The following is a 49,019-nucleotide window of genomic DNA, read 5'->3' on the forward strand; positions in this document are numbered from 1 at the left end:
TGGAAATGCCTGTTGGCGATGAGGAGGAGAGTAGGCTTGAGAACTTCATTGAAGATAATAGACACATGACTCCGGAAGGAGAAAGCCTTAATCAATACTATAAAGAGCAGATTGAAAAAGTCCTTGATAAACTTACTCCCAGAGAAAAAGAAATCCTAAAATACCGAATGGGACTCGATGGTGAATATCCTCATACATTGGAAGAAGTAGGAACAATATTCGGTGTAACCCGAGAAAGGATTAGACAAGTTGAGGCAAAAGCCAAAAGGAAACTACAACAGTATATAAGGGAATTAGAAAGCGAAGAGGGCGTGCTTAACTATTCTGAGGAAAATTTAGAAGATGATGAATAGTTAGTAGTGTTTAGTTTTCTACAATCAATCTTATAATTTGTTTAATAACATCTCTTGACTTTTCCATTGCTTGAACTGAAGCAAACTCATAAACACTGTGGTAATTGGAACCACCCGAGAAAATATTTGGGGTAGGTATCCCCATGTATGTAAGGCGAGCTCCATCGGTTCCACCTCTTATTGGTCTCGTTTTAAACTCTACCTCAACTTTTTCAAATGCTTTCTTTGTAATTTCTAAAATTTCTGGGTGCTTTTCAATAACTTCTCTCATGTTATAATACTGGTCATGTAGATCAATTTTTATTGTTCCTTCGCCGTACTTATCATTTATAAAGTTTGCGATATTTTCTGCAAGTATCTTTCTTCTTGCAAATCTATTTCTATCATGGTCTCTTATGATTGCTTTAATCTTAGTTTTTTCAACACTTCCTTCTATTTCGTAAAAATGAAAGAATCCCTCGTAATTTGTTGTAGCCTCAGGACTTTCTAACTGTGGGAAAAGTGAAATCACTTCCGTTGCGATTTTTATTGAATTTTTCATTGCGTTTTTTGCACTCCCTGGATGTGTATTAATACCATTTATTGTGTATTTTAGAGAAGCTGCATTAAAGTTTTCAAACTCAAAAACTCCCAATCCTTCACCATCTAAAGTAAAAGCAAAATTAGGTTTAAAACGTTCAAGATCAATTTTGTCTACCCCTCTTCCAATTTCTTCATCTGGGGTAAAACAAATGTAAATATCCCCATGCTTAACATTAGAATGTAGCACTTCGTCTATGGCTTCAATAATCTCTACAACCCCTGCTTTATCATCTGCTCCAAGTAAGGTTTTTCCATTTGTTACTATAAGGTCGTGACCTATGTATTCCTTTAAATGAGGAAATTTAGTGGGCGATAAAATAATGTGTTCTTCTTCGTTTAGTTCTATATCTTCTCCATTATAGTTGCGAATAATTTTAGGTGATATTGATTCTGAAGAGACTTCTGGCGATGTATCTAAATGTGCAAGAAAACCAACAGATGGAAAATCTCCTTGCACATTTTTCGGAATAAGCGCATATACATATCCAAACTCGCTTACGTAAGGATTTAATCCAATTTCTTTAAGATCGGAAGCAACCATGTTAGCTAAAATTAGTTGATTGCTAGTGCTAGGGAAAGTTTCAGAATCTTCCTTAGATTGAGTGTTTACTTTTACATACTTAATGAATCTTTCAACCATTTTCTCCATTTTTTCACCTCTACAAAATTATAGCAAATGTCTTATAATATATTATTACGATTTTTACAGGAGGTATAAAAATGCAATTCCATATTAAATGTGAAGAAAAAGATATTGCACCTTATGTATTGTTGGTTGGTAATCCCGAACGAGCAGAAAAAATTTCCAAAATGTTAGATGAAGTAAAATTAGTAAATAAATATAGACTACTCTATGTTTATACTGGATTTTATAAAGGAAAAAGCCTCACTGTTGCAACAACTGGAATGGGTGCACCATCAACTGCCATTGTTCTTGAGGAGTTGATAAACTTGGGTGGAAAAGTTTTCATTAGAGTTGGCTCCGCAGGTGGAATAGACCCTAAGTTAAATGTTGGAGACATAGTAATTGCAACAGCAAGCATTAGAGATGATGGAACAACTCCTAATTATCTTAGACCAACTTTTCCTGCAGTTTCTGATTTTGATTTGACGATGAAGATGCTTACGGTAGCAAGACAAATTAGAAATAACATTAGTTACGGGGTAGTTATTTCGGAAGATGCTTTCTATATTCCATATTCTGAAGAGGAGATTAAAAAATTTGTCAATGCTAATGTTAAAGCTATAGAAATGGAAAGCGGTTGCGTTTTTATTGTTTCGCAGTATAGAGGTGTAAAAGCTGCTGCAATATTTGCTTTAGATGGGAATGTAACTCTTAAAACCATAAAACCAGCAGGGCATGAAACACTCTTTGCTGGAGCAGAAAACGATTCCATTAAGATTGCTCTTGAGACTCTTTATGCTTACTCAGAAGAAGGTAAACTATGAGAGTTAGAGAAGATATTTCAGAAGCAATTTCACATAATAGACCAGTAGTTGCCTTAGAAAGCACCATTATTACTCATGGTATGCCCTATCCTGAAAATGTTAAAACGGCAATTGAAGTTGAAAATGTAGTAAGAGAAAATGGAGGAGTTCCTGCAACAATCGGTATTTTTGATGGGAATGTAATCATCGGCTTAACGCATGAAGAAATTGAACTCCTTGCCAAAAGCAAACAGGTCGTTAAAATCTCTACAAGAGAAATACCTTTAGCTATTGCAAAAAGACTTTCTGGGGGAACTACTGTTTCTGCTACTTCTTTTCTTGCAGAACTTGCAAAAATAAAAGTTTTTGTAACAGGTGGCTTAGGCGGTGTTCATAGAGAAGTCTTCGAGAATTTTGATATTTCAAGGGATTTAGAGGAACTTGCAGTTCGTAACATTGTTATTGTATCAAGTGGCGTAAAATCAATTCTTGACGTTCAAAAAACATTTGAGTATCTGGAAACAAAAGGCATTCTTGTGGTAGGATACAAGACAAATGAATTTCCTACTTTTTACAGTAGATCAAGTGGATTTGAAATACCTGAGGTTGATGAAAAAATAGTTTCGCATATCTTTAAGGAGAAACTAAAATTAGGTATGCAAGGAGCAGTATTAGTTGCAAATCCTATACCACAAGAGTATGAAATCCCTTTTAAAACAATGGAAAAATGGATTGAAGAAGCACTTTCAGAATTAAAAAAGAATAATATCCATGGGAAACAAGTAACACCTTTCTTGCTTTCGAGAATCCATGAAATCAGTCATGGAGAATCACTAGAGGCAAATATTGCATTAATAAAAAATAATGCAAAAGTTGGGACACTTATTGCAAAAGAGTTAGTGAATAATGGATTGGACTAAAGAATACTTCGATGACTTATATTTAAAGTATTTCCTGCTTAACCAAGATAAAGAAAGGACAAGAAAACAGGCTGAGTTTATTCAAAAATTCTTTAATGTTCAAGATTATCTACTTGATGCCGGCTGTGGAATAGGAAGACATTCAATTGAATTAGGTAGATTGGGGTTTAATATTTTAGGGATTGATTTTAATGAAAATTACATTAAATTGGCAAAAGAGAATGCTTTAAAGGAAAACGTTTTGAATGTTGATTTTATTACAATGGATTTAAGAGAACTCAACTTTAACGATAAATTTGATGGTATTGTGAGTTTGTGGTCATCCTTTGGGTATTTTGATGATGATACAAATGATTTAATTCTAAAAAAATTTTTTACTGCTCTAAAAAGAAACGGAAAGCTGATCATTGACGTAGAAAATAAAGATTACATTCTAAAATTCTTTATTAGGGAAACCTTTAAAGAAAAGGAAGATAACATATTTATACTCGAAAGAAGAAAGTATAATCCAGTAACTTCAGTTGTTTCAACACACCGATTTATTATTGGACCAAACTTTAGAAAAGATTACCTAAGACATATAAGGATATATTCACTTTCAGAACTAATTTACATATTGAAAAATAATGGTTTTTCAAATTTCCAATATTTTAGTGATTTTGAAGGCAAACCATTTAATATCGATTCAGATAGAATTATTCTCATTGGTGAGAAGAAGTCTTGATTTTTTTAGTTTATTTTGTATACTATTACTAGTAAGGTAATATTTTGGAAATAGAAAATGATATTAACGACATTAGAAGACTATGCTATAAAAGTCCTTCTTTATCTTTCTTTAAAAAAAGGTCATCGGGCTACTGTGCATGAAATTGCACACAATAACAATGTTTCTTTTCCATATATTTTAAGAATTTGTGCAAAATTACGAGAAAAAGGTATTTTAGTTAGCGAAAAAGGAAGAAACGGTGGCTACCAATTAAGTAAAGACCCTTCAAAGATTACTTTAAAAGATATTATAAATGCAGTTAATAGACAAAGTATTGAAATTAAATGCGTGTATAGTAAAAAAGGAGGAAAATGTAAGCCACAGGAATGTATTTCCTTTAATTCATTACTATTTTTAAAAAGCGAAATTGACCATTTATTAGAAAATATCACTCTAAAAGATTTAGTTGAAAGGAGAGATTTTTATGCCAATTATTCAGACACAAGTAATTGATGTTCTTAAAACAACTTTTGTTCCTTCCTTAAAGAAATTACTTTTAAATGTTGGTAGTATCGATAGTGTAGAAGTGATAGGAAACAAGGTTAACATTACTTTAAGATTGCCAAAACTTGAAGATAGTATAATAGAAGAGCTTAAGGCAGTTATTACAAAAAGAGTTATGCAATTAGGTGCTGAAGTTGTTGATATTGATATAGTTTTTAAAAGTTTGCCGAATATTAAAAGAATTATTGCTATTGCTTCTGGAAAAGGGGGCGTTGGAAAATCGACAGTTACGACAAACCTTGCCGTTTCTTTAGGTCAACTTGGTAATAGAGTTGGAGTTCTTGATGCGGACGTCTACGGTCCAAATATCCCGAAGATGTTTGGTGTAGATTCTTTACCGAAAGTAAACGAAAATAAAAAGTTGATTCCAATTGAAAAATTTGGGATAAAACTAATATCTGTTGGTTTACTTCTTGAAAGTAGTGATACGCCAGTAATATGGAGAGGTCCTCTTGTCACAAAAGCAATTGAACAACTCTATGAAGACGTTGAATGGGGCGAACTTGATTTTCTTTTAATTGATTTACCTCCTGGAACTGGAGATGTTGCTCTTACCATTGCTCAAAGCTTACCTACAAAATACGGGATTATAGTTACTACTCCACAAGAAGTTTCACTGCTTGATGCTTCAAGGGCGTTAAATATGTTTAAACAAATGAATATTCAAATTTTAGGTGTTATTGAAAATATGTCGTATTTTGTTTGTCCTCACTGCGGCGCTAAAACAGAAATTTTTGGTGCTGGCGGAGGAGAAAAACTTGCTTTGAATAGTAACGTTAGTTTTCTAGGGAAAGTTCCATTGGAAACACAAGTAAGGGAAGGTGGAGATTTAGGAATTCCCTCATTATTTTTGAAAGGAAACTCAGAGGTAAAGTTAGCCTTTCAAGAAATAGCAAAGAAGCTCATTGAACAATTAACTTTGTTAGAATCTTGATAATATTTAAAATTTTGGTATCCTTTATATGTAATGGAAGAAAACTTAAGTGTTGTAGAGCTAACTAATCCTAAGAATTTCTTTAGGATTAGCGGTATTCTTAATGAAAATTTTAAAGCGATAGAGAAAGAACTTGGAGTGAAAATTTACCTAAGAGATGAGAAAATATTAATAAAAGGAGACAAGGAGAAAGTAAAAGAAGCCGAAAAAATTATAGAAGAAATTGAAAAACTTATTAAAGAAAAACAGCCTTTTTCAGTAAGAGACATCGTCTATGCAGCAAAAGTGCATCAGCCTAAATCTTTAAAAGAACTTAAAGAGTTGCAAATTATTGAAGATATTAAAGGTAGAGGTATTTCACCACAAACAATTGGCCAGAAGCAATTTGTCGAGAGTGTATTCAAAAAAGATATTACAATTGTAATAGGACCCGCAGGCACAGGAAAAACATACTTATCAGTTGCTATTGCGGTAAAATTTTTATTGTTAAATATGGTTGAAAGAATAATTTTAACACGACCTGTAGTTGAGGTTGGCGAAAAGATTGGTTATCTTCCTGGTGATATTCAACAAAAAGTTGATCCTTACTTTAGGCCAATTTATGATGCTCTCTTTGAGTTTTTAGGGCAGGAAAAAACTCAAAGATTATTGAATAATAAAACTATTGAAGTTGCTCCACTTGCCTTTATGAGAGGACGAACTTTAAACGATGCTTTTATTATACTTGATGAAGCCCAGAATACAACATCATCACAGATGAAGATGTTCCTTACAAGACTTGGCAATGGTTCAAAAATGGTCATAACTGGTGACCTTACCCAAAGCGATTTACTTGCCAGTCAAGGCAAAAATGGATTAGAAATAGCTATTGAAGTCCTTCATGATATCAAAGATATCTCAGTTATTTATCTAAATAGTTCTGATATTGTAAGGCATAATCTAGTCCAAAGAATTATTGATGCTTATGATAACTATGAAACCAAAAAGGGTAATAGAAAAACTTAATTCTCTTTTCACTCCAAAATTTGAAAAAGAGAATGTTATACTTTTCCTTTTGATTTTCATCTTATTTTTAGTTTTTTCTTTTATTCTTTATTTCCTTTCCATTAGGAATCAAGTGAGTATTAAAGTCGGGGAGCAAGCTCCCTATGATATAGTTGCCTCTACTTCATATGTCTATGTTGATCAGGAGAAGACAGAACAGAAAAAGGAAGAAGTTAAAAAAAGTATTTCTCCTCTCTATACCTTGAATACTAAAACAGAGCTAGAGGTAATTAATAGCATAGAAGATTTCTTTAATAAAGTGATGGGTATTACGAGTAGAACAATAAGTCTTGAGGAAAAAGTAATCCAAATAAATGAAACTCTTGAAGTTAGCGATACTTATGCAAAAATACTTGCTAAATTCAACCAAACGCAGCTGACTAAAATCAAAAATTTCATAATTAATGAACTTAACAATTTTTATAAAATTGGAATAAGAGAAGAAAACATAAAGGATGTGATTTCAGATATCCACAAAGGCACACAGTTTTTAGCCTTTAATGATGATGAGAAAGTAATAACTAATTATGTTGTAAACAGATATATAAAACCTAATTTAGTTATTGATGTTAATGCAACAAATATGGCAATGGAAGAAGCCTTAAAAAAAACAAAACCAGTTCAGGTAGTAATTCCTGAGGGAAGTAAAATAATAGAAAAGGGCAAAATAATAACGGAAGATGATATTAAACTCCTGCAAACTCTTGGACTTTTTAAGAACTTTTCCTTCGTTGATGTATTTATATTAGTTTTACTTTCTTTACTTGAATCAACTCTTATATATTTGGCTGTTTCAAAAAAGAAAAAAAAGTTAACAAAACTTATAGAAATTTTTACAATTATTCTACCAATATCATTACTAAGCTTTTATCTTTCTCAGATTTCTTTGTATTTGATTCCCTTGCCGCTTGTTGCACTTCTTGTAATCGAGTTTTTTGACATCAAAGAAACAACCTTAATAATACTTTCTTTTACACTTCTTATTGTAAACAATATAAATGTTTTTAATCTGATACTTTTACTCTACCTTGTTATTTCTATACTGATAGCATTGTTTGAAGAAAAGGAAAAGAAAATTTCCCAATATTTATTAATTGATCTTTTTGCAAGTCTTTTTGTGTTTTTAGTAGTTTTGCTAATAAATCTTTCGTTTAAAATTGATCTTCAACTTGTATTGAATAATGCACTTTATGTTATTTTTATGTTTGCATTAACTGCTCCAGTTGCAATGGTTTTATCTTATGTAATAGAATATATATTTAATGAAGCGGCATTTTTAAGACTTATTGAGCTTAGCGATTTAAACGCACCACTTTTAAAGGAAATGTCTAATATTGCACCAGGCACTTTTTCCCATTCTCTAATGGTTGCGGCAATCGCCTCAAAAGCAGCTGAAGAAATAGGTGCTAATTCTTTACTTACGAGAACAGGAGCCTTATACCATGATATTGGTAAGATGCTTTATCCATACTACTTTACAGAAAATCAGGTAAATTTACCTAATATTCACAATACAATCTCACCAAATTTGAGTAAAGTAATTATAATTAATCATGTGAAAGATGGAGTAGAACTTGGAAAAAGTAATAGACTTCCTGACGATATTATTAATTTCATCAAAACTCACCATGGAACAAGTATAATCTCATATTTTTATCATAAAGCTAAAGAAACAGATCCTAACGCAAGTGAAGATAGCTTTAGATACCCTGGTCCTAAGCCTGACACAAAAGAAACTGCTATTGTTGCTCTTGCAGATTCAATTGAGGCAGCTTCAAAAAGTTTAGAAAATGGAGAAATTGATCTTAGATCAATTGAAGAATTAGTGGAAAGGCTTGTAAAAGATAAAGTTGACGATGGCGAACTTTCAGAATCAACTATAACCTTAAAAGAACTAGAAATTATTAAGCAATCTTTTATTAGGAGTTTATTGTCTCTGTATCACAGAAGAGAGAAATATCCTCAAGATGAGCATAAAGGTTGAAATTATTAACAAAACAAGGAAATATTTGATTAATAAGACAAATATAAAAATTCTTATTAAACATGTATTAGGATTCCATCCAATCAATGGCAAAGTGAAAGTTGACATTGTTTTTGTAGGTAATAAGGAAATCAAAAAGTTGAACTCGCTTTTTAGAAAAATAAATAGAGCAACAAACGTTTTGTCTTTTGTCTTGGAGTATGAAGAAGATAAAATTTTAGAGGGAGAAATCGTTATTTCATGCGAAAAAGCTAAAGATGAAGCTAAAAAATTAGGAAATAACTTCAATGACTATGTTGTATTTTTAATTATTCATGGATTGTTGCACATTTTAGGATACGATCATATAGAGGAGAGCGATAGAAAAAAAATGGAAAAACTTGAAGAGGAAATATTTGATAGTTTTTTATCTAAAACGAAAAGGAGGGTGATTGAGATTTGGACTCGGTGAGTATTAGCTTTATTATCCTATTAATTTTACTTTTGATTTCTGCTCTTGTTACCACCCTTGAATCAGCCATGTTTAATGCAAATCTTCATAAATTACAGAGTCTTGCAAAGAAAAACAAAATATTTAACAGGCTTATTGAGCACAAAAAAAATCCAGAATCTTTTATAAGTGTGATTGTAATAACTAATAATTTCGTTAATTTCCTCTTTGCTGGTTTAGTTACAAGGATTGCTATTCAATATGCAACATTAACAAACTCTTCAACAGACTTGTTTTTACTCATAGGCACATTAGTTTCAACAATTGTAGTAGTTATTTTTGGAGAGACTGTGCCTAAAAACATCGGAAGTATAATTCCTGAAAAGATACTCCAATTTCTATTTCCTATATTCATTATCCCTTACTATCTATTAAAACCAGTTGCCTTTATACTTACAAAGATTGTTCAATTGATTCTCAAGGTTCTTGGTATTGAAAAGAAAGATAGGAAGTATTTTGAATCTGAGGAAGAACTTATGTCAATGATTGAAACTGTGCAAAAAGAAGGCTTTATAGAAAAAGACGAAGAAAAAATGATACTTTCAATTTTTGAATTTGGAGACACTCTTGTTGAAGAGGTAATGACCCCAAGAGTAGATGTTGTTGCAATAGATATTGAGTCAAGTTTGGATGAAATACTTGACACAATAACAAAAAGTGGTTATTCAAGATACCCAGTCTATGAAGAGAAGATAGACAACATTATTGGCATTCTCTACCTAAAAGATATAATGAAACTTTTAGTTAAAAAACAGCAGATTGATATAAGAAAGATTTTAAGGCCTCCATATTTTGTGCCAGAAACAAAACGATTAGATGAGCTTTTTAAAGAGATGCAAAAAAATAAGATGCACCTTGCAATAGTATTTGATGAATTTGGTGGCTTTGCAGGGATAGTAACCATAGAGGATATCCTTGAGGAAATAGTCGGTGAGATTCAAGACGAGCTTGAAGCTGAAGAAAAACCAATCCAAAAAATTGGAGAGAATGCATATCTTGTAAGTGGATCGCTTCCAATAAGTGACTTTAATGAAATTTTTTCAACACAGTTAAGTGACGAACAAGCCTCAACTATTAGTGGACTTATTTTAGAAACTCTTGGTAGACTGCCAAATCCAGGCGAGGAAATCACCATTGATAAAATAAGATTTATTATTAGTAAGGTAGGAAATAGAAGAATTATACAAATAAAAGCCATATTTAAGGAAAAGAAAGAAGGTGAGTAATTATGCAATTAGAGGACCTGATTAAAGAGGCATTTAACGCAATGGATTTTGCTTATGTTCCGTATTCCCAGTTTAAAGTTGGTGCTGCGCTACTTACAAAAAGCGGTAAGGTTTTTACTGGTTGCAATATAGAAAATTCAAGTTATGGTGCAACAGTGTGTGCAGAACGTGTGGCAATTTTTAAAGCGGTTTCAAGTGGAGAGAAAGATTTTGATACCATTGTCATTGCAACAAATACAAACGAGCCAAGCCCCCCCTGCGGAATTTGTAGGCAAGTAATGTCTGAATTTTCAAGCGAACTTAAGATAGTCCTAGTTAATAATAAAGGCAAAATAATTGAGACTAACCTAAAAGAGTTATTGCCTTTATCATTTACTAAGGATAATCTCAAAAATGGAGGTTAGATATGAAAAAAAATTATCTTTTTGCAAATTGGAAGATGAACAAAACCTTAAGTGAAGCAATAAAGTTCAGTGAGTGCCTGGAACCCAAAATACAGGAAGAAAATCCCACAGTTGCAATATTTCCCTCGTTTCCCTATCTTGGTTATTTAAAAAATGCTCTTTCTAACTCTAAGATTTTTGTTGGGGCACAAAATATGTTCTACAAAGAAGAAGGTGCTTTTACTGGTGAAGTTTCACCACTCATGCTAAAAGATTTCGGAATTCGTTTTGTTCTTATAGGACATTCTGAGAGACGACATATTTTTAAAGAAGATGATGAATTGATAAACAAAAAGGTATTAGCTGCTTTAAATTACGGAATTACTCCAATACTCTGCGTTGGTGAAACTATTGAAGATAGAGAAAAAGGCCGCACTAAAAAGGTCATAGAAGAGCAAATTAACAAAGGACTTTCTTCGGTTTATGAAACTAATTTTATAATTGCCTACGAACCAGTTTGGGCAATTGGAACAGGACTAAACGCCTCACCAGAACAAGCCGTAGAAGTGCACATATTCATAAGGGATTTATTGTTTGCAAAGTTTCAAGAAAGAGGAAAAGAGGTTTCAATACTCTACGGAGGAAGTATTAAAAAAGAAAACTTCGAAAGCCTTGCGCTTCAACCTGAAGTTGATGGTGGACTTGTTGGTGGTGCAAGCCTTGACTGTGAGCATTTCAAAAACTTGTTTGATATTTTAAAAAAGGCAAAATCCAATAGTAAATAGTGTTAGATAAAGTTTTACTAAATCTAAAAACAAGTGAAAATTATTCAGGGCAAATTGTAAAGGCCTTTTATTTGCAAAGTGAATCTTATGAAAAATTTCCATTGCCGGATTCCCTCAGTTTTGCATTAAAAGAAAAATTAGTAAAGGATGGCATTAATTATCTTTATAGACACCAGATAGAGAGTTTTAACCTACTACAGGATGGGTATAATGTTGTAATAACTTCTTCAACTGCTTCAGGAAAAACACTTGCCTTTAATATCCCAATTTTAGATACCCTATTTAGAAATAAAAATGCAACAGCTCTATATCTATATCCAACTAAAGCGCTTGCTCACGACCAATTTGAAAAGCTTGAAAAACTTGTTGACTTTACCATTGGCACTTATGATGGTGATGTAGCGAGAGATGAAAAAGCAGCCCTAAGAAGAAAAAGTAGGATTATTTTTGCAAATCCTGATATTTTACATGTGGGGATCTTACCTAACCATATCCAATGGGACAGATTTTTTTCGAACCTAAAATACGTGGTAATTGATGAAGCTCATTTTTATTCAGGAGTGTTAGGCTCCCATTTTGCAATGATTATGAGAAGATTAAGGAGAGTGCTCTCAAATTACGGTAGTTTTCCGCAATTCGTCATTTCATCTGCAACATTAGAAAATCCTGAGGAATTTTCATTTAGGCTCATAGGTGAAAGGTTTAAATTAGTAGATGGTCCTAAGAATCCACAAGCAAAAAAGTTAATAATTATTTTTAATCCAAAACTCATTGATAAAGAATTAAACATTAGAAAAAACATAATAAAAGAAGCCGTGTGGGTTACTAAAACGTTACTTGAAAGTGGAAACCATGTGATTGTTTTTGAAAAGTCCCGTAAAGGAGTTGAACTTCTCTATAAATATCTAAAAGATGAGGTAAATGACGAATACGCTATTTCACCTTATAGGGCGGGATATTCAAAAGAACAAAGGCGAAAAATAGAAAGAGGCGTAAAAAATGGTGAAATAAAATGCATAATTGCAACGAATGCCCTTGAACTTGGTATAGATATAGGAGAACTTGATGCAACTGTCATCGTGGGATATCCTGGAAAACTTTCAAGCCTTTTTCAACAATCGAATCGGTCAGGAAGGAATAAAGATTCAGTAACTGTTTTTATTACAAGCAGCAACCCACTTGATCAATATTTTACAAAAGATCCAGATTATTTAGTTAACAAAAAATTTGATAGTATAAATATAAATTTAGATAACCCGTATATTTTAAAACCGCATCTTTTATGTGCCGCATATGAAGTTCCGATAAAGGAAAATCTTGACTCAGATTATTTTGGAAATTATTTGCAAACTTACTTAAAAGAGCTTTACGATTCAGGAGAACTGGTTAAAAGAAATGATAAGTATTTTGCAAATAGTAAATACTCCATTGCAGATAAGGTAAATATACGTGGTGTTGGAGAAGAAAACATTAAACTCATAGACTTAGACTCAAATAAAGAAATTGAAAAGATGTCACTTAAAAGAGCATTAGAAGAAGTTTTTCCAAATGCTGTCTATATGCATATGGGAGAAACATACGTTTCTAAAAAATTAGATGTTGAAAATAAAGTTGTGCTTCTTCAAAAGGAAAAGGTTGATTATTATACTGATTCTTTGGCTATTGAAAATATTTGGGTTAGAAGAGTTTTGAAACATAAGAAAGAGACGAATCTTGATATATACTTTGGAGAGGTAGTGGTAAACGAAATTATAAGAGGATTTGTAATGAAAGAGTTTTTTACTGATAAAAAAATTGGAACAGAACCATTAGAGCTTCCCTCAATAGACTTTGTAACGAAGGCAGCTTGGTTTATTATTCCTAACGAAATTGTAAATGAAGTAAAGCTTATTGATGATTTACTTGGATCAATACATGCGATGGAACATTCACTTGTTTCCATGATGCCCTTAATTGTGCAATGTGATAGAAATGATGTGGGTGGTGTTTCTCATCCAAAACATCCAGACACTGAAGGCACAACAATATTCTTATATGATGGGATAGAAGGTGGAATTGGAATTACTGAAAAAGCCTACGATAAAATGTTCGATTTATTAAATGCTGCGTACAAAAGTGTATCTTCTTGTCCTTGCAAGGATGGTTGTCCATCGTGTATATTTTCGCCAAAGTGCGGTAACGAAAATAAACCTTTGAGTAAAAGCGGTGCTATACTTCTTTTAAGGAAAATCTTGAAATGAAAAAAGTTGCTTCAGTAATTGCAATGCTTTTAATTATCTTACTTCTCCCCCTATATTTCATCTTATTACTGAATAGGCCAATTTTTGCAGTCTTATATAATCTACTTAAATTAGGAGAGTTATCAAACTTAGGTATAACCTCCTACTTAGAAACTGTAAATACGATTGTTAAATACTTTTTTAATTTTCAAAAATACCTTTCGCTACAAGATTTAACTAAAATTGAAATTTACCATATGTTTGATGTCAAAAACCTTTTCTTGTTAGGACTTTTGGTTTTAGTAGTTTCTTTTGTAGTATTCTTACTTTTCAGGAACTCCTTAGATATAACAACAAGAAAAAAAATTGTTTTTACTTTTTTTATAGGGATTTCTGTTGTCTCATTTTTTGGACTTCTCAACTTTGATCTACTATTTACACTCTTCCACAAGATGCTCTTCAGGAACAACTACTGGCTTTTAGATCCAAATACCCTTCTTATAAAACTTTTTCCTGAACAGGTATTCATGTCGCTTGGAATTTTATGGATTATCCTTTCTCTTTTATTTAGTGTATTGTTAATGATTATTTAGAGTTTTATCCTTATGGTAATAGGCATAAGCGTTGTGGTTGTGAATACTTTCAAAACTTAATACCTCTATTTCGTAATAGTTAACTCTTGTGTCGGAATCTAACGCTATTGCAACATCTCGGACAACGTCTTCTACAAATTTTGGGGTATTATAAGCCTTTTCAGTAATGTATTTTTCATCTTCTCTTTTTAGCAATGCAAAAAGTGGTGCGCTTGCTGCATTTTCAGCAATGGAAACGATATCCTCAATCCACACGATTTTGTTCATTTTTGTTCTAATAGTAACTATTGCCCTTTGGTTATGAGCTCCATAATCAGAAATCTCTTTTGAACATGGGCAAAGTAAATGAACTGGCGTTTTAACCTCCAAGGTAAAATCAAATTTATCTTCTAAACTAGCAATAAAGGCACAATTGTATTCCATGAAACTTTCATTTTGAGAAACTGGAGATTTTTTAAGTATAAAGTATGGAAACCTTACATTTATATGTGCTATTTGGGCATTTAAACTTGTCTTAATATCTTTAAGTATCTCCTCAAGTGTGTTTAAAGACATGTTTGTTCTGTGTTTATTGAGAACTTCTATAAAGCGACTCATATGAGTGCCTCTATAGTCTTTGGGAAGGTCTACAAAAAGGTCTATCTCCGAAACGGTGTGTTGAAAACCATTTTCTTTATCTAACACTCTTATAGGATATCGAATTTTTGAAACTCCAACCTTTTCTAACGGTATATTTCTAAAATCTTTTTCACTTTGCACGTCTCTCATCTTATAGTCACCCTGTTATTATGTCCCTCATAAAGAGTCACTTCGTTAATTTTACAACCTATTTTCGAGAATTCTTCATCTAACTTATCGAAGATCCACTTAGCAATAATTTCTGTAGTTGGATTGATAAATAAATTGTTCAAATCTTGATGGTCCAATTTCTTTAAGATTTCTTCTTCAACAATTTTTTTTATGAGCGCAAAGTCAATCACCATTCCATCATCCTTAAGATCTCCTGTTATGGTAACAGTTAACTTATAGGTGTGTCCATGTAGATTTTCACATTTGCCTTTATAGTCTATAACTCTATGGGCTGCATCGAAATAGAAATCTCTTGATAATAAGAACATAATGTCCTCCTGGCGGAGAGGGTGGGATTTGAACCCACGGCAGGCGTTTAACCCGCACACGCTCTCCAGGCGTGCACCTTAAGCCGCTCGGTCACCTCTCCACTTTAAAAATAATAGCATATTTTCAATAAAAATCAATATTTAAAGTAGCACTATGCACCAAAAAATTATAAAAACCGTTAGTATCAAAAAAACAGGAAGCATTTTTTTGTAAAAAATGTAAAAGGAAGCCTTAAAGTATTCAACACTCAAAGAAAGGCAGAGGTGAGTTGGAGTAAAAAGAAGCGCAGTCCAAACTCCATAGTAAGCTATAAGTAGATTACTTGAAATTATGGTACCATTTGTTTTAAGAAGTGGCATTAAAAGCGGATAAGTTATTCCAATCGATGCAGATGAAACACCTGTTAGAAAACCTATTGAAAGTGGTAAGAAAAAAAGTATAAGAGCTTGAGGCACATTAAGAAGTGTTAGCTCGTTATATACGCTTTGTGCAAATCTCGTGTAATTTATGATTTCTCTTAAAAGAAAAATTGAGAATATTAAGAGAACGTATTCCAAGATTTTTTTGTATATAAATGATTTTACAAGAGTTTTAAAGTTTATCTTTTTAAGGAGAATTACATACACAAGCCCTACAAATAGTGCAATAAAACTCGGCAGCTCTTTAAAGATTAGAATAAAGGCAAATATAACAATAATTGGTGAAAAAATTTTTAAAAGCGATAAAAGTATCTTGACGTTAATCTTTTCAATATCATTACTAGAATTATTAATATGTGGAGTGATAACGACAATACCGCTAATAAGCATGCCAAAACTTACTATCCATTGGACTTTAAGAACATCAATAATGGAAACTCCTAACGTAGAAACACCAAGCAAAAATTCTGGGTATAGTGGTGAAATGGGTTCCCAAACATGTCTGAACCAGAAGTTAAGAAGTGCTTTTTCCTCGTCTTTTATGGATAAATCCCTTGCTCCATCTCCTACCATTGGGGCAGAAACAAGCGCACCACCTGGCATTGGAATAAGGCCTATTGTCATAGGTAATAAAGGTATAAAAGCCTTTGCCGGGAGTATCTTTTTAAAATTTTCAGTGATTTCATCTAAAAAGTGAGAAGCTTTAAGTAGCTCACCCAAGTAGGTAACTATGATAATTACTAAAATCATGTTTATTGTATCAATCTGTGAGATTGTTTCTAAAATAAGTCTTGGAAATTGATTTATAATACCTTTGAATACCGCAACAAAAATTGAAGCTATAAAAACTGATATAGCGACACTAATCTTAAATCTTATTAGAAACGCAATTAAAACAATAACACCTAAAAGTAATAATAAATTATTCATCTAAAAATTATACTGATAATAAAAGGAAAATCCAAAGATTTCGTTATATTTAAAGAGTTTCTAAAATTTAATATTTTCATATTTTTGCTAAAATAAAGTATGAAATTCAGTAACGAAGACTACAAATCTTTTGAAAAATTTAGCCAATATTTTAACGAAATTTTAGAAGAAATCGAAAAAGTTATAATTTTTTTAAAAGAAACTTTAAACAAGGTAGACCATTTTCCTAAAGAAATGAACCATACTTCCTATGCAGAATTTATAGGAAACTTCAAACAAAAGCCCATTAATCGTAAAACCCCCCTAGATTATTCAATTCTTGCAGTGGATGGTTCTAATTTTCCTGTAAATGAGGAGATTTACCTTCCTTTCTTTGGGATAAGCGTAGCTTCTGTTTTCGAAAAGTTTGGTGAAAAACCAACATTTGATAGAACTTCAAAATTCAAACTATTTTATAAACCACAGGAGATATTTTCAGAAGATGGTAAACTATTAACAAAAGAGGAAATTAATATAAAAATGTTGTTAGAAGAAAGTAAATTTCTAAGCAAAAAGCTTGAAGACTATAAGCCTCACTATGCTCTATTTGATGGTTCCTTAATTTTATGGGGATTAATGAGTCCTTTAAAATACGATCCTAACAATGTTGTTGAATTTGAAAAATTTATCCTTAAAGCAAAATCGCTACACATACCTATTGCAGGAATCATTAGTGGTTCAAGGTCTAAAGAAATTATCAATACACTATCACTTTATCTAAAAGAGAATAATTTCGAGAAATTTGTCAAATACCGCAGTTTAATAAATTCAATTTTTGATATTCAACTCATGGATAAAGTTTTAGAAAATAATTCAATATCAAGCCTTTTTAAGGTAAATAAATACTTACTTAAAAACTACAGTGAAAATATATACTTCTTTTTTCTCAAAACAGAATACGAAGTTTTAAGAGTAGAAATTCCAGAATTTGTAATAGACGAAATAGACAGACTATCAACAATCGTTTTGGACCAAGTTAAAAAAGGGGCAGGTTATCCTGTAATTTTACAACTTGCCCATCAAGAAGCAGTTATTAATGACGAAATAAAAGCTTTTATCAACAACCTGATTTTTAAAAATTATAAAGATAAAAATATTTTTAATCAAAAGCTCCTATCAAAACTTAGGAAGAGAATTTAAAATTACGAATTCAATATTTCTTCTACCTCTTTTTTTAATACAGGATAAATTTCTTCTCCTATTAGTGTTTTAACAATTTCTCCCTTTTTAAATAGCACCCCTGAGTTCTTTCCGCAAGCAACACCAATGTCTGCATCCTTTGCTTCACCAGGGCCATTTACCACACAACCCATCACTGCAACATTAATAGGTTTTTTTGCTTTGATAAAGTCTTTCTGAAGTTTTCTTACTATTTCTTCTATATCTACCTCAGCTCTTCCACACATAGGACAAGAAATTATGTTTAAACCAAAGTTTCTCAACTTTAGAGTTTTTAATATACCGAACCCAGCAATTACCTCTTCAACTGGATCACCAGTTATTGAAATCCTAAGTGTATCTCCAATACCTTCGTGGAGAAGAATCCCTACGCCCACACTGCTTTTAATAAGCGATTCTCTTAGGGGGCCAGCTTCTGTTACACCAAGGTGAATGGGGTAAACAAACATTTCATCAATTTTTCTATTTACTTCAATAGTAAGTAATGGGTCAGAAGTTTTTGCTGATATTACTATATCATCAAAATCAACAGCGTGCAATATATCAATTTCCTTTTTAACGCTTTTAACAAGAGCCTCCACAATATTCTTTGGTCTATTTCTAAATGAACCTAGATTTGAACCCACTCTTATAGGAATACCACGTTCTTTACACGATGTTGCAATCTTTTTAATCCACTCTTCATTTATTATGTTAGAAGGATTTAGCCTAATTTTGTCTGCTCCATTTTCTATGGACAACAATGCAAGTTGCGGATCAAAATGAATATCTGCAACAAGAGGAATATGAATCATTTTCTTTATTTCTTTTAATTTTAAAGCTGCTTCTCTGTCTTTTACAGCAACTCGAACAATTTCACAACCGTAATCCTCAAGTAAAAGAATTTGCTCAACTGTAGATTTTACATCTCTTGTGTCTGTTTTTGTCATTGATTGCACATATATTGGGTTATTACCCCCTATAGTGAGGTCTCCTATTCTAACTAATTTTTTGTTTCTCATTTGTTGAATAGCTTCAAAATATCATTAATACTAACAATGAACATTAATCCGAGAATTATCATTAAAGCAATACTTTGAATTCTTGATGTTTTTTCTGCAGGGATTCTTTTCCGAGTTATCGCTTCAAAAATAATTAAAACAAGCCAGCTTCCGTCAAGTGGGGGAACAGGTAGTAAATTTGTAAAGGCTAAAGCTATACTTATATAGGCAACAAAAAACAAAAGACTTAGAAAACCACCAGAAGCTGCAGTGCCAGTCATTGCAATAATGCCTATTGGACCCGACACCGAAGATATTCCTACACGTGTAAAGAGTTGGGGAATGAATTTAAACATTAAAAAAAGGCTTTCGAATGCCCATTTAAAGGCTTCTATAATTGACCTATAAACGGGGTACTTTTCTCCTCTAGGAGAAATACCAATCATCCACTTTTGTTGCGTGCTTTCAAATTTTGGAGCAATAGAGAAAGTTAATTTATTTCCGTTTCTCTCAATTACAAATGTAGCAGTTCTATCTTTATTTTGTTGAACTTTTTGAACTAATTCTTCCCAACTGTCAATACTAACTCCATTAATTTCTAAAATTTTATCTCCTTGCTTCAACCCCGCAATTTCTGCAGGACTTCCTTGCACTACGGAAGCAATGGTCGTTGTCGGTGAAAGTGGATTTCCAAATGTTGCAAATACTAGAGAGAAAATAAGTATTGCAACGATGATATTCATCAATGGTCCTGCACTTATTGTAAAAATTTTTTGCAAGGCACTCCTGTTGTAGAATCCATCTTCTGCGTCAAAATTATCTTCCATTCCTTTTATTTTTACGTATCCCAGGATGGGTAAGACGCCAATCTTAAACACCATACCATCTTTAAATTTTTTGCTAAAAATAGTCTTACCGAAGCCAATTGCAAATTCCTCAACGGGAATTTTTGATAAGCGCGCAGCAACAAAGTGACCGAATTCGTGAGCTAAAGCAAGGAATGAAATAATTAAAATACCATATATTACGGTTAACATTTTTTTATCACCTCTTATACCTCAGATATTCTTTCGCTTTCTCAATATCTTTGTAGTATTCATCAATAACATCTTCAATTGAATTTAGTTTTCTAAATTCAACTCTATTCATTAATTCTATATAAAATTTCTCAATCTCAAAAAACGATATTTTTTGTAGAAGAAATGACTCTACTAAAATCTCATCGAAGGCAACAATCGCTGGTAGATAACTACCTCCTAACATTGCGTAGTTCAAAAGAAAATCGAAAAGCGGAAATAATTCTCTATCAATTTCAAAGAAAGTCAGGTTTTTAATTGATAAGAAATCAAGTTCTTTAAAATTATTGTTCTGCCTTACTGGATGTGTTAAAGCGTATTGAATATGGAAATCCATCTCTCTTTCGCTAATAACTGCTTTTAGTTGCTTATCAATAAATTCGACAATTGCATGAATGATACTTTCTCTATGAATGATCGATGTTATGTTTTTGTATGGAATATTAAACAGAAAATGAGTTTCTATAATTTCGAAAGCTTTGTTAACAAGATTAGCAGAATCAACCGAAATTTTTTTTCCCATTTGCCAATTGGGGTGTTTCAAAACCTCAGAAATAGTAACATTTGAAAGTTCTTCTTTGTTTCTTCCAAAGAAAGGTCCTCCAGAAGCAGTAACATAGATTTTTTTGATGCTTTTTCGGTCCTCTCCAAGAAGAGCTTGGTATATTGCTGAAGTTTCTGAATCAATCGGTAAAACCTTGTTATCTAATTCATATCCATCAAAGAGTAGTTCTCCTCCTGCTATAATGCTCTCTTTATTTGCTATTCCTATTTTTATGTTGTTATCCATACAAGTGCTAATAGCCTTTAGTGAAGTAATATGAGATGCAAGAAAAAGCACAATATTAGGTTTAGCTTCCAAAATTATCTTATCAAGATCTTCTATTTGGTATTTTTTAAAATCCCCAACCTTTAATTTTTCTAAGACATCGGAACTTGCTAAGACAAAGTTTGCCTTGGTTTTTTCAACCTGTTCATTTAAAAGCTCGTAGTTTTTGAAGCCACTTATGCCTACAATATTATAACCAAGAGATATTGCAATATCTACGGCTTTTCTTCCTAACGTGCCAGTTGAACCTACAATAAAAACTCTCTTCAATTATACCCCACCGAATCTTCTTTCTCTTTTATTAAATTCAGTAATTATTTCAAGAAATTCTTCTTTTGTGAAATCAGGCCAAAGGGTTTTTGTAAAAAATAGCTCAGAGTAAGCAGCTTGATAAAGTAAAAAATTACTTAGCCGCATTTCCCCGCTTGTCCTTATTATAAGGTCAGGATCTGGAAGATCTTTTGTAAACAAAAAGTTCTTAAAACTCTCCTCAGTAATTTCCATATCAGTTGATTTTGCTTTCTTTGCTGCTTCGACTATTTCAAGGCGAGCACCGTAATTTATTGCAAGAGTTAAAGTTAATTTTTCACCATTTTCTGTATCTTTTATAGCATAATCTATAGCTTTTCTTAAAAAAATTGGTAACTGGTTTAAATTTCCTATAACATTCAACCTAATTGAGTTTGTTTTAAGTTCTGGAATGTATTCTTTTACAGAATTAGCAAATAATTCAAATAAAAAGTTTATTTCCTCTTCTCCTCTTTTCCAGTTTTCTGTAGAAAAGGTAAAAAGAGTAAGAAATTTGATTCCGATCTTAAGAGAAGCTTCTACAATTTCTTTTACGACCTTTACGCCAACTCTGTGTCCTTCAATACGTTTAAGTCCTTTATTTTTTGCCCATCTTCCGTTCCCATCCATTATGATTGCAACATGAACAGGAACGGAAGAAAACTCAACCATTAAATTTCTAAGATCTCCTTTTCCTTTTTCTCTAATCTTTCATCAATTAACTTTATGTATTTCTCAGTAAGCTGCTGAATTTTTTCTTGCATTCTAAACTTATCGTCTTCTGAAATTTCTTTATTCTTCTCAAGCGTCTTTACTTTTTCAATTTCATCCCTTCGGATTGCTCTTATCTCTTCTCTAAATTCTTCAGCAAGCTTTTTTACCTGTACTACAAATTTTTGCCTTTCTTCTTCAGTTAATTTTGGAAAAGGAAGAACAATAACACTTCCGTCGTTTTGAGGTGTAACACCAAGGTTAGCTTTTAGAATCGCCCTCTCAATTTCTTTCAAAAGAGACTTATCCCACGGCTCAACGGATAAAACTCTTGGCTTTGGCGAAGAGATAGTTGCAACTTGCTTCAAGGGCATTAGAGTTCCATAAGCTTCTACTTTAACAGGGTCTAAAATTTCGGGTGTAATTCGTGTAACCATAATCTTTGCAAACTCTTTTTCCATTACCTCAAGAGCCTTCTTCATCTTTTCTTCTACTTCTTTATAAATGTTTTTCTCTACCTCAAAATTCATAATCAATCCTCCTTAATTATTGTCCCTACTTTACCTTCTAGTACGGCTTTCAAAAGCATATTTTCCCCTTTTATGCTGAAAAGTATGATAGGAAGTTTAAAATCTCTACATAAAGAAACTGCAGTTGCATCCATTACCTTCAAATCTTTCAACAAGAATTCTGTATAAGTAATCGTCTCATACCTAATAGCATTTGCATTTTTCATTGGATCATCTGAATAAATTGCATCAACTTTAGTTGCTTTAAATAGTGCATCTGCTTTTAGTTCTAATGCTCTAAGGGCTGCTGTTGTATCAGTAGTGAAAAATGGGAGGCCAGTTCCTCCTGCAAATATTATTATACGTTTCTTTAAGAAATGAGCCTGGGCCTTTGCAAGGATATATGGTTCTGCTACTTCTGGGATAGTGAATGACGACATAACTCTTGCATCAACACCGAGTTTTAACAAGGAGTTTTGGATAGCAAGAGCGTTAATGATCGTTGCAAGCATTCCCATATAATCGCCAGTTGCTCTGTCTATACCAAGTTTTTCTGCCTCTGCTCCTCTTAAGATATTTCCACCACCTATTACAATACCAACTTCTATTCCAGACAAAAAAAGCTCTTTAATTTGGAATGCAAGATTGTTCAAAGTAGAGTTACTTATACCTTTTCCGTCTTCATCCTCTAAAGCTTCACCACTTAGTTTGAGAATTATCCTTTTATATGGTTGCAAGATCAAGCACCTACCTTAAACCTAACAAATCTTCTTACGGTAATATTTTCACCAAATTTTGCGATGTACTCTTTAATCAGGTCTTCAATTGTTTTACTCTCATCTTTTAAATACTCCTGCTCAAGCAAACAGCGCTCTTTAAAGAAGTTTTCAATTTTGCCTTCTATAATTTTTTCGATAACATTTGCAGGTTTTCCTTCTTCTTCGAGCTGTTTTCTATAAATTTCTTTTTCTTTTTCAATCACTTCTTGTGGAACATCTTCTCTTGAGACAAATTCAGGAGAAGATGCGGCAATTTGAAGAGCGATATCATCTGCCAACTGTTTAAACTCTTCAGTTCTTGCAACAAAATCAGTTTCACTATTAACTTCAACCAACACACCAAGCTGTGCACCTGGATGGATATAACTAACTATTATTCCTTCATTGGTTATCCTGCCAGATTTCTTAACCGCTTTTGCAAGACCTTTTACTCTTAAAATTTCAATAGCCTTCTCAATATCTTGATTTGATTCTTCAAGTGCCTTCTTGCAATCGGCAATACCGGCTCCTGTTCTTGCTCTAAGTTCTTTAATTAAATCTATACTCATAATATCACCTCTCTATCCTTTATAATCTTCATAATCTTCAAAATTGAAGTCTTCATCTACCATAACTTCTTCCTGGGGTTGTTCTTCAACAATTTCTTCACGATCGACTTTACCTTCTCTACCTTCAATCACTGCATTTGCAACAATCGAAGTTAAAAGTCTCAAAGACCTAATTGCATCGTCGTTTCCAGGGATGCAATAGTCAACATCTTCTGGATTAGAATTTGTATCGCAAATTCCAATTACAGGAATTCTTATTTTTTTAGCTTCTAATATGGCACTTCTCTCCTTATGGGTATCGGTTACAAAAATTGCCCAAGGTAAGGTAACCATATCTTTTACACCTTCATAGAGTTTTCTTAACTTTGCAAGTTCTCTTTCAAGTTTAACTCTTTCCTTTACAGAGATTGTTGAAAGGTAACCTTCAGATTCCATTGTTTCAAGTTCCTTCAACCTATTAATACTTCTCCTTACCGTTTGAAAGTTAGTAAGCAAACCACCAACCCATCGTTCATTTACATAGAACATGCCACATCTTTCTGCTTCTTCTTTTACAATGTCCTGAGCTGCTTTTTTTGTGCCGACAAAGACAATTTTACCGCCTTCTTTTGAAATGTTGACTACAAAATTGTAAGCCTCTTCAATTTTTTTAGCTGTAAGTCTTAGATCAAAAATGTGGATACCGTTTCTTTTTGTAAAAATGTACTCTTTCATTCTAGGATCCCAGCGTTTCACCTGATGTCCGAAATGAACACCAGCCTCTAGTAATTCTTTCATTGTAACAACACTCATTCTAAAACCTCCCAATTTAGTTTTTTCCTCCCATCCTTCTACTTCTGGAGGCAAGTTGCGTCTTGCACTTTCCAGAAATTCAGATGGTGTGTATTCACTACATTTTATGAATTTATTCAAAAAAATCAAGGTTTATGATTATTACATTGAACTTTTTTTAATTAAAATAATACATTTGAGTTCTAAGAATTTTAAAACTATTTTAGTTTATCTACATTTTTTAAGCAATAGTTACCTATTGCTTAAAAATAAAAACTTGAAAGCGTTTAGAACTAAAAATTGCAAGGACGTTTCATACTGAAAATGACTAACTTATTCAAGAAGAAAAACTCGCCCATATAGAAACTTACAGAAATTATGCTTTTAAAACAACAGATGAGGAACTTTTAAAAATCTCACATAAATTTATAAATCGGAGGATGTATAAATATGCAAAAGAGGAATATAGAAGAAATCAAGCAAAGTGCAATTAGTAAATTAAAAGACGATGATTATAACATCATCTACGAGATATACTTTAAGCATACTTCTATTCATAAACTATCAAGAAAGCTTGGCATCTCAAAGCTTGCGGTAAGATATAGAAAGCAAAGGGCACTAAGAAATTTAAAAAGTATTATTTTAATACAACAATTGCAAAGAAAGAAAGTCATAACTTTCAAAATAAAAAGAAGAAAGAAACTCAAGCAAAAACTTGCAAAATATTTATATTTTATATAAAATCATTATTTGAATATTTATGTATTTAAGACGAGTTTCTCATAATTAGAAACTCAAGAGTTGTGGAAAGTTAACTATGTTTCCAAAGGAGATGAGCTATAGAAATACCTACATTTTCGGAGTAGTGTATGCTCTTTGCTTTTTAATCTCTGCTGCAGTAATAAATTACTTTACCTGGTCTCCTGGACCCACTGAGGCTAATTCAAAACTTTTTATTTTTGCTATTATTTTCTGGACGTTACAATACTTGCCAATATTTATATTTACGAAATATGCTGATTGGAAAATAAAAGATTTTGGATATGTTCTGAATTACAAAGTTCTTGCATTCACTGCCTTTGTAGTTGTAATAAGTATGCTTACTGCTATCTTCAACATGCATAATCTATACGTTAATTATATTAATGTCAAAAGTTTTATAAATGTATTAGTAGAGACATATGCAAGAACAGGTGAAGAAGTGTTTACCCGTGGCTTTTTATACGAACTGATTTTTAGGTTATTCAAAAATAAAAAAAGACCATGGCTGTGGGCTATCTTGATTTCAAGTATTTGTTTTGCAATCGTTCATACACAGACTTTTCTTCCTGAAAGTGGAACAAGAATGATAGATGTATTTGAAGCAGCTTTATTACTCTCACTCATAAGATATTGGACAGGATCCATTCTTCCTGGGATTGTAATCCATATTGCAATAGAATTAAGAAATCTTTCTGGTGTGATTGGTGCGATTTTTGGTATTTTATTCTATTATCTATTTGTTTTCTTAGCTTATAAAAAAGGTGAAGATGTAATTGAGAAAAGAGCTTAATATAATTTCTACTTGTGACAGAGTAAATTTTTCTTGAAAACAATCAGAAAAGAATTACAAATTTGAAAATATTTAAGAGTAATATTTCATTTTGATGAAAATGACCTTTTCAAAAAGGAAATCCTACCCATACGAAACCTACATAAGCAGACTTCTATTCTCAACAAAAATGCTTGTTATCTCTCACTCAGCAGTAAGAGACCAAAAGAATAAAGCCCTTAAGTAATTAAAGAAAATGATCTTGCTTCTCAAGTTTTACGCTCTCAACCCGAACAAGAAGAGAGTTAAACAAGCAAAGAGGTCAATGTTTTAATCTAAACAAGTTAAGAGAAATGTTCTTCATTCACTATTAAAATTCGAAAATTAGAATATAATTTCCTTAAGGAGGTAATGCAATGGACATTTATTCGATAAAAGATGGAAATTTAACTCATATAGAAGAAGTTGATTTTAAACTGGAAAAGGACATTCAGAAAATATGTGATGATAATCTCAAAGAATTGTTTGGCTTGGAATTTGTGAAAGCTCAGTTTACAATCCAAAATTTTAGAATTGATACTCTTGCATTTGACGAGAAGGCAAAGGCGTTTGTTGTAATTGAATATAAAAAGGACGAGAACTTTAGTGTTATAGACCAGGGATACGCATACCTATCTTTGGTGCTTAATAATAAGGCTGAGTGTGTCCTTGTATACAATGAGAGTAAGAAAAAGCCAATTAAAAAGGATGATGTGGATTGGACACAAACAAGAGTAGTGTTTATTGCTCCGTCATTTACAACATATCAGATACAATCAATAAACTTTAAGGATTTGCCGATAGAATTATGGGAAATAAAGAAGTATGCAAATGAAACAATAAGTATTGAGCAAATACAATCGTTTGGAGCAAGTGAATCAATAAAAACACTTACCAATAAAAGCAAAACTTTTGCTAACGTTAGTAAAGAGATTAAAGTTTATACTGAAGATGACCATTTGTTATACGTTCCAGATGAGATAAAAGAGCTTTACGAAAAGTTTAAGGCATCTGTGCTATCAATTGGCAGCGATATCAAAATCAAGCCGAAAAAGAAATACATAGCATTTGTTAGTAAATCAAATTTTACGGATGTAGAGATCCACAAGAAAGAATTAAAAGTTTATTTGAATCTTAAAAAAGGTGAGTTATATGACCCAAAGGGTTTAGCAAGGGACATTTCTGAGGTTGGCCATTGGGGAAATGGAGATTATCAATTAAAAATCAGTAGCGATGAGGAGATGGATTACATTCTCTCATTAGTTAAACAGTCCTACAAGAAAAATTCTGTCTAAAGATGAAAAATTTTTGGGTAGTGTTGAGTTTTTATTAAAATTGCTTTTAGCAATCTTTCTATAGCAATGTATCATAAGATTTAGGTGGTTTTATCATGATTCAAGTAAAAGATTATGTAAGAGAGAGATTAGACTACAAATTTAGAATAATAAAATTGATATGCAGGTTTACGCTTCTTTGAACTAAACAATTGCAAGATCATTTTTCTTTTACCTTACTTACATGGCTAAAAACAAAACCTCCTACCATTTGGTAGGAGGCGAGAGTAAAAAGAAAGTAAATGAGAGAGAAAAGAAAGGAGATGTGCAAGTATATTATACTCAATTTTGCAATATACCGTATTTAATTAAAAGTCTTAGTTAAAAAGCCCTGATTTTTTGTTTGAAATCTTGTAACACAACTTAATAAAGAAAAGGATTTAATTAAACATATCTTCTTAATTTTTGAATATATCTTAGTTAATGAAAACTGCTTTGAAAAGGTCCTAAATTTTTATTTTGCAACGTAACTTTACGAATAAAAACCTCATTTGAAAAAGCCCACTTTCATAATTTTGCAATAAAAAGCTTTTTTAAATTTCGAGGAAATAGAGACGAATGAAACTTTTTTAAAATAAAAACCTTTTTAGAATAAAAACCTCTCTTAGAATGAAAAAACCTTTTTTTAATTCTCCAACAATTTTATTATCCTATACGCTATCAGTATTACTTCTTAACTTTTAATGCATTCAAATGGTCTTAAATTACCCTTGCCATCGCCTTTAATAATTCCAAGTTGTTTTAATGTTTTTACTTCATTTATGTATTTATAACCTTCTCCAATATCAAAAAAAGGCTCGCCATTTCTTAAAGCATCAAGCAATTGAATGTAAGGAAAATTTTTGCGAGGACACTTAGTTGATTTGCCTTACCCATAGTATCAAATATGACATCGTTATGACTAAAAATATTGTTTAAGTATATAAAAATGAGATATGATGTTGCTGGATAGAGTTTAGTCTTCTTAACTACTTACTAAATCTAATAGATTGCCCTGATACTTTAGAGTTATTAATCAAAGAAATAAAATTCAACGATTGAATTTGCAGTAATTCCCTCAAATTGGGAAGGGATTATAAAATATCCCTGGGCTTCCTTTATTGCAAAGGAAAATGAAGAGTCAGCAAGTATTGGCTCTATAAAATTTTTATTATCTTTACTGACTAATTTTCCTAAGATAAACTCATCTCTTCCTTTTCTTGAGTTAACATCTTCTGAAAGTATGCCGTAGATTTTTCTTTTTTCGTAGTTAAAACCAAGTTTTTTGTAGATAAGTTCCTTTACCACTAAAGAGTAAATAAGAAATGTTGCAAGAGGATTGCCTGATAATCCAATAACTAATTTATTTGAAATGCTTGCAAAAATGGTAGGTTTACCAGGCGAAACGTTGATCCCGTGGATTAACACTCCTGGGTTACCTAACTCATTAATTGTTTTAACTGTAAAATCTAACTCACCTTTACTTGTTCCACCAGTCATTAAAACGATATCATTTTGGTCCAAAGCAGTTTTTAAAACTTTTTTAATCTTTGCTTCAGAATCTTCAATTATTCCGTAATTAGTCGGATTAAAACCATCTTTTATAAGAAGTGAATGAAGGGTTATGTTATTAAAATCGTATATCTTGCCAATTGGTAATGGATATACTTCAGTTAGTTCACTTCCAGTTGAAAAAAAACCAACTTTTACTTTTTTGTAAACAGGGATCATTCTATTGCCAGTTGTATTAAGAATGCCAGAAACTTTGGGTGTAATTCTTTCACCCTTTTTTAAAATTAAAGTATTGGATTTTATTTCCTCACCTTCGTTAAAAATATTTTCTCCTTCGGTTACTGTTTTATAAACAAAGAGCGTATCATTTACTAATTCAGTATTCTCAATCATAACAACTGCATCCGCATTTAAAGGAACAGCGCCACCAGTTGGAACATACACAGCAGAATTCGGATAAGTCAAATCAATTGGGTTTGAACCTATTTCAATTTTGCCCAAAAGTTTAAGCATCACAGGGTTTTCAGCACTTGCTCCTTTTACCTCGTTATGTCTCACGGCATACCCGTCAACAAGTGATTTTTTAAATGGAGGAAGGGGAATTTTAGCATAAATATCCTCTGAAGTGAAATACCCTAAAGATTCAAAAACTGGAAGTGTAGTTTTTTCAATAGGGATTTCAAAATAGTTTAATATGTTTTCTTCAATGTAAGTTAAAGATATAACTCTTAAAAACTTCTCGCCCATTGGAGTAGTTGTCCTATAACATCTTCAACACGTTCATTTATACAAAGAGTTGCATAATTGAATATAGGGGCAGAACTGTCAGAATTAATCGCAATAATATTTTTGGCGTTAATACCTTCTAAGTGTTGAATTGCACCAGATATACCAAAAGCAATATAAACATTTGTTTTTATCTTTATACCTGTATCCCCTATAAACTTGTCTCTACCTATATAACCTAAATCGGCAACCGGTCTTGTGCCACTAAGTGGAGCTCCTAAAAATGTTGCAAACTCTTTAACAAAAGGTAATACTTCTTTACGAACCCCTAAACCAATACCTACTACAATTTTTGCATCTATATGATCAGAAAAATTTTTTCTACTTCTATTCACTAATGTAGTAACCATTGAAGGATTTTGATTATCTAATTCTTCAAAATTAACAACTTCTTTTGCGCTATAATCAAATTTGTTTTTTGAACTACTGCGGAAGTCAAAAACAAATACAGATGGCTTTGTCTTTGTAAGAATTTTAAGCCCCATGTCCCCCCAACTATAGACAATCCCTTTAATGTTTTGGCCGATTTCAAAACCCTTAGTATGTGAAACTATTGAAAGAGCAAAATGATTTGCAAAGAATGTAGCAACTTCTCTTGGAAGCACTTCATTAGTAAAAATTAGAGCATCGAATGATAAAATATTTGGAATCTTACTAAGAAATAGAAATCCTTCAAATGCGGTATAAATATCTTTTTGAGGGACATAATGCGCATTTGAGTCTTTTTTAAAGGATGCAACTAAAACTCCATTAAAATAGTTCTTTATTAAACTTAAATCGACCTCCTTCTCATCAATTACAACAAGTGCTTTCAAATTAGTTCCTCCTTGGTTAAGAAATTGATTATTGTAAGATGGCCGTTCTCTTTTATAAGGTTTTTTGCACCACTTTTTACTTCATAACTAAATACTTCCTCAACTAAAGTTTTAGAACCATTTAAACCCAAGAGTTGCTCATCTATTCCTAAGTCCCCGTTTGAATAAATTTCAACATCTTTTTTCCCATTAAAGATATAATAGAGATTTGACAAGGCAATTTTATCGTATTTGGGTGAGAATGATAGAAATAATCTACCCATCCCAATAAATTCATCTATAAAACCGTTATTTTCTCTAAATATTGAGATGGAACCATCTTCAATGTAATTAAAATCAAATACATGCGAAAAGTATGGAATATTAAGAAACTTTGCAATACTTCCGCCTAAAAGGGCAGTATTGCCATCAACAGAATAATCGGATGCAAAAACAAGGTCAAAATCATTAACAAATTTTTGAATACCTTTCGAAAGAACAACTGAAGTGGCATAAACATCGGAATTTGCAAAGAGTTTATCTGAAAGAAGTATTGCTCTATCTACCCCAAAATCAAAAACCTTCTTATATGTTTGTGCAACGCTTTCCGGTCCCATAGAAATTGTGGTTACGGTAGCGTTATTTTTTTCTTTTAAGAATATTGCAGCTCCAATCGACAAAAGATCATTAGGATTTATTATTGTTTCCTTAGACCTTATAATACGTTTCTGTGCTATGTCAAATTCAATACGTTTCGGAACTATCTTAACAAGGACTGCAATTTTCATTTAGAATTTCTCCTTCTTTTAATTTATAACCATTAATAAAATCTTTTGAAGGGACTCTTTTTTTACCTTCAAGTTGTACTTCCAAAACCTTTACAGCACCAACCCCACAGCTAACGACAAAAAAATCTTTTTCTATTTTAACGATTTTCCCTGGGGTTTCAAAATGTTCGAAATTTAAAATTGGCTCTGTTTTGAAAATTTTTAATATTTTATTTCTAAATTTTGCATAGGCTCCGATTCTTGTAAACGCCCTTACCTTGTTATGAACAGACAGAGCAACTAAATTAAAATCAATTATCTCCTCTTCTTTTTTAATTTTGTTTGCTTTGGTTGCTTGACCTGATTGAGGGATGGGGATACACCTACTTTCCGAACAACATTTAAGAGCGTCTTTTAAAAGTGTAATCCCAATATCGTAGACCTTTCTTAAAAACGAAAAATAATCATCGAATAGAGTTACTTTAAATTTTTCCTTAAAGATTATGCTACCTGCATCTAATTGGTTGCTTATCTTAATGATTGTTACAGCAGATTCCTCAACTCCATCTAAAAGTTGCCTCTCGATAGGACTTGCTCCTCTATAGAGAGGAAGATCTGACGGATGGATATTTAAAGGACAATGAACGTTGTTTATAATTTCATCTGGGATAATTTTTCCAAAAGCAAAGACAACAATTGCATCAAGATTGTAAGAGAGGATTTTTTGGTTAATTTCATTAGAGAATTTTTCGACTTCAATTACATCAATTTGTTTACTGTTAGCGAATGTTTTTAAGGGATTATCAGTTTTTTTACTTCCACGACCTTTTACCCTCGGTGGAAGGGTTACAATTAAAACTACTTCATTTAATATTGCTTCTAAAAACGGTATTGAAATTTCACTTCCACTAAAAAAAGCATATCTCATAAATTCTGGTATTTTCTTAAAAGTTCTTCTGGCAATTCATACCCTTCTTCGACTTCAAGTACTTCGATGTCGTCAATATAATCAGTAAAAATAACACCTTTTAAATGGTCTATTTCATGCTGAAAAACCCGAGCTTTTAAACCTGTTATTTCTTCTTCACGTTTTTTCCCATTGAGGTCAAAATACCTAACAAAAATCTTAGATGGCCTTTCAACAACACCATACACATGCGGAACAGACAAACATCCTTCTTCTTCTTTTTCTTTTTCGCCTTTTTTCTCTAATATTTCAGGATTAATAACTACACCACTATCATCATCAATCTCGTAAATAAAAAATGATTGTAGAATCCCAACCTGAGTTGCAGCAAGACCAATGCCCTTAGGTGTATTATTTCTCATTGTTTTAAACATATCATCTACAATACTCAGTAATTTTTTATCAACGTTTGTTACTTTGTTTGCTTTTTTCCTTAATACAGGATGTCCGTAAATATAAATTTTCATATTTTAACCGCTCCTTCTCTAATTATAGCAGGTTTATGAGATGTTGCATCAACTATTGTGGAAGAAATATCTAGCATCTCAATTTCGTGTTCAAATTCAACGAAAAAAACTTTTTTATCAAAACTTTTCAAAACATCTTCTTTCGTTTTTAGTGGAAGTTCGTTAGAGAAATTTGCACTCGTATTCAATAAAGGAATTTCTATATACGCAAGAAATTCAATTAAATCTGGATAATTAGGAATCCTTACTCCAATGGTTTCACCTAACTCAAGCGGCGTTGTGTATAATTTCTTTTGTGAATTAAATATAAGTGTAAGTGAACCAGGGAAAAACTTTTTCATTAGCTTTAAGGCATATTGAGGGATTAAGCAAGCATACTCGTAGATCTGTTCAAAAGAATACGCAAGTAAGTAAATTGGTTTATCGTAAAGACGTTTTTTTAGATCAAATAAACTTTTAACAGCCTTTTTACTAAGTCCATTTACTCCAACTCCCATGACTGTATCAGTTTTAAATGCTATTATTCCATCTTTAAGCAGAAATTCTTTTGCCTTTTTAAAATCTTCCTTCATATTTTACTCCAAAAACAAACCTCTCAAATCCACCTAAATCTTTAAAAACTTCGATATTGGTAAAAAACTTCTCCATTTCCTTAAGCACTGCATCTAATATTTCAGGGTCAATTTCAAAAATTACAAAACCGCCTTTTTTAAGCATTACATATGATTTTTCAATGAGTTTAGGGTAGAATTTAAATCCGTTTTCACCGCCATCTAGTGCTATGTGTGGTTCATACGGCAGGTTTTTAAGATTTCCAGTTTTAACATAAGGTGGATTTGAAAGAATGAAATCAAAATGATCATTGAATTTTAATTCTTTAAAGTCAGCCTTGAAAATATTAAGTCTGTTAATAACGCCATGCTTTATTGCGTTCATCCTTGTTATTTCGATTGCTTTATCCAAAACATCGACAGCTACGGAAGAAATAGACTCTTTAAAATAGAGAATAGAAATTGCAATAACTCCTGAACCACTCCCTATATCAAGAAAAACACTATTATCTTTTGCTTGCTCTAAGGCAATTTCAACAAGGGTTTCTGTTTCTTGTCTTGGGATAAGCACTCCTTCGTCTATGTAAAAATTAAGACCCATAAACTCTCTGTTCTTTAAGATATAGGGAAGGGGGTATCTTTGTTTCCTTTTTTGGATAATTTCGCTTAAAAAACTTATTTGGGTTTTATCCAGAACCTCTTCCTCTTTTCTATACACATCTTCCTTTGAAGTATTTAAAACATAACTCATAATTAAAAGTGATTCAAGAGCATACGAATCAGAAACTTCTTTAAGACTATTTGAACAATAAAGAAGTGCCTCCGAAACTTTCATTACTCTTTACCAAAATACTCCTCTAACAATTGGTTCTTTTCGTTCTCCATAAGAGCGTTGATTAGCTCATTTAGATTCCCTTCCATAATCTCCTCAAGATTGTAAAGTGACAAGTTTATTCTGTGGTCAGTAACTCTTCCTTGCGGAAAGTTATAGGTTCTAATCCTCTCGTTTCTATTTCCACGGCCAATTTGGGCTCTTCTTGCACTTGTGATTTCTTCTTCCTTCTTTTGCTCGTATAGATCAAGTAACCTTGCTCTTAATATCCTCATTGCCTTGAGTTTATTCTGCAGTTGAGACCTTTCATCTTGACAAGTTACAATAATCCCTGTGGGTTTATGCAAAATTCTAATTGCTGTTGCTACCTTCTGCACATTCTGGCCACCGTGACCGCTTGCATGGTAAATATCAATTCTTAAATCATCTGGATTGATCTCAACTTCAACTTCGTCTCCTTCAGGTAGAACGGAAACTGTAGCAGTAGAAGTATGTATTCTTCCTGATGCTTCTGTTTCGGGAACTCGCTGCACCCTGTGCACACCACTCTCGTATTTTAGGTATTTGTAGACTTCTTTTCCTGAAATTGAAAATATCACCTCTTTAAGTCCACCAAGATCTGTCTCATGAGAATCTAATATTTCGGTTTTAAAACCCATTATATCAGCATAACCAAGATACATCTTGAAAAGGTCTTTAGCAAAGAGCGCAGCTTCTTCGCCTCCAACACCGGCTCGTATTTCCATAATTATATTTTTACCTTCATAAGGGTCTTTTGGAATTAAGAGTAGTTTAATTTTGTTTAAAATTTCTTTCTTTTCATATTGCAACTTTTCAATTTCCTCTTCGGTAAGTTCTCTAAGGCTTTCATCTTCAGCATTTAAAAGTTCTTGTAAGTCTTCAAGTTCTTTTTCAACTTTTTTATACTCAAGATATGTATTAACGATTGGTTCAAGTTCTTTATATTCAATTGAATATTTTTTAAAAAGATCTTGGTTTGCTATTACCGAAGAGTCGGAGAGTAGTTTTGAAAGTTCATCGTATCTTTCAATTGTCTTTTCTAACTTATCTATCATTCTTACCACCCTTTACATAGTGATGGAGTTTGCATCTTGCTTCATAAGTTTCACTAGCACCAATCATAACTACAGGGTCATTATATGAAGCAGGTTCACCATTAATTAGCCTTTGCGTCATTGTTGCATCTTCTCCACACACAGTGCAAATGGCATGAAGTTTAATCACTTCATCTGCAATTGCCATCATAAACGGCATTTGACCAAAAGGCTCTCCTCTAAAATCCATATCAAGCCCTGCAACTACAACCCTTATACCTTCCTTTGCAAGTTTTCTTAACACATCTATAATCTCATTATCAAAAAACTGTGCTTCATCAATGCCAACAACATCGGTATCTTTATCAATTTGATCTAATATTTCTTTAGATCTTGAAATAGGAATTGCTTCGATTTTGTCTCCAGCATGTGAAACAACTTCTACAATAGAATACCTTGTATCAATAGAGGGTTTAAACACTTTTACTTTTTGCTTTGCAATTTTTGCTCTTTTAAGCCTTCTAATAAGTTCCTCGCTTTTGCCCGAAAACATGCACCCGGTGATTACTTCTATTTTGCCAATTTTATTTTTCATCGACCACTATACTCCTTAAAAGTTCTTCATTTGATTTTGTTTGTTTTAACATTTCAAAGAGTCTTTCCAATGCTTCAGCTGGCTCAAGAGAACTAATAAATCTTCTGAGGGTAAGAATTTTTTGATATTCATCACCTTTATACAACAACTCTTCTCTACGTGTTCCTGATTTTTTAATATCGATTGCAGGGAAAATTCTTTCTTCTGCAAGTTCTCTATCAAGGACAATTTCCATATTTCCTGTGCCTTTGAACTCTTCATATATAACTTGGTCAAGTTTTGATCCTGTATCAATCAAAGCAGTTGCAAGAATTGTAAGGCTTCCTCCGTTCAATATGTTTCTTGCTGCTCCAAGGAATTTCTTTGGTCCTCTTATCGCCTGTGGGTCTAATCCTCCTGAAAGAGTCTTACCACTTGAAGTGCTCAACAGGTTGTATGCTCTCGTTAATCTTGTAATACCATCAAGTAGAATCATTACATCCTTACCAACTTCAACGAGTCTTTTAGCCTTCTCAAGAGCCAATTCAACAACTCTAATATGGTTTTCTGGTGGTTGATCAAAAGTAGAGCTTACAACTTCGGCTACGACGCTATTTTTCATATCTGTTACTTCCTCTGGTCGCTCATCTATGAGAAGAATCATCAAATAAATTTCAGGATGGTTTTTCACAACACTTTTTGCGATTTCCTTCATTAGTGTAGTCTTGCCAGCTTTTGGTGCTGAAACAATTAAACCTCTCTGTCCTTTTCCCAAAGGAGCAATCAAATCAACTACACGTAAGGCAAGGTTTCCGTTAGGTGTCTCAAGGACAATTCTCTCTGTTGGATAGTAAGGGGTTAAATTTTCAAAAAGAGGCCTTTTGAAAAACCCACTAACTTTTATGCCGTTAATCGTATCAATATTAACAAGTGCCGGATATCTTTCTCCTTCTTTTTGTGGTTTTTGAACTGGTCCAGAGACAACATCTCCAGTCCTTAAACCAAATTTTCTTATTAGAGGCGGTGCAACGTAAATATCAGTAAATGCTGGAAAATAGTTAGCTCTTAAGAAACCGTAGCCATCAGGATGTGCTTCAAAAAGTCCTTTAAAGTAGAGTTGATTACCAGTTTCTTTCTTTGGTTGTTCTGAAGTGCTTGTATCATAAATCGATTTTTCCAATGTCTCTTTTTCTACAACACGGTCTTCTTTCTCTTTTACTGTAGATTCGTTGTAATCGCTTCCCTTTTTAGAAATTAATTCAAAAATTGCTTGCACAAGTTCGTCTTTTTTATAGTGAGAGTAATTTTTAAGTTTCACAATCTGGGCAACTTTATATAGTTCCCTTGCAGTCATTGCTTTTAAGTCTTCAACAGTCAACCTATAAATTTCTTCCATTTTTTTATTCCTCCGAAAGTTTTAATTTAGCATCGAATTTATTCTTTAAATCGTTTATTAAGTTATCAAACTCTTTTTTGGTTGATTCTAATTTTGAGAAAGTAGATTTTACAAAATCTCTATCTTTGATTAATTTCAGGTTAATTAGAACAACAGAACGTGCTCCACTCATTGCGGTATCGAAAAGACTTATGGCTGTAAAAAAATCGGATGCAATCGAATCTATGCAAACATTACTTGTTTCGGCAATTAAGTTAGAGGATTCATACAATTTTTCTATAAGACTAAAAGGAACAGTTGTAGCCTCTTTTAAGGCTTCTTCAATTGCGTTTCTCCTTAGTTGTTTTTCTTCATCTGTTTGTTTTGGTAACTTATACGCAGCCATAACTCTATCAAAAGATTCTGCATCTAAGGTTGCATTTTCAAGAGAAAAGTTAATGTATTCATCAACAATATTTATAAGTTTATTTATTTTCCCATCGGAATTTTTCTTGTAGCTTACCGAAAGGACCATTTTCAAAAGTGCAAATCCCATAGCAGAAGTAATAGAAGATGCAGCTCCACCACCTGGAGTTGGATCCGAAGAAGATAATTTAGCTAAAAAATCTTTAAGGGTCAAATTCGAATACATAATTCACCTCTCTTATATTAAACGATAAAACAAGAATTTAAAACGAGTTTGAACATTACCAAATATATAATATACATTTTTATCTTTATGTCAAGTAATCAAAATCTTTTTTATAAATTTGTTTTAAAAACTTACCAAAGTTGCAAAACGAACTTTTCATAAAGAATCTAAAATGTGTATAATGCTTTTAGAGAAATGGAAGAATTATTTGAGAAGGTTAAAAAAACTATTCTAAACTTTAAACTTATTGAAAAAAGAGATAGAGTTCTTATTGCAGTCTCAGGTGGAATCGATTCTATGGTTCTTACTACAATACTTTACTCGCTAAAAGACGATTTTGATATCCAAATTGGCATAGGGACATTCAACCACCACATTAGAGATGAAAGTAATTTAGAAGTAGAAATGGTTTGTTCGTATGCAAAAACCCTTAAAATACCTTGCTATAAAGGTGAAGGAAACGTAATGCAATACAGGGAAGCCTATAAAAAAACACTTGAAGAGGCTGCAAGAGATTTGAGATTTCAGTTTCTAAAAGAAATAAAAGAAAAATACAATTACAATAAAATTGCGCTTGCGCATAATTTAAATGATTTTGTAGAAACATTCCTTATGCACTTATTTAAGGGGAGCGGCACAAAGGGACTCACAAGTCTTCTAAGAAACGAGAATGGAATAATACACCCTCTTGTTGAAGTTAAAAGAAGTGAAATTGAAGCATTTGCAAAGAAATATAATTTACCTTATTGTGTTGATTTAACAAATTTTGATCTTTCATATGAAAGGAATAGCATTAGATTCACACTTAGTCCATTAATTTCTTCGCTTTATCCAAATTTTGAAAACCATATACTAAATACTGCTGAGATTCTTCTTGAAGAAAATGATTTTCTTGAAAATATTGCTCAAATAGATCTGAATGCAATAAAAGTTAATAAAGATGAGTATTCTTTAAATTTGTTTAATCTCCTTCCCCTTGCTAATAAAAGAAGGATACTATTTAAATTGTTAGATCCATTCGGGAGTTTTGAAAAAATAGAAAGCCTTATTGATTTTCTTTCAAATGAAAAGTTGCGTAAGATAAATATTGCAAATAACCTTTTCCTCATAAAAAACGGTAAAACATTCTTCTTAACACAAAAAACTCCTTTTACAATAGATAAAATTTACACTCTTGAAATTCCCTCTACAATTTTTATTGAGGAGACAAATCTTAAAATAGAGGCACTCTTTGTAGAAAAAACTGAAATAGACTACTCAAAAAAAGATGTAGTATACTTTGACTTCGATCTTTTAAATTTTCCGCTTTTTCTTAGATTTAGACAAGAAGGAGACTTTGTTGAAATGGATTTTGGAACAAAGAAACTCCAAGATATTTTTGTTGATAAAAAAATAAAATCAAATTTAAGACACAAAACCCCACTTTTAATTGATAGTAAAGGAAGTATTCTTTGGGTTGTGGGGATAGTAAGAAGTAAACACGCAAAGGTAAGTGAAAGCACAAGAAAAGTCCTTGCTCTTAAAGCTATAGCATCAAGTTAAAATTTCTGCTATAATGTTTCTATGCACGAGGATATTGAAGAAATTTTAATAACCCAAGAACAAATCAAAAAAAGAGTAGAAGTGCTTGGAAAACAGATTTCAGAAGAATACAAGGATAAATTTCCTCTCCTTGTATGTATACTGAGAGGGGCCTTTGTTTTCTTAGCAGATTTAGTTAGAGAAATTAACATTCCCTTATCCGTTGACTTTATGGCTATCTCAAGCTATGGAGGAAAGACAGAATCAAGTGGACAGGTTAAAATTCTTAAAGATTTAGATACTCCAATTGAAGGTCGCCATGTGCTTATTATAGAAGATATTGTTGATACAGGTCTTACCATGGACTCTGTGATTCGGCTACTAAAAACAAGAAAACCAAAGAGTATTAAAATTTGCACACTGCTTGACAAAATAGAAAGAAGAATTATCAATGTAAAAGTAGATTATTATGGCTTTAGAATTCCAAATAGCTTCGTAGTTGGTTATGGCCTTGATTACGAAGAAAAATATAGAAATTTACCATACATAGGTATCTTAAAAGAAAAAGTTTACAAGGGAGGTTTAAACGATTAATGACACCGAATAAAAATTCTAAAAACTTTATAGTAAGAGAACTGATAGGTTGGATTATTTTAATAGGAGTTCTTTTTTTAAGTTCTAAGTTCCTTTTTAGCAACAGTGCAAATCAGGTTCAGACAATTCCATATTCGCAGTTTATTAATTATGTAGAGGAAAAACAAATAAATAATGTTGTTATCAAAGTCCAAGATAATTATGTAACTTTAGTGACTGGAGTCTTATCAGATGGACAAATGGTGCAGGCACAACCACTACCATTCCCTACAACACTTGAAGTTGAGCTTCGAAAAAATGGAATTAATTTTAAAGTAGAACAGAGTAGTTCCACTTTTTGGAATTTGGTTTTAAACATTGTCCCATGGATCATTATGATTTTTATCTGGTGGTTTTTGATGCAAAGGATGTTGGGTGGTGCATCAGGATCAAATCAAGCATTCAGTTTTGGCAAAAGTAAAGCAAAGTTATTCCTTGAGAATAGACCTCAAATTACATTTAAAGATGTAGCAGGTGCAGATGAGGTTAAAGAAGAGGTTAAAGAAATTATTGAATTTTTAAAAAACCCACTCAAGTTTTCGAAATTTGGAGCAAAAATTCCCAAAGGGGTTTTGCTTGTTGGTCCTCCAGGTTGTGGAAAAACACTTATTGCTAAGGCGATTGCTGGTGAAGCAGGAGTTCCATTCTTTTCTGTTTCAGGTTCTGAATTTGTTGAAATGTTTGTTGGTGTTGGAGCTTCCAGAGTAAGAGATCTATTTGATCAAGCAAGAAAATTTGCTCCATGTATAGTTTTTATTGATGAAATTGATGCGGTTGGAAGATACAGAGGTGCGGGTATCGGTGGCGGACATGATGAAAGAGAGCAAACATTAAACCAACTTCTTGTTGAGATGGATGGTTTTGATCCTCATACAGGAATTATAATTGTAGCAGCTACGAACAGACCTGATATTCTTGACCCTGCACTCTTAAGGCCAGGAAGATTCGATAGAAGAATCGTTGTTGGTTTACCTGATACAAAGGAAAGAGAAGAAATCCTTAAACTACATGCAAAAGGAAAACCTCTTTCAAATGATGTTAATTTAACTGCAATTGCTCAGCAATCAGCAGGTTTTACCGGTGCAGATCTTGAAAACCTTTTGAATGAAGCTGCACTTTTAGCCGTAAGAAAAGGTTCTGAAAAAATTACACAAAAGGAAATCGAAGAGGCAATTGATAAAATTATCGCTGGTCCAGAAAAGAAATCCTTGGTATTATCAGATGAAGAAAAAGAAATTGTTTGCTATCATGAAACTGGGCACGCGATTGTCACTACTGCACTACCCTCAGGAGACGTAGTTCACAGGATTTCTGTAGTTTCAAGAGGGCTTGCTTTAGGGTACAATGTTCAATTACCAGAAAAAGATAAATATTTACAGAAAAAGAGTGAACTAATAAATAAAATAGCTGCACTATTAGGTGGTAGAGCAGCGGAGGAAATTTTCATTGGAGAAGTTTCAACTGGGGCTGCAAACGACCTTGAGAGAGCAACAGATATTGCAAGAAAAATGGTTAGAGCATTTGGAATGTCAGAGAAGCTTGGTCCTATAACCTTTGGAAAGCAGCAGGAATTGATTTTCCTTGGGAAAGAACTTGGGGAAGAAAGAAACTACAGTGAAAAAACGGCAGACCTAATAGATGCTGAAGTAAAACATTTTGTTGAATACGCATATGATAAAGCAAAAAAGTTTATTGAAATCAATAGAAATCTTGTTGAAGAAATAGTTTCTGCTTTAAAGATAAAAGAAACTCTCCAAGGGGATGAACTCAAAAACTACCTCTCAAGAGTTAAAAGAGAAGAACAGATTAATACTGAGAGCATTTAAAAAACTCTCTAAAAGCTTCGGTAAACAAAATTGGTGGCCAGCTGATACTCCTTTTGAGGTAATTGTTGGGGCAATACTTACTCAGCAAACTTCTTGGAAAAACGTTGAAAAGGCAATTGAAAAACTGAAAAAAGAGAATTTACTTGAGGCAAATAAACTTTTTAAAGTTGATGCAGAAAATTTAAAGACCTTTATAAAAGAAGTCGGTTTTTATAATGTAAAAGCACTAAGATTAAAGGCTTTTCTTAACTACTTCAATGAATTTTACGACTTGGATTTAGAAAAAATGAAAAAAAGAGATCTTATAGATTTAAGAAACGAACTTCTAAAAGTTAATGGTATCGGAAGAGAAACTGCAGATTCTATTCTTCTCTATGCACTCGATAAACCTATATTCGTTGTAGATGCCTATACAAAAAGATTTTCGTATAGATTTGGTATAATTGAAAATACTAATTTAGCATACGATAAAATAAGGGAAATATTTGAAAACGCTTTAAAAGAAAATTCTTTGGAAAGCACTTTGGAAAATAACAAAGAGATGCATGCTTTAATTGTAGAGCTATCAAAGAGGTATTGTAAAAAAGTATCAAATTGTAGTGCTTGTGTTTTGAATAAAGAATGTCCAAAGAAAGGAAGTGTATATGAGTTTAGTTAAAGTAGTAGAAGTAAATAGTTATAAAAAAGAGATTATTGAGAACGGTTTATTAGAATTGTTGAACTTTACCGACTTAAAAACGTTAAAAATTAATACAGTCAGTGTAGTCTTTGATTTCCCTCCACCGGATGCATCAGTCTTATTAGCTCTAAATAACATTCTTAAAGATAACGGAGTAAATAAAGTCATTTTTGGAGCATCAAATTTTAATAGCGATGCTTTTCAAGAAATTTATAAGAAACTTTTGGATCATGGAATAGAACTCCATAATTTTAGAGATGAGCCTTATATTGAGTTTGAAATTGGAAATATAACTAAACAGAACGATCACATAAGAGGATACCCTCTACTTTACCCTGAAAAGGCAAAGGAAGAAAAAGTTTTAAGCAGAGTTAATCTAGGTAAACCTCGAACTTTTAAAAAAGTTCTTTTGCCTTACAATATTGCAGAGTCAGATTACGTAATCCCAGTTATTAAATTAAAGGATTCTCCTATTTCAAAAATCGGTGGTTTTGTTAACGCCCTTCTCTACTTTATACCAACAAACCTTAGAAGCAATGTTTTTATTAAGGCTCTTTCTGGACAGTTTGAAGATTCACTATTAGATATTTTTAGCGCATTTAAAAGTAAGGTGTTATTTGGTATTGTAGATGGTATTCAAGGCGAACTTACAGGAAGTGAGCTTGACAAATTTAATGTATTAATGGCCTCTTCTGATTTACTTTCTTTAGATGCAGTTATTTCTGTTATTATTGGATTCCGTTCTTCAGAAATTACTACAAATAAACTTGGTTCATTATACGATCTCGGGGACGGGCTTCTAAAAGATATTGTTATTGATGGAGTTGATTTTGAAAAGATAAGAAAAGAACTTGTAAACAGATTAAAATTTTCAAATGCATTTAAGAAAAACAGAGTCCCCAAAATTGTTAAAAACGATGATACAATCTCATCAATTGAGACTCTTTGTCCAACAGGAGCAATTTATAAAGACAAATCAGGGTATTCAATAGACAAATTTAAGTGTATAAAATGCAATTTCTGTGTTGAAATAGCTCAAAAGTATTTCAATTTTTAAATTAATGATAGAAGACCAAAAAGAAAATACCTGCTAAGATTAATTCAACTATCGTTATTGGAGCAACCTTAGTAATGTAGTCCTTCCATGTAACTTCAATGCCAGCACTTTTAAGGATAGAAAGTCCAACAACGTTTGCGGAAGCACCAATCGGGGTCATACTACCTCCCACATCGGTTCCAAACGCTGTGATTAATGCCATACTCACAACACTCAAAGATACTTTACTCGCAAGTGATTTAATTAAAGGAACCATTGAAGCAGCAAAAGGCACGTTGTCTATAAAAGCGGATAAAAATGAGGAGGAAAAAAGCAAAACAACCTTTGTTAAAATAATACTTCCTTTGGTAAATTTAATAACTGCGCCTGCAAGTATGTGAATTACACCCGTCACTTCAAGGGACCCTACAATAACAAATAAAGTGATAAAGAAAATAAGAACTTCCCAATCTATGTTTTCCCAAATATCTTCCACTCTATGCCCATTTAAAAAAAGTAATAGAGCTGCACCTATAATACCTACATTTCCAACTGGAATGCCAAATTTGTTATGTGTAAAAAGAAGAACCACTACAAGAGCAAAAACAATTATTCCAGTTAAGAACATGTAATAATCTTTTATCTGTTTAGATGGTTCTAAGTTATTGATATACTCGGCATCAAGAACTTTTGCTTTTTTTAATCTGCTCATGTTTACAAAAGTAAATAGAAAACCATTGAGAATAAGTAATAGAAATACAAGTGGAGTTAGATTTGCTAAAAATTGTGCAAGAGAAATACCAAGACCTGTCCCAATAATTATATTTGGCGGATCGCCCATCAAGGTTGAGGAACCACCAAGATTTGATGCCGTTATTTGTGAAAGCACAAAAGGGACTGGATCCGTATCAAGTTTTTCAGAAATACTGATTGACAAAGTCGCCATAAAAAGCATAACTGAAATGCTATCCATAAAAGCAGCTAAAATGCCTGTAAAAAATGAAAGAGAAAAGAATATTAAAAATGGATTCCCTCTTGTCATCTTAACTATGTAAGTGCTTACGAAGTCAAAAAACCCACCCTTAACAAGAACATGCACAATTATAAACATGCCGAGAATTAAACCCATTGCATCCCAGTTAACCAACGACACAACTTGAGTTTCTTTAACAATTCCTAAGATAAAAAGTAGAACTGCCCCACTTAAAGTAATTATCGTGCGTGGCAATAGTTCTCCAATTATAACAGCATAAACCAAAACAAAAATAATACTTGCAATTATTGCATAGTTTGACATATTTGCCTCCATATACTAGTCGCAAATAAGTAATAATGGCTTTGGTAAAAAGGCGATAAGAATTTTAAGTGTCGGGTCTAATGAAAATGTTTTGAATATTGTTCTCATCTTATAAGTTGGTCTTGGGCTGCCTCTTGAACCAATGATTATATCGTTAAACTCTGATCTTTTCAGTATAGAATTTATTTCACTTTCTTCTGAAAATTCTATTTTAGGTGTAATATTATATGTCTTTAAGATGTCTTTTGCCTTTTCAGCAATGCGATCTTTTGGCTCGCGAAGAATAAGAACCTCAACCTCAGATTTCCAATAAGAAGCAAGTTTACCTGTTTCTTCTGTTGCAATTTCAGAATATTTACTTCCAGAAGTTGGATGTAAAATTTTTTCAGGCTTTTTTAATTCAAGATTTTCGCTTAAAAGCAGAACAGGTATGCGAGAGTTAACAAGAAGATTGTAAGTAGTTGACCCAATTTTAATTTTATTAACACTTTTCCCAGCATGGGTCTCAAGAACAATTAAATCTACTGATTTTCTCTTAGCATAACTTAACAGAACAGATACAGGATCACCTACAAGAATCTCAGACTGAAATTTAGCATTTTTACTTTCAAGGAAAAGTTCAATTTTATTTAGAGATTCTTCACTTAAATTTTTCATTTCATTTAAAACGGTTTTCGAATAATAATTTGCAAAATAACCAAGATTTATAACACTAAGAAGGTAAAGCGTTGCATCTTCAAAAAGAGTATGCACATACTCTACAACTTTCTCCATAATTTTTGAGTTATCTATTAAAATGAGGATTTTTTCTTCCATTCTTTTTCCTCCTTTAAAAATTTTTCTTACATACCTATTATATCAAAAAATACAGAAAGAATTAGGGATTTAAAAATTATATGGTATAATACTTTAAAAGAACAATAAATAAAAGGAGAAGTTGATGAAAAGCGGTATTGTCACAATTTTAGGAAGGCCTAATGTAGGTAAATCTACACTTGTAAATTACATAGTCCAAAAGAAGATATCTATTACTACTCCAAAACCGCAAACGACACGTTTTAGGATACTAGGAGTAAGAAACTTAAACGAAGCTCAAATAGTTTTTGTAGATACTCCAGGGTTTCATATTGCAAGAAATGCACTAAATAAATACATGATAACTCTTGCCCTTAAGAGTATTGAGGGTGCAGATTTAATTTACCTTATGGTAGAAGTAAATGATTACATAGGAGATGAGTACAGCACACTATTTAAATATTTAGAAAAGGCTTCTATTGAAACTTTTTTGGTAATAAATAAAATTGATCTATATACTACTGAAGAAATTACAAAAACAGAAGATGAATTTACAAAAGCCTTTCCATTTAAAGAAGTGTTTAAAATTTCTGCTTTAACAGGAAAAAATGTTGATGATCTTGTTAAAAAAACTGTTGAACATCTAAAAGAAGGAATGCCACTTTTCCCTGAAGGCGAGGTAACGAATATCCCTTTCAGTTTGCAGGTAGCTGAACTAATAAGAGAAAAACTCTATCTATTCTTAAAACAAGAGCTCCCTTACGAAACTTCTGTAGTAGTTGAAGAAGTCCTAGAAAGAAAAGATAGCCTAATCTATATTAAGGCAATTATATATGTTGCTAAAAATTCGCAAAAAGCCATTGTAATTGGTGCAAATGGTTCAATGATTAAAAAAATTGGGACTGCTACAAGACTTGAATTACAGGAAATACTAAAAAAGGAAGTTTTTCTTGATATTCAAGTAAAAGTTGAGGAAGATTGGCCAAAATTAGAGAATAAATTAAAAAGGCTTGGTTACATCGTAGAATAATTTAAAATAAAGGAGGTTCGCAAAAAATGGCAATCGAAGAGAATCTTAAATCAATGGGACTTGAATTACCAAAGTCCCAAAAAGCTTTAGGGAGTTATGTTCCATGTGTTATCACTTCTCAAAATTTACTCTTCTTCTCTGGGATCATTCCAGTTGAAAACGGTGTTGTAATGCAAGGCAAATTTGGTAGAGAATTAAATTTAAATGATGCAAAAAATGCCTCTAAATTAATAGTTCTTTCCTTGCTTGCAAATGTAAAAGAAGCAATCAGTGAGTTTTCAAAAATTAAAAGGTTTGTAAAAATCGAAGGTTACGTTAACTCAACCGAAGATTTTATAGATCAACCAAAAGTAATGAACGAAGTATCAAATTTAATTGTTGCAATATTCGGAGAAAAAGGAAAACATTCTCGTATTGCAGTTTCAACTAATTCTCTTCCTATGGGAGCTTGTTTAGAAGTTTCAGGAGTGATAGAATTAGAATGATGGTATAACAAGCACAGGAATTTTAGAAAGCCTTATAATATTTTGAACTGTGCTTCCAATAAGGCTTGGCGTATAGCCTGCTCCTGTTGAAGAAACTACTATTAAATTAGCTTTTTCTTCTTCTGCTACAGCCGTAATAACCTTAGAGGGAATGCCGAATTCTACTCTGATATAAACCTTTAAGCCACTTTTCTCAAGTATTTCTTTTATGCCATTAAGCCTATCGTAACTACCCTTTTTATACTCTTCCAACTCAATTTTTGATAAAGGTCTCGTAGTAAGTTCCTCATACTCAAGAACATTTACAAGAACGACTTCCTTTGCACCAAATTCCATAAGTTTCTCTACATACGAAACTGCCATCTCACTAAATTTTGAGAAATCAAACGGAAAAATAATTTTCTCAAACATAACCCACCTCACTTTGTAAATATTATACCTATTAGTCCTATTATCACACAATAAACAGCAAAGGTGTAAAAACTTGTCTTTTTAATAATAGGAAAGAAAATCTTTAAAGCAATAAGCCCAGAAATAAAAGAAACAACGATACCAACAAGCAATTCAGTTGGCGTAAATATTGAAAAATCCGCTTTTACTAATTCAAGTAAAGCAGCTCCTGCAATTACAGGGATAGAAAGTAAAAAAGAAAACCTTGAAGATTCCTCTTTATTTACTGAAGAAACAATACCACCAGTAATTGTTGTCCCAGACCTTGAAACACCTGGAAGAAGTGCAATAACCTGAAAAATGCCTACAATAATAGCATCCTTTAATGTCATATTTTGTATGCTTTTATTTGCCTTTTTAGCTAAATAACTTGCTAAAAACAGAAATGCTGCTGTTATAAAAAAAAGGTAAGAAACAGTTCTTGGGGAATAAAATAAAAGGTCGACTTTGTCTGCAAAAAGAAAACCTACAATTCCTGCAGGAATTGTTGCAACAACAATTAAGATAAAAAGATTAAGATAATACTTACCTTCTTCGGATTTATCTTTTTTGTAAAATGAAAATATTCCTTTTAAAATGCCTTTTAAATCGTTCCAAAAATAAATTAATACCGCTAAAAGTGTTCCTACATGAAGACCCATTGTAAACGCTAAATTTGGTATAGGAATTCTTAAAAGTGCCGGCAAAAGCACCAGATGGCCAGAAGAACTAATGGGTAAGAATTCGGTTGCTCCTTGCACAACTCCTAAAAAAACTACTTCCAAAAAGTTCATTCATACCTCCCTTAACTAAAATAATTATACAGGGACTTTCAAAAAACTAAAATTTTTATACAATTTAAAAGGAGGTGAAGGATGAAAAAAATTGCAGTTTTAATTGAAGACAATTTTAACGAATTCGAACTTATTTACCCTTATTTTAGGCTTAAAGAAGAAAACTTTGAATCAGTCCTTGTTGGTCCCCAAGATAAAGTTTATCATTCTAAAGTTGGATTAGAAATGAAAGCAGAAAAATCAATAGATTCAATCAATTTTGAAGAATTTGATGGGGTAATCATTCCAGGTGGATATGCACCAGATCTTCTCAGAAGAAATGAAAAAATTCTTAAATTTGTTAAGGTAATGTTTGATTCTAACAAGTTAGTTGCAGCAATTTGTCATGCAGGGTGGGTGCTAATCTCAGCAAAAGTAATTAATGGGGTAAGAATGACTTGTTTTTATTCAATTAAAGATGATGTTATCAATGCAGGGGCTAAATATGTTGATGAAAGCGTTGTAGTTGATAACAATCTCATAACTTCAAGAATGCCTTCCGATTTACCAAATTTTATGAAAGAAGTTATCAAATTTCTTAAAGGTTAAAAATGGAAAAGTATGTAAGGACTATTAACAACACAAAAATTTCCGTTGTAGAAGGTGATATTACCGAGGAAGATACTGAAGCAATAGTTAATGCAGCAAACTCGTATTTGTCTCATGGAGGTGGCGTAGCGCTTGCAATTGTTAAAAAAGGAGGAAATGAAATTCAGTTAGAGAGCAATGAAATTGTTAAAAGAAATGGACCTCTTAAGGTAGGAGAAGCAGTTCTTACAAAAGGCTATAAGTTAAAAGCAAGATACGTAATCCATGTTGTTGGACCACAATGGGGAGAAGGAGATGAAGAAA

55 protein-coding genes and 1 tRNA gene are annotated in these 49,019 nt (G+C 32.3%); 27 read left to right on the plus strand and 29 right to left on the minus strand.

Features of this window, described 5'->3' with window-relative positions; genetic code table 11:
* Positions 1-353 (plus strand): sigma-70 family RNA polymerase sigma factor (locus K6343_01760; GenBank protein ID MEF3244699.1); only part of this gene is annotated, 353 nt, incomplete at its 5' end.
* Between the two features lie 10 nt (positions 354-363).
* Here the strand turns inward: K6343_01760 and pepT are convergent.
* A complete protein-coding gene (gene pepT / locus K6343_01765; protein MEF3244700.1) occupies positions 364-1,584 on the minus strand; it encodes a peptidase T in 1,221 nt (406 codons plus the stop codon).
* A 71-nt stretch (positions 1,585-1,655) separates the two neighbouring features.
* On the opposite strand from pepT, the gene K6343_01770 reads away from it, so the two are divergent.
* From K6343_01770 to K6343_01830, 13 genes are read left to right on the plus strand one after another with little or no spacing between them, the layout of a single operon-like run.
* Positions 1,656-2,384, plus strand: coding sequence for a nucleoside phosphorylase (locus K6343_01770; GenBank protein MEF3244701.1), 729 nt, complete (start codon positions 1,656-1,658; stop codon positions 2,382-2,384).
* Positions 2,381-3,283: a pseudouridine-5'-phosphate glycosidase gene (locus K6343_01775; protein MEF3244702.1), complete on the plus strand. Its 903-nt coding sequence runs from the start codon at positions 2,381-2,383 to the stop codon at positions 3,281-3,283. The genes K6343_01770 and K6343_01775 overlap by 4 nt, the downstream gene beginning before the upstream one ends.
* On the plus strand, positions 3,270-4,007 hold the full coding sequence (locus K6343_01780; GenBank protein ID MEF3244703.1) for a class I SAM-dependent methyltransferase: 738 nt from the start codon (positions 3,270-3,272) through the stop codon (positions 4,005-4,007). Before K6343_01775 ends, K6343_01780 begins: the two co-directional genes overlap by 14 nt.
* Before the next feature lie 57 nt (positions 4,008-4,064).
* Complete coding sequence (locus K6343_01785) at positions 4,065-4,502, plus strand: Rrf2 family transcriptional regulator (protein ID MEF3244704.1); 438 nt, start codon at positions 4,065-4,067, stop codon at positions 4,500-4,502.
* Positions 4,474-5,487: an Mrp/NBP35 family ATP-binding protein gene (locus tag K6343_01790; protein ID MEF3244705.1), complete on the plus strand. Its 1,014-nt coding sequence runs from the start codon at positions 4,474-4,476 to the stop codon at positions 5,485-5,487. Before K6343_01785 ends, K6343_01790 begins: the two co-directional genes overlap by 29 nt.
* Before the next feature lie 33 nt (positions 5,488-5,520).
* Positions 5,521-6,492 (plus strand): PhoH family protein, encoded by a 972-nt coding sequence (locus K6343_01795; GenBank protein MEF3244706.1) that lies wholly within the window; start codon positions 5,521-5,523, stop codon positions 6,490-6,492.
* The gene (locus tag K6343_01800; GenBank protein MEF3244707.1) at positions 6,461-8,515 is read left to right on the plus strand and encodes an HDIG domain-containing protein; all 2,055 of its coding nucleotides are present in this window, start codon (positions 6,461-6,463) and stop codon (positions 8,513-8,515) included. The genes K6343_01795 and K6343_01800 overlap by 32 nt, the downstream gene beginning before the upstream one ends.
* The gene (ybeY, locus tag K6343_01805) at positions 8,499-8,966 is read left to right on the plus strand and encodes an rRNA maturation RNase YbeY (GenBank protein ID MEF3244708.1); all 468 of its coding nucleotides are present in this window, start codon (positions 8,499-8,501) and stop codon (positions 8,964-8,966) included. The genes K6343_01800 and ybeY overlap by 17 nt, the downstream gene beginning before the upstream one ends.
* Entirely contained in the window at positions 8,954-10,231 is a 1,278-nt protein-coding gene (locus K6343_01810) for a hemolysin family protein (GenBank protein ID MEF3244709.1), read from the plus strand. The genes ybeY and K6343_01810 overlap by 13 nt, the downstream gene beginning before the upstream one ends.
* A 2-nt stretch (positions 10,232-10,233) precedes the next feature.
* Positions 10,234-10,635 (plus strand): cytidine deaminase, encoded by a 402-nt coding sequence (cdd, locus tag K6343_01815; GenBank protein MEF3244710.1) that lies wholly within the window; start codon positions 10,234-10,236, stop codon positions 10,633-10,635.
* Positions 10,636-10,637: 2 nt separating this feature from the next.
* Positions 10,638-11,399: a triose-phosphate isomerase gene (gene tpiA, locus K6343_01820; protein MEF3244711.1), complete on the plus strand. Its 762-nt coding sequence runs from the start codon at positions 10,638-10,640 to the stop codon at positions 11,397-11,399.
* Positions 11,399-13,639, plus strand: coding sequence for a DEAD/DEAH box helicase (locus tag K6343_01825; GenBank protein MEF3244712.1), 2,241 nt, complete (start codon positions 11,399-11,401; stop codon positions 13,637-13,639). Before tpiA ends, K6343_01825 begins: the two co-directional genes overlap by 1 nt.
* A complete protein-coding gene (locus K6343_01830) occupies positions 13,636-14,211 on the plus strand; it encodes a DUF1461 domain-containing protein (protein ID MEF3244713.1) in 576 nt (191 codons plus the stop codon). Before K6343_01825 ends, K6343_01830 begins: the two co-directional genes overlap by 4 nt.
* Here K6343_01830 and folE2 read toward each other — a convergent pair.
* The 4 genes from folE2 to K6343_01850 all read right to left on the minus strand — a co-directional run bounded on the left by folE2 (position 14,197) and on the right by K6343_01850 (position 16,679).
* Positions 14,197-14,979 carry a GTP cyclohydrolase FolE2 gene (gene folE2, locus K6343_01835; GenBank protein ID MEF3244714.1) on the minus strand — a complete coding sequence of 261 codons (783 nt, stop codon included), beginning with the start codon at positions 14,977-14,979 and terminating at the stop codon, positions 14,197-14,199. The genes K6343_01830 and folE2 overlap by 15 nt on opposite strands.
* Positions 14,976-15,329, minus strand: a complete 354-nt coding sequence (gene queD, locus K6343_01840) for a 6-carboxytetrahydropterin synthase QueD (GenBank protein MEF3244715.1) — start codon at positions 15,327-15,329, stop codon at positions 14,976-14,978. Before queD ends, folE2 begins: the two co-directional genes overlap by 4 nt.
* A 10-nt stretch (positions 15,330-15,339) precedes the next feature.
* Positions 15,340-15,430 (minus strand) — tRNA-Ser (locus tag K6343_01845).
* A gap of 40 nt (positions 15,431-15,470) precedes the next feature.
* A complete protein-coding gene (locus K6343_01850) occupies positions 15,471-16,679 on the minus strand; it encodes a DUF401 family protein (GenBank protein ID MEF3244716.1) in 1,209 nt (402 codons plus the stop codon).
* Positions 16,680-16,778: 99 nt separating this feature from the next.
* On the opposite strand from K6343_01850, the gene K6343_01855 reads away from it, so the two are divergent.
* A complete protein-coding gene (locus K6343_01855) occupies positions 16,779-17,858 on the plus strand; it encodes a DNA double-strand break repair nuclease NurA (GenBank protein MEF3244717.1) in 1,080 nt (359 codons plus the stop codon).
* Between the two features lie 2 nt (positions 17,859-17,860).
* Here K6343_01855 and ispG read toward each other — a convergent pair whose 3' ends face one another.
* From ispG to rpsB, 8 genes are read right to left on the minus strand one after another with little or no spacing between them, the layout of a single operon-like run.
* Positions 17,861-18,898, minus strand: coding sequence for a flavodoxin-dependent (E)-4-hydroxy-3-methylbut-2-enyl-diphosphate synthase (ispG, locus tag K6343_01860; protein ID MEF3244718.1), 1,038 nt, complete (start codon positions 18,896-18,898; stop codon positions 17,861-17,863).
* Entirely contained in the window at positions 18,895-19,914 is a 1,020-nt protein-coding gene (rseP, locus tag K6343_01865; GenBank protein ID MEF3244719.1) for an RIP metalloprotease RseP, read from the minus strand. The genes ispG and rseP overlap by 4 nt, the downstream gene beginning before the upstream one ends.
* A 7-nt stretch (positions 19,915-19,921) precedes the next feature.
* The gene (locus K6343_01870) at positions 19,922-21,052 is read right to left on the minus strand and encodes a hypothetical protein (GenBank protein ID MEF3244720.1); all 1,131 of its coding nucleotides are present in this window, start codon (positions 21,050-21,052) and stop codon (positions 19,922-19,924) included.
* Positions 21,053-21,742 carry an isoprenyl transferase gene (locus tag K6343_01875; GenBank protein MEF3244721.1) on the minus strand — a complete coding sequence of 230 codons (690 nt, stop codon included), beginning with the start codon at positions 21,740-21,742 and terminating at the stop codon, positions 21,053-21,055. It abuts the gene before it with no gap.
* Positions 21,742-22,311: a ribosome recycling factor gene (gene frr, locus K6343_01880; GenBank protein ID MEF3244722.1), complete on the minus strand. Its 570-nt coding sequence runs from the start codon at positions 22,309-22,311 to the stop codon at positions 21,742-21,744. The genes K6343_01875 and frr overlap by 1 nt, the downstream gene beginning before the upstream one ends.
* A gap of 2 nt (positions 22,312-22,313) precedes the next feature.
* Complete coding sequence (pyrH, locus tag K6343_01885) at positions 22,314-23,027, minus strand: UMP kinase (protein MEF3244723.1); 714 nt, start codon at positions 23,025-23,027, stop codon at positions 22,314-22,316.
* Between the two features lie 2 nt (positions 23,028-23,029).
* Positions 23,030-23,617 carry a translation elongation factor Ts gene (gene tsf / locus K6343_01890; protein ID MEF3244724.1) on the minus strand — a complete coding sequence of 196 codons (588 nt, stop codon included), beginning with the start codon at positions 23,615-23,617 and terminating at the stop codon, positions 23,030-23,032.
* Between the two features lie 12 nt (positions 23,618-23,629).
* On the minus strand, positions 23,630-24,409 hold the full coding sequence (gene rpsB / locus K6343_01895; protein ID MEF3244725.1) for a 30S ribosomal protein S2: 780 nt from the start codon (positions 24,407-24,409) through the stop codon (positions 23,630-23,632).
* Positions 24,410-24,838: 429 nt separating this feature from the next.
* Here rpsB and K6343_01900 point away from each other — a divergent pair, with 429 nt between their 5' ends.
* From K6343_01900 to K6343_01910, 3 genes are all read left to right on the plus strand, one after another.
* Positions 24,839-25,129, plus strand: coding sequence for a hypothetical protein (locus K6343_01900; protein MEF3244726.1), 291 nt, complete (start codon positions 24,839-24,841; stop codon positions 25,127-25,129).
* Positions 25,130-25,205: 76 nt separating this feature from the next.
* Positions 25,206-25,940, plus strand: coding sequence for a CPBP family intramembrane metalloprotease (locus K6343_01905; protein MEF3244727.1), 735 nt, complete (start codon positions 25,206-25,208; stop codon positions 25,938-25,940).
* 395 nt (positions 25,941-26,335) lie between these two features.
* Entirely contained in the window at positions 26,336-27,253 is a 918-nt protein-coding gene (locus K6343_01910) for a DUF5655 domain-containing protein (protein ID MEF3244728.1), read from the plus strand.
* Between the two features lie 712 nt (positions 27,254-27,965).
* Here K6343_01910 and K6343_01915 read toward each other — a convergent pair.
* The 12 genes from K6343_01915 to K6343_01970 form a co-directional block, all read right to left on the minus strand.
* The gene (locus tag K6343_01915; protein MEF3244729.1) at positions 27,966-28,115 is read right to left on the minus strand and encodes an S-layer homology domain-containing protein; all 150 of its coding nucleotides are present in this window, start codon (positions 28,113-28,115) and stop codon (positions 27,966-27,968) included.
* 188 nt (positions 28,116-28,303) lie between these two features.
* On the minus strand, positions 28,304-29,530 hold the full coding sequence (locus K6343_01920) for a molybdopterin molybdotransferase MoeA (protein ID MEF3244730.1): 1,227 nt from the start codon (positions 29,528-29,530) through the stop codon (positions 28,304-28,306).
* Positions 29,512-30,384, minus strand: a complete 873-nt coding sequence (locus K6343_01925; GenBank protein ID MEF3244731.1) for an FAD-binding protein — start codon at positions 30,382-30,384, stop codon at positions 29,512-29,514. The genes K6343_01920 and K6343_01925 overlap by 19 nt, the downstream gene beginning before the upstream one ends.
* On the minus strand, positions 30,381-31,151 hold the full coding sequence (locus K6343_01930; GenBank protein MEF3244732.1) for a hypothetical protein: 771 nt from the start codon (positions 31,149-31,151) through the stop codon (positions 30,381-30,383). Before K6343_01930 ends, K6343_01925 begins: the two co-directional genes overlap by 4 nt.
* Positions 31,129-32,058, minus strand: coding sequence for a methionyl-tRNA formyltransferase (gene fmt, locus K6343_01935; protein ID MEF3244733.1), 930 nt, complete (start codon positions 32,056-32,058; stop codon positions 31,129-31,131). Before fmt ends, K6343_01930 begins: the two co-directional genes overlap by 23 nt.
* Positions 32,055-32,564 (minus strand): peptide deformylase, encoded by a 510-nt coding sequence (gene def / locus K6343_01940; protein MEF3244734.1) that lies wholly within the window; start codon positions 32,562-32,564, stop codon positions 32,055-32,057. The genes fmt and def overlap by 4 nt, the downstream gene beginning before the upstream one ends.
* Positions 32,561-33,136, minus strand: coding sequence for a threonylcarbamoyl-AMP synthase (locus K6343_01945; protein ID MEF3244735.1), 576 nt, complete (start codon positions 33,134-33,136; stop codon positions 32,561-32,563). Before K6343_01945 ends, def begins: the two co-directional genes overlap by 4 nt.
* Positions 33,120-33,950 (minus strand): peptide chain release factor N(5)-glutamine methyltransferase, encoded by an 831-nt coding sequence (prmC, locus tag K6343_01950; GenBank protein ID MEF3244736.1) that lies wholly within the window; start codon positions 33,948-33,950, stop codon positions 33,120-33,122. The genes K6343_01945 and prmC overlap by 17 nt, the downstream gene beginning before the upstream one ends.
* Complete coding sequence (prfA, locus tag K6343_01955) at positions 33,950-35,023, minus strand: peptide chain release factor 1 (GenBank protein ID MEF3244737.1); 1,074 nt, start codon at positions 35,021-35,023, stop codon at positions 33,950-33,952. Before prfA ends, prmC begins: the two co-directional genes overlap by 1 nt.
* Positions 35,013-35,597, minus strand: a complete 585-nt coding sequence (locus K6343_01960) for a thymidine kinase (protein ID MEF3244738.1) — start codon at positions 35,595-35,597, stop codon at positions 35,013-35,015. Before K6343_01960 ends, prfA begins: the two co-directional genes overlap by 11 nt.
* Positions 35,587-36,972: a transcription termination factor Rho gene (rho, locus tag K6343_01965; GenBank protein MEF3244739.1), complete on the minus strand. Its 1,386-nt coding sequence runs from the start codon at positions 36,970-36,972 to the stop codon at positions 35,587-35,589. The genes K6343_01960 and rho overlap by 11 nt, the downstream gene beginning before the upstream one ends.
* Positions 36,973-36,976: 4 nt before the next feature.
* Positions 36,977-37,603, minus strand: coding sequence for a cyclodeaminase/cyclohydrolase family protein (locus K6343_01970; protein ID MEF3244740.1), 627 nt, complete (start codon positions 37,601-37,603; stop codon positions 36,977-36,979).
* A 195-nt stretch (positions 37,604-37,798) separates the two neighbouring features.
* Here K6343_01970 and tilS point away from each other — a divergent pair, with 195 nt between their 5' ends.
* The 5 genes from tilS to K6343_01995 are packed head-to-tail and all read left to right on the plus strand — an operon-like array spanning position 37,799 to position 43,319.
* Positions 37,799-39,145 (plus strand): tRNA lysidine(34) synthetase TilS, encoded by a 1,347-nt coding sequence (gene tilS / locus K6343_01975; GenBank protein ID MEF3244741.1) that lies wholly within the window; start codon positions 37,799-37,801, stop codon positions 39,143-39,145.
* A 21-nt stretch (positions 39,146-39,166) separates the two neighbouring features.
* The gene (hpt, locus tag K6343_01980) at positions 39,167-39,718 is read left to right on the plus strand and encodes a hypoxanthine phosphoribosyltransferase (protein ID MEF3244742.1); all 552 of its coding nucleotides are present in this window, start codon (positions 39,167-39,169) and stop codon (positions 39,716-39,718) included.
* A complete protein-coding gene (ftsH, locus tag K6343_01985) occupies positions 39,718-41,583 on the plus strand; it encodes an ATP-dependent zinc metalloprotease FtsH (GenBank protein ID MEF3244743.1) in 1,866 nt (621 codons plus the stop codon). The genes hpt and ftsH overlap by 1 nt, the downstream gene beginning before the upstream one ends.
* Positions 41,519-42,241: an endonuclease gene (locus tag K6343_01990; protein ID MEF3244744.1), complete on the plus strand. Its 723-nt coding sequence runs from the start codon at positions 41,519-41,521 to the stop codon at positions 42,239-42,241. Before ftsH ends, K6343_01990 begins: the two co-directional genes overlap by 65 nt.
* A complete protein-coding gene (locus K6343_01995) occupies positions 42,228-43,319 on the plus strand; it encodes a DUF362 domain-containing protein (protein MEF3244745.1) in 1,092 nt (363 codons plus the stop codon). Before K6343_01990 ends, K6343_01995 begins: the two co-directional genes overlap by 14 nt.
* 1 nt (position 43,320) lies before the next feature.
* On the opposite strand, the gene K6343_02000 is transcribed toward K6343_01995, so the two are convergent.
* Together K6343_02000 and K6343_02005 are read right to left on the minus strand one after the other, a co-directional pair.
* Positions 43,321-44,595, minus strand: coding sequence for an anion permease (locus K6343_02000; GenBank protein ID MEF3244746.1), 1,275 nt, complete (start codon positions 44,593-44,595; stop codon positions 43,321-43,323).
* 15 nt (positions 44,596-44,610) lie between these two features.
* A complete protein-coding gene (locus tag K6343_02005) occupies positions 44,611-45,411 on the minus strand; it encodes a universal stress protein (protein MEF3244747.1) in 801 nt (266 codons plus the stop codon).
* A gap of 124 nt (positions 45,412-45,535) precedes the next feature.
* On the opposite strand from K6343_02005, the gene era reads away from it, so the two are divergent.
* Positions 45,536-46,420 carry a GTPase Era gene (gene era, locus K6343_02010; protein MEF3244748.1) on the plus strand — a complete coding sequence of 295 codons (885 nt, stop codon included), beginning with the start codon at positions 45,536-45,538 and terminating at the stop codon, positions 46,418-46,420.
* Positions 46,421-46,446: 26 nt separating this feature from the next.
* Positions 46,447-46,905 (plus strand): RidA family protein, encoded by a 459-nt coding sequence (locus tag K6343_02015; protein MEF3244749.1) that lies wholly within the window; start codon positions 46,447-46,449, stop codon positions 46,903-46,905.
* Here the strand turns inward: K6343_02015 and K6343_02020 are convergent.
* Together K6343_02020 and uppP are read right to left on the minus strand one after the other, a co-directional pair.
* On the minus strand, positions 46,897-47,316 hold the full coding sequence (locus K6343_02020; protein MEF3244750.1) for a universal stress protein: 420 nt from the start codon (positions 47,314-47,316) through the stop codon (positions 46,897-46,899). The two genes, K6343_02015 and K6343_02020, sit on opposite strands and share 9 nt — an antisense overlap.
* 8 nt (positions 47,317-47,324) lie before the next feature.
* Positions 47,325-48,128, minus strand: a complete 804-nt coding sequence (gene uppP / locus K6343_02025) for an undecaprenyl-diphosphatase UppP (protein MEF3244751.1) — start codon at positions 48,126-48,128, stop codon at positions 47,325-47,327.
* An 81-nt stretch (positions 48,129-48,209) separates the two neighbouring features.
* Between uppP and K6343_02030 the strand changes: the two genes are divergently transcribed.
* Positions 48,210-48,716 carry a type 1 glutamine amidotransferase gene (locus tag K6343_02030; GenBank protein MEF3244752.1) on the plus strand — a complete coding sequence of 169 codons (507 nt, stop codon included), beginning with the start codon at positions 48,210-48,212 and terminating at the stop codon, positions 48,714-48,716.
* A 2-nt stretch (positions 48,717-48,718) separates the two neighbouring features.
* Positions 48,719-49,019 (plus strand): macro domain-containing protein (locus K6343_02035; protein ID MEF3244753.1); only part of this gene is annotated, 301 nt, incomplete at its 3' end.

The sequence above is a fragment of the Caldisericaceae bacterium genome (genome assembly GCA_036574215.1).
Lineage (GTDB): Bacteria > Caldisericota > Caldisericia > Caldisericales > Caldisericaceae > Caldisericum.

What these genes read in the sequence shown, in the direction of transcription:
- pepT (MEF3244700.1), bottom strand. Translation starts at nt 1,584, where the DNA reads ATGGAGAAAATGGTTGAAAGATTCATTAAGTATGTAAAAGTAAACACT.
- K6343_01770 (MEF3244701.1), top strand. Translation starts at nt 1,656, where the DNA reads ATGCAATTCCATATTAAATGTGAAGAAAAAGATATTGCACCTTATGTA.
- K6343_01775 (MEF3244702.1), top strand. Translation starts at nt 2,381, where the DNA reads ATGAGAGTTAGAGAAGATATTTCAGAAGCAATTTCACATAATAGACCA.
- K6343_01780 (MEF3244703.1), top strand. Translation starts at nt 3,270, where the DNA reads ATGGATTGGACTAAAGAATACTTCGATGACTTATATTTAAAGTATTTC.
- K6343_01785 (MEF3244704.1), top strand. Translation starts at nt 4,065, where the DNA reads ATGATATTAACGACATTAGAAGACTATGCTATAAAAGTCCTTCTTTAT.
- K6343_01790 (MEF3244705.1), top strand. Translation starts at nt 4,474, where the DNA reads ATGCCAATTATTCAGACACAAGTAATTGATGTTCTTAAAACAACTTTT.
- K6343_01795 (MEF3244706.1), top strand. Translation starts at nt 5,521, where the DNA reads ATGGAAGAAAACTTAAGTGTTGTAGAGCTAACTAATCCTAAGAATTTC.
- K6343_01800 (MEF3244707.1), top strand. Translation starts at nt 6,461, where the DNA reads ATGAAACCAAAAAGGGTAATAGAAAAACTTAATTCTCTTTTCACTCCA.
- ybeY (MEF3244708.1), top strand. Translation starts at nt 8,499, where the DNA reads ATGAGCATAAAGGTTGAAATTATTAACAAAACAAGGAAATATTTGATT.
- cdd (MEF3244710.1), top strand. Translation starts at nt 10,234, where the DNA reads ATGCAATTAGAGGACCTGATTAAAGAGGCATTTAACGCAATGGATTTT.
- tpiA (MEF3244711.1), top strand. Translation starts at nt 10,638, where the DNA reads ATGAAAAAAAATTATCTTTTTGCAAATTGGAAGATGAACAAAACCTTA.
- K6343_01830 (MEF3244713.1), top strand. Translation starts at nt 13,636, where the DNA reads ATGAAAAAAGTTGCTTCAGTAATTGCAATGCTTTTAATTATCTTACTT.
- folE2 (MEF3244714.1), bottom strand. Translation starts at nt 14,979, where the DNA reads ATGAGAGACGTGCAAAGTGAAAAAGATTTTAGAAATATACCGTTAGAA.
- queD (MEF3244715.1), bottom strand. Translation starts at nt 15,329, where the DNA reads ATGTTCTTATTATCAAGAGATTTCTATTTCGATGCAGCCCATAGAGTT.
- K6343_01850 (MEF3244716.1), bottom strand. Translation starts at nt 16,679, where the DNA reads ATGAATAATTTATTATTACTTTTAGGTGTTATTGTTTTAATTGCGTTT.
- K6343_01855 (MEF3244717.1), top strand. Translation starts at nt 16,779, where the DNA reads ATGAAATTCAGTAACGAAGACTACAAATCTTTTGAAAAATTTAGCCAA.
- ispG (MEF3244718.1), bottom strand. Translation starts at nt 18,898, where the DNA reads ATGAGAAACAAAAAATTAGTTAGAATAGGAGACCTCACTATAGGGGGT.
- rseP (MEF3244719.1), bottom strand. Translation starts at nt 19,914, where the DNA reads ATGTTAACCGTAATATATGGTATTTTAATTATTTCATTCCTTGCTTTA.
- K6343_01875 (MEF3244721.1), bottom strand. Translation starts at nt 21,742, where the DNA reads ATGGTTGAGTTTTCTTCCGTTCCTGTTCATGTTGCAATCATAATGGAT.
- frr (MEF3244722.1), bottom strand. Translation starts at nt 22,311, where the DNA reads ATGAATTTTGAGGTAGAGAAAAACATTTATAAAGAAGTAGAAGAAAAG.
- tsf (MEF3244724.1), bottom strand. Translation starts at nt 23,617, where the DNA reads ATGAGTATAGATTTAATTAAAGAACTTAGAGCAAGAACAGGAGCCGGT.
- rpsB (MEF3244725.1), bottom strand. Translation starts at nt 24,409, where the DNA reads ATGAGTGTTGTTACAATGAAAGAATTACTAGAGGCTGGTGTTCATTTC.
- K6343_01900 (MEF3244726.1), top strand. Translation starts at nt 24,839, where the DNA reads ATGCAAAAGAGGAATATAGAAGAAATCAAGCAAAGTGCAATTAGTAAA.
- K6343_01905 (MEF3244727.1), top strand. Translation starts at nt 25,206, where the DNA reads ATGTTTCCAAAGGAGATGAGCTATAGAAATACCTACATTTTCGGAGTA.
- K6343_01910 (MEF3244728.1), top strand. Translation starts at nt 26,336, where the DNA reads ATGGACATTTATTCGATAAAAGATGGAAATTTAACTCATATAGAAGAA.
- K6343_01920 (MEF3244730.1), bottom strand. Translation starts at nt 29,530, where the DNA reads ATGGGCGAGAAGTTTTTAAGAGTTATATCTTTAACTTACATTGAAGAA.
- K6343_01930 (MEF3244732.1), bottom strand. Translation starts at nt 31,151, where the DNA reads ATGAAAATTGCAGTCCTTGTTAAGATAGTTCCGAAACGTATTGAATTT.
- fmt (MEF3244733.1), bottom strand. Translation starts at nt 32,058, where the DNA reads ATGAGATATGCTTTTTTTAGTGGAAGTGAAATTTCAATACCGTTTTTA.
- def (MEF3244734.1), bottom strand. Translation starts at nt 32,564, where the DNA reads ATGAAAATTTATATTTACGGACATCCTGTATTAAGGAAAAAAGCAAAC.
- K6343_01945 (MEF3244735.1), bottom strand. Translation starts at nt 33,136, where the DNA reads ATGAAGGAAGATTTTAAAAAGGCAAAAGAATTTCTGCTTAAAGATGGA.
- prmC (MEF3244736.1), bottom strand. Translation starts at nt 33,950, where the DNA reads ATGAAAGTTTCGGAGGCACTTCTTTATTGTTCAAATAGTCTTAAAGAA.
- prfA (MEF3244737.1), bottom strand. Translation starts at nt 35,023, where the DNA reads ATGATAGATAAGTTAGAAAAGACAATTGAAAGATACGATGAACTTTCA.
- K6343_01960 (MEF3244738.1), bottom strand. Translation starts at nt 35,597, where the DNA reads ATGAAAAATAAAATTGGCAAAATAGAAGTAATCACCGGGTGCATGTTT.
- rho (MEF3244739.1), bottom strand. Translation starts at nt 36,972, where the DNA reads ATGGAAGAAATTTATAGGTTGACTGTTGAAGACTTAAAAGCAATGACT.
- K6343_01970 (MEF3244740.1), bottom strand. Translation starts at nt 37,603, where the DNA reads ATGTATTCGAATTTGACCCTTAAAGATTTTTTAGCTAAATTATCTTCT.
- tilS (MEF3244741.1), top strand. Translation starts at nt 37,799, where the DNA reads ATGGAAGAATTATTTGAGAAGGTTAAAAAAACTATTCTAAACTTTAAA.
- hpt (MEF3244742.1), top strand. Translation starts at nt 39,167, where the DNA reads ATGCACGAGGATATTGAAGAAATTTTAATAACCCAAGAACAAATCAAA.
- ftsH (MEF3244743.1), top strand. Translation starts at nt 39,718, where the DNA reads ATGACACCGAATAAAAATTCTAAAAACTTTATAGTAAGAGAACTGATA.
- K6343_01990 (MEF3244744.1), top strand. Translation starts at nt 41,519, where the DNA reads ATGAACTCAAAAACTACCTCTCAAGAGTTAAAAGAGAAGAACAGATTA.
- K6343_01995 (MEF3244745.1), top strand. Translation starts at nt 42,228, where the DNA reads ATGAGTTTAGTTAAAGTAGTAGAAGTAAATAGTTATAAAAAAGAGATT.
- K6343_02000 (MEF3244746.1), bottom strand. Translation starts at nt 44,595, where the DNA reads ATGTCAAACTATGCAATAATTGCAAGTATTATTTTTGTTTTGGTTTAT.
- K6343_02005 (MEF3244747.1), bottom strand. Translation starts at nt 45,411, where the DNA reads ATGGAAGAAAAAATCCTCATTTTAATAGATAACTCAAAAATTATGGAG.
- era (MEF3244748.1), top strand. Translation starts at nt 45,536, where the DNA reads ATGAAAAGCGGTATTGTCACAATTTTAGGAAGGCCTAATGTAGGTAAA.
- K6343_02015 (MEF3244749.1), top strand. Translation starts at nt 46,447, where the DNA reads ATGGCAATCGAAGAGAATCTTAAATCAATGGGACTTGAATTACCAAAG.
- K6343_02020 (MEF3244750.1), bottom strand. Translation starts at nt 47,316, where the DNA reads ATGTTTGAGAAAATTATTTTTCCGTTTGATTTCTCAAAATTTAGTGAG.
- uppP (MEF3244751.1), bottom strand. Translation starts at nt 48,128, where the DNA reads ATGAACTTTTTGGAAGTAGTTTTTTTAGGAGTTGTGCAAGGAGCAACC.
- K6343_02030 (MEF3244752.1), top strand. Translation starts at nt 48,210, where the DNA reads ATGAAAAAAATTGCAGTTTTAATTGAAGACAATTTTAACGAATTCGAA.